This is a genomic window from Streptomyces sp. NPDC052012 (assembly GCF_040689265.1).
Classification (GTDB): domain Bacteria; phylum Actinomycetota; class Actinomycetes; order Streptomycetales; family Streptomycetaceae; genus Streptomyces.
Genome location: NZ_JBFAXA010000002.1, coordinates 223,148 through 268,994 on the forward strand (window position 1 = coordinate 223,148; position 45,847 = coordinate 268,994).

Annotated in this window: 48 protein-coding genes and 3 pseudogenes (1 of these 51 only partly in view); 28 read left to right on the forward strand and 23 right to left on the reverse strand. The window is 72.4% G+C overall.

From position 1 onward, the window contains the following. A protein-coding gene (locus tag AB0412_RS04710; protein WP_366401018.1) for an NADH:flavin oxidoreductase/NADH oxidase crosses the window boundary here: on the reverse strand, positions 1-172 show its 5' end (the start). Its footprint begins 908 nt before the window's first position; 172 of the gene's 1,080 nt are visible here — the first part of the coding sequence; it begins with the start codon at positions 170-172; its stop codon lies beyond the left edge, outside the window. 157 nt (positions 173-329) lie between these two features. On the opposite strand from AB0412_RS04710, the gene AB0412_RS04715 reads away from it, so the two are divergent. Further along, positions 330-719 carry a helix-turn-helix domain-containing protein gene (locus AB0412_RS04715; protein ID WP_366401019.1) on the forward strand — a complete coding sequence of 130 codons (390 nt, stop codon included), beginning with the start codon at positions 330-332 and terminating at the stop codon, positions 717-719. Between the two features lie 8 nt (positions 720-727). On the opposite strand, the gene AB0412_RS04720 is transcribed toward AB0412_RS04715, so the two are convergent. Further along, the gene (locus tag AB0412_RS04720; RefSeq protein ID WP_366401020.1) at positions 728-2,074 is read right to left on the reverse strand and encodes an FAD-dependent oxidoreductase; all 1,347 of its coding nucleotides are present in this window, start codon (positions 2,072-2,074) and stop codon (positions 728-730) included. Positions 2,075-2,290: 216 nt separating this feature from the next. Here AB0412_RS04720 and AB0412_RS04725 point away from each other — a divergent pair, with 216 nt between their 5' ends. Then, positions 2,291-2,773 (forward strand): DUF6214 family protein, encoded by a 483-nt coding sequence (locus AB0412_RS04725; RefSeq protein ID WP_366401021.1) that lies wholly within the window; start codon positions 2,291-2,293, stop codon positions 2,771-2,773. A 244-nt stretch (positions 2,774-3,017) separates the two neighbouring features. Here AB0412_RS04725 and AB0412_RS04730 read toward each other — a convergent pair whose 3' ends face one another. Next, a complete protein-coding gene (locus AB0412_RS04730) occupies positions 3,018-3,686 on the reverse strand; it encodes a DUF305 domain-containing protein (RefSeq protein WP_366401022.1) in 669 nt (222 codons plus the stop codon). A 181-nt stretch (positions 3,687-3,867) separates the two neighbouring features. On the opposite strand from AB0412_RS04730, the gene AB0412_RS04735 reads away from it, so the two are divergent. After that, entirely contained in the window at positions 3,868-5,370 is a 1,503-nt protein-coding gene (locus AB0412_RS04735; RefSeq protein ID WP_366401023.1) for a hypothetical protein, read from the forward strand. On the opposite strand, the gene AB0412_RS04740 is transcribed toward AB0412_RS04735, so the two are convergent. From AB0412_RS04740 to AB0412_RS04765, 6 genes and pseudogenes are all read right to left on the reverse strand, one after another. Next, positions 5,358-6,086 carry a helix-turn-helix domain-containing protein gene (locus AB0412_RS04740; protein ID WP_366401024.1) on the reverse strand — a complete coding sequence of 243 codons (729 nt, stop codon included), beginning with the start codon at positions 6,084-6,086 and terminating at the stop codon, positions 5,358-5,360. The two genes, AB0412_RS04735 and AB0412_RS04740, sit on opposite strands and share 13 nt — an antisense overlap. A 192-nt stretch (positions 6,087-6,278) precedes the next feature. After that, positions 6,279-6,380, reverse strand: a pseudogene (locus AB0412_RS04745) (hydrolase); the annotation flags it as partial. Continuing rightward, positions 6,380-6,505, reverse strand: a pseudogene (locus AB0412_RS04750) (hydrolase); the annotation flags it as partial. The pseudogenes AB0412_RS04745 and AB0412_RS04750, both read right to left, overlap by 1 nt. A gap of 20 nt (positions 6,506-6,525) precedes the next feature. After that, on the reverse strand, positions 6,526-7,200 hold the full coding sequence (locus AB0412_RS04755; protein WP_366401025.1) for a phosphatase PAP2 family protein: 675 nt from the start codon (positions 7,198-7,200) through the stop codon (positions 6,526-6,528). Between the two features lie 64 nt (positions 7,201-7,264). Then, positions 7,265-8,200 carry a M56 family metallopeptidase gene (locus tag AB0412_RS04760; RefSeq protein WP_366401026.1) on the reverse strand — a complete coding sequence of 312 codons (936 nt, stop codon included), beginning with the start codon at positions 8,198-8,200 and terminating at the stop codon, positions 7,265-7,267. A gap of 102 nt (positions 8,201-8,302) precedes the next feature. Then, positions 8,303-8,857: a DUF5134 domain-containing protein gene (locus AB0412_RS04765; protein ID WP_366401027.1), complete on the reverse strand. Its 555-nt coding sequence runs from the start codon at positions 8,855-8,857 to the stop codon at positions 8,303-8,305. 165 nt (positions 8,858-9,022) lie between these two features. Here AB0412_RS04765 and AB0412_RS04770 point away from each other — a divergent pair, with 165 nt between their 5' ends. Together AB0412_RS04770 and AB0412_RS04775 are read left to right on the forward strand one after the other, a co-directional pair. Then, on the forward strand, positions 9,023-10,864 hold the full coding sequence (locus tag AB0412_RS04770; protein ID WP_366401028.1) for an FUSC family protein: 1,842 nt from the start codon (positions 9,023-9,025) through the stop codon (positions 10,862-10,864). After that, positions 10,861-11,472, forward strand: coding sequence for a MarR family transcriptional regulator (locus AB0412_RS04775; protein ID WP_366401029.1), 612 nt, complete (start codon positions 10,861-10,863; stop codon positions 11,470-11,472). Before AB0412_RS04770 ends, AB0412_RS04775 begins: the two co-directional genes overlap by 4 nt. Positions 11,473-11,574: 102 nt before the next feature. On the opposite strand, the gene AB0412_RS04780 is transcribed toward AB0412_RS04775, so the two are convergent. After that, the gene (locus AB0412_RS04780) at positions 11,575-12,339 is read right to left on the reverse strand and encodes a VOC family protein (protein WP_366401030.1); all 765 of its coding nucleotides are present in this window, start codon (positions 12,337-12,339) and stop codon (positions 11,575-11,577) included. A gap of 179 nt (positions 12,340-12,518) precedes the next feature. Between AB0412_RS04780 and AB0412_RS04785 the strand changes: the two genes are divergently transcribed. Next, positions 12,519-13,433: an N-acetyltransferase gene (locus AB0412_RS04785; RefSeq protein WP_366401031.1), complete on the forward strand. Its 915-nt coding sequence runs from the start codon at positions 12,519-12,521 to the stop codon at positions 13,431-13,433. A gap of 10 nt (positions 13,434-13,443) precedes the next feature. Here AB0412_RS04785 and AB0412_RS04790 read toward each other — a convergent pair whose 3' ends face one another. Next, the gene (locus AB0412_RS04790; protein ID WP_366401032.1) at positions 13,444-13,836 is read right to left on the reverse strand and encodes a VOC family protein; all 393 of its coding nucleotides are present in this window, start codon (positions 13,834-13,836) and stop codon (positions 13,444-13,446) included. Positions 13,837-13,906: 70 nt separating this feature from the next. On the opposite strand from AB0412_RS04790, the gene AB0412_RS04795 reads away from it, so the two are divergent. Further along, on the forward strand, positions 13,907-14,467 hold the full coding sequence (locus tag AB0412_RS04795; RefSeq protein WP_366401033.1) for a GNAT family N-acetyltransferase: 561 nt from the start codon (positions 13,907-13,909) through the stop codon (positions 14,465-14,467). 33 nt (positions 14,468-14,500) lie between these two features. On the opposite strand, the gene AB0412_RS04800 is transcribed toward AB0412_RS04795, so the two are convergent. Next, a complete protein-coding gene (locus AB0412_RS04800) occupies positions 14,501-15,184 on the reverse strand; it encodes a glycerophosphodiester phosphodiesterase family protein (protein WP_366401034.1) in 684 nt (227 codons plus the stop codon). Positions 15,185-15,437: 253 nt separating this feature from the next. Here AB0412_RS04800 and AB0412_RS04805 point away from each other — a divergent pair, with 253 nt between their 5' ends. From AB0412_RS04805 to AB0412_RS04820, 4 genes are all read left to right on the forward strand, one after another. After that, the gene (locus tag AB0412_RS04805; protein WP_366401035.1) at positions 15,438-16,835 is read left to right on the forward strand and encodes a DUF6421 family protein; all 1,398 of its coding nucleotides are present in this window, start codon (positions 15,438-15,440) and stop codon (positions 16,833-16,835) included. Positions 16,836-16,873: 38 nt separating this feature from the next. Then, complete coding sequence (locus AB0412_RS04810) at positions 16,874-17,620, forward strand: SDR family oxidoreductase (RefSeq protein WP_366401036.1); 747 nt, start codon at positions 16,874-16,876, stop codon at positions 17,618-17,620. After that, positions 17,617-18,687 (forward strand): low specificity L-threonine aldolase, encoded by a 1,071-nt coding sequence (locus AB0412_RS04815; RefSeq protein ID WP_366401488.1) that lies wholly within the window; start codon positions 17,617-17,619, stop codon positions 18,685-18,687. The genes AB0412_RS04810 and AB0412_RS04815 overlap by 4 nt, the downstream gene beginning before the upstream one ends. A 75-nt stretch (positions 18,688-18,762) precedes the next feature. Next, a complete protein-coding gene (locus AB0412_RS04820; protein ID WP_366401037.1) occupies positions 18,763-19,353 on the forward strand; it encodes a transglutaminase domain-containing protein in 591 nt (196 codons plus the stop codon). A 1-nt stretch (position 19,354) separates the two neighbouring features. Here AB0412_RS04820 and AB0412_RS04825 read toward each other — a convergent pair whose 3' ends face one another. Both AB0412_RS04825 and AB0412_RS04830 read right to left on the reverse strand, forming a co-directional pair. Further along, positions 19,355-20,083 (reverse strand): lysophospholipid acyltransferase family protein, encoded by a 729-nt coding sequence (locus tag AB0412_RS04825; protein ID WP_366401038.1) that lies wholly within the window; start codon positions 20,081-20,083, stop codon positions 19,355-19,357. A gap of 187 nt (positions 20,084-20,270) precedes the next feature. Further along, a complete protein-coding gene (locus AB0412_RS04830; RefSeq protein WP_366401039.1) occupies positions 20,271-20,687 on the reverse strand; it encodes a DUF4395 domain-containing protein in 417 nt (138 codons plus the stop codon). Positions 20,688-20,762: 75 nt separating this feature from the next. On the opposite strand from AB0412_RS04830, the gene AB0412_RS04835 reads away from it, so the two are divergent. From AB0412_RS04835 to AB0412_RS04850, 4 genes are all read left to right on the forward strand, one after another. Beyond that, entirely contained in the window at positions 20,763-21,176 is a 414-nt protein-coding gene (locus AB0412_RS04835) for a thioredoxin family protein (RefSeq protein ID WP_366401489.1), read from the forward strand. 155 nt (positions 21,177-21,331) lie between these two features. Continuing rightward, complete coding sequence (locus AB0412_RS04840; RefSeq protein WP_366401040.1) at positions 21,332-21,841, forward strand: flavin reductase family protein; 510 nt, start codon at positions 21,332-21,334, stop codon at positions 21,839-21,841. A 241-nt stretch (positions 21,842-22,082) separates the two neighbouring features. Continuing rightward, positions 22,083-22,871: an electron transfer flavoprotein subunit beta/FixA family protein gene (locus AB0412_RS04845; protein WP_366401041.1), complete on the forward strand. Its 789-nt coding sequence runs from the start codon at positions 22,083-22,085 to the stop codon at positions 22,869-22,871. Positions 22,872-22,922: 51 nt separating this feature from the next. Beyond that, positions 22,923-23,885 carry an electron transfer flavoprotein subunit alpha/FixB family protein gene (locus AB0412_RS04850; protein ID WP_366401042.1) on the forward strand — a complete coding sequence of 321 codons (963 nt, stop codon included), beginning with the start codon at positions 22,923-22,925 and terminating at the stop codon, positions 23,883-23,885. Positions 23,886-23,939: 54 nt separating this feature from the next. Here AB0412_RS04850 and AB0412_RS04855 read toward each other — a convergent pair whose 3' ends face one another. Continuing rightward, entirely contained in the window at positions 23,940-24,845 is a 906-nt protein-coding gene (locus AB0412_RS04855) for an endonuclease/exonuclease/phosphatase family protein (protein ID WP_366401043.1), read from the reverse strand. Between the two features lie 191 nt (positions 24,846-25,036). Between AB0412_RS04855 and AB0412_RS04860 the strand changes: the two genes are divergently transcribed. The 4 genes from AB0412_RS04860 to AB0412_RS04875 all read left to right on the forward strand — a co-directional run bounded on the left by AB0412_RS04860 (position 25,037) and on the right by AB0412_RS04875 (position 29,354). Then, positions 25,037-26,341 carry an aldolase/citrate lyase family protein gene (locus tag AB0412_RS04860; RefSeq protein ID WP_366401044.1) on the forward strand — a complete coding sequence of 435 codons (1,305 nt, stop codon included), beginning with the start codon at positions 25,037-25,039 and terminating at the stop codon, positions 26,339-26,341. Positions 26,342-26,405: 64 nt separating this feature from the next. Further along, positions 26,406-26,903 carry a DUF2975 domain-containing protein gene (locus AB0412_RS04865; RefSeq protein WP_366401045.1) on the forward strand — a complete coding sequence of 166 codons (498 nt, stop codon included), beginning with the start codon at positions 26,406-26,408 and terminating at the stop codon, positions 26,901-26,903. Then, positions 26,903-27,166, forward strand: a complete 264-nt coding sequence (locus tag AB0412_RS04870; RefSeq protein ID WP_366401046.1) for a helix-turn-helix transcriptional regulator — start codon at positions 26,903-26,905, stop codon at positions 27,164-27,166. The genes AB0412_RS04865 and AB0412_RS04870 overlap by 1 nt, the downstream gene beginning before the upstream one ends. Before the next feature lie 181 nt (positions 27,167-27,347). After that, positions 27,348-29,354, forward strand: coding sequence for a serine/threonine-protein kinase (locus tag AB0412_RS04875; RefSeq protein WP_366401047.1), 2,007 nt, complete (start codon positions 27,348-27,350; stop codon positions 29,352-29,354). Here the strand turns inward: AB0412_RS04875 and AB0412_RS04880 are convergent. Both AB0412_RS04880 and AB0412_RS04885 read right to left on the reverse strand, forming a co-directional pair. After that, positions 29,300-30,094, reverse strand: a complete 795-nt coding sequence (locus AB0412_RS04880; protein WP_366401490.1) for a hypothetical protein — start codon at positions 30,092-30,094, stop codon at positions 29,300-29,302. The genes AB0412_RS04875 and AB0412_RS04880 overlap by 55 nt on opposite strands. Positions 30,095-30,107: 13 nt before the next feature. After that, positions 30,108-31,202, reverse strand: a complete 1,095-nt coding sequence (locus tag AB0412_RS04885) for a LacI family DNA-binding transcriptional regulator (RefSeq protein WP_366401048.1) — start codon at positions 31,200-31,202, stop codon at positions 30,108-30,110. 191 nt (positions 31,203-31,393) lie between these two features. On the opposite strand from AB0412_RS04885, the gene AB0412_RS04890 reads away from it, so the two are divergent. From AB0412_RS04890 to AB0412_RS04900, 3 genes are all read left to right on the forward strand, one after another. After that, positions 31,394-32,347: an ROK family protein gene (locus tag AB0412_RS04890; protein WP_366401049.1), complete on the forward strand. Its 954-nt coding sequence runs from the start codon at positions 31,394-31,396 to the stop codon at positions 32,345-32,347. Between the two features lie 133 nt (positions 32,348-32,480). Next, on the forward strand, positions 32,481-32,672 hold the full coding sequence (locus AB0412_RS04895; RefSeq protein ID WP_366401050.1) for a hypothetical protein: 192 nt from the start codon (positions 32,481-32,483) through the stop codon (positions 32,670-32,672). A gap of 145 nt (positions 32,673-32,817) precedes the next feature. Further along, positions 32,818-33,861 carry an NUDIX domain-containing protein gene (locus AB0412_RS04900; protein ID WP_366401051.1) on the forward strand — a complete coding sequence of 348 codons (1,044 nt, stop codon included), beginning with the start codon at positions 32,818-32,820 and terminating at the stop codon, positions 33,859-33,861. A gap of 129 nt (positions 33,862-33,990) precedes the next feature. Here AB0412_RS04900 and AB0412_RS04905 read toward each other — a convergent pair whose 3' ends face one another. After that, positions 33,991-35,352: a dipeptidase gene (locus AB0412_RS04905; RefSeq protein ID WP_366401052.1), complete on the reverse strand. Its 1,362-nt coding sequence runs from the start codon at positions 35,350-35,352 to the stop codon at positions 33,991-33,993. A 194-nt stretch (positions 35,353-35,546) separates the two neighbouring features. On the opposite strand from AB0412_RS04905, the gene AB0412_RS04910 reads away from it, so the two are divergent. After that, positions 35,547-36,779, forward strand: coding sequence for a geranylgeranyl reductase family protein (locus AB0412_RS04910; RefSeq protein WP_366401053.1), 1,233 nt, complete (start codon positions 35,547-35,549; stop codon positions 36,777-36,779). On the opposite strand, the gene AB0412_RS04915 is transcribed toward AB0412_RS04910, so the two are convergent. After that, positions 36,769-37,218: a nitroreductase family deazaflavin-dependent oxidoreductase gene (locus tag AB0412_RS04915; protein WP_366401054.1), complete on the reverse strand. Its 450-nt coding sequence runs from the start codon at positions 37,216-37,218 to the stop codon at positions 36,769-36,771. The genes AB0412_RS04910 and AB0412_RS04915 overlap by 11 nt on opposite strands. Positions 37,219-37,377: 159 nt before the next feature. On the opposite strand from AB0412_RS04915, the gene AB0412_RS04920 reads away from it, so the two are divergent. The 3 genes from AB0412_RS04920 (at position 37,378) to AB0412_RS04930 (ending at position 40,111) form a co-directional block, all read left to right on the forward strand. Beyond that, positions 37,378-38,067: a TetR/AcrR family transcriptional regulator gene (locus tag AB0412_RS04920; protein ID WP_366401055.1), complete on the forward strand. Its 690-nt coding sequence runs from the start codon at positions 37,378-37,380 to the stop codon at positions 38,065-38,067. 113 nt (positions 38,068-38,180) lie between these two features. Further along, positions 38,181-39,449: a sensor histidine kinase gene (locus AB0412_RS04925; protein ID WP_366401056.1), complete on the forward strand. Its 1,269-nt coding sequence runs from the start codon at positions 38,181-38,183 to the stop codon at positions 39,447-39,449. Further along, positions 39,446-40,111: a response regulator transcription factor gene (locus tag AB0412_RS04930; RefSeq protein ID WP_366401057.1), complete on the forward strand. Its 666-nt coding sequence runs from the start codon at positions 39,446-39,448 to the stop codon at positions 40,109-40,111. The genes AB0412_RS04925 and AB0412_RS04930 overlap by 4 nt, the downstream gene beginning before the upstream one ends. Before the next feature lie 294 nt (positions 40,112-40,405). On the opposite strand, the gene AB0412_RS04935 is transcribed toward AB0412_RS04930, so the two are convergent. Next, on the reverse strand, positions 40,406-41,884 hold the full coding sequence (locus AB0412_RS04935) for an MFS transporter (RefSeq protein WP_366401058.1): 1,479 nt from the start codon (positions 41,882-41,884) through the stop codon (positions 40,406-40,408). A gap of 86 nt (positions 41,885-41,970) precedes the next feature. Between AB0412_RS04935 and AB0412_RS04940 the strand changes: the two genes are divergently transcribed. Beyond that, on the forward strand, positions 41,971-42,363 hold the full coding sequence (locus AB0412_RS04940) for a MarR family transcriptional regulator (RefSeq protein ID WP_366401059.1): 393 nt from the start codon (positions 41,971-41,973) through the stop codon (positions 42,361-42,363). A gap of 6 nt (positions 42,364-42,369) precedes the next feature. Here AB0412_RS04940 and AB0412_RS04945 read toward each other — a convergent pair whose 3' ends face one another. The 3 genes from AB0412_RS04945 to AB0412_RS04955 all read right to left on the reverse strand — a co-directional run bounded on the left by AB0412_RS04945 (position 42,370) and on the right by AB0412_RS04955 (position 45,398). Continuing rightward, positions 42,370-43,116, reverse strand: a complete 747-nt coding sequence (locus AB0412_RS04945; RefSeq protein WP_366401060.1) for a maleylpyruvate isomerase family mycothiol-dependent enzyme — start codon at positions 43,114-43,116, stop codon at positions 42,370-42,372. 59 nt (positions 43,117-43,175) lie between these two features. Continuing rightward, positions 43,176-44,054 (reverse strand): SDR family oxidoreductase, encoded by an 879-nt coding sequence (locus AB0412_RS04950; protein WP_366401061.1) that lies wholly within the window; start codon positions 44,052-44,054, stop codon positions 43,176-43,178. A 186-nt stretch (positions 44,055-44,240) separates the two neighbouring features. Then, positions 44,241-45,398, reverse strand: coding sequence for an MFS transporter (locus tag AB0412_RS04955; RefSeq protein WP_366401062.1), 1,158 nt, complete (start codon positions 45,396-45,398; stop codon positions 44,241-44,243). A gap of 263 nt (positions 45,399-45,661) precedes the next feature. Between AB0412_RS04955 and AB0412_RS04960 the strand changes: the two are divergent. Next, positions 45,662-45,847: pseudogene (locus AB0412_RS04960) on the forward strand (hypothetical protein); the annotation flags it as partial.

A 45,847-nucleotide genomic window follows, 5' to 3' on the forward strand; every position in this document is an offset into this window, starting at 1 on the left:
TCAGGCCGGTGCCGCCGGCGGCCCGAGCTGCGTAGTGCGCGAAGTGCCAGTCGGTGGGAGCGCCGGCCTCGGGGCCCTCGGGTGCGGCCGAGTACTGGCACATCGGCGCCATCCACACGCGGTTGGGGATCGTCACATCGCGCAGGGTGAAGGGCTCGAACAGCGCGCTCACGGCGGGCTCCAATCGTCACGGGACCGGGGTCTGCTCGTACGATAGCCTTCGTAGTACGAGGAATGTCAAACTACGAGAGGCGTCGAACTAAGAGAGGCGCCGAATCGCGAGGGTCGTCGAACTACGAGTCCTGTCGAACTACGAGGGTCGTCGTACGATGAAGGCCCCGGACCGATGTGGAGCCGCCGTGACGACCGCCGCACCCGCCCCCAGCAGCCGTGATCTGCCGCACCCCGCGCGGGAGGAGATCCGACTGGAGGGCGTGCTGCACGCGCTCTCCGATCCCATGCGGCTGCAGATTGTCCGTGAACTCGCCACCAAGGACACGGAACTGGCCTGCTCCGCCTTCGACGTGCCGGTCACCAAGTCGACCACCACGCACCACTTCCGCGTGCTGCGCGAGGCCGGCGTGATCCGGCAGGTCTACCGGGGCACCGCCAAGATGAACGGCCTGCGCCGTGAGGACCTGGACGAGCGCTTCCCGGGCCTGCTCGACTGCCTGCTCGCGGCCGCGGCCCGCCAGACGGCCCGCGTGGACGAGGGCTGAGCGGCCCCTTAAGCCTCCGCCCTCCGTGCCGCCGCCAGGAGCGAATCCCAGTCGGGGAGCTTGACCACGGTCCGGCCCAGGGACGCGCCCAGGTCCGCCTCGGCGCGTTCGATCGCTCGCCAGCCCGTCCACTCGACCGGCTCGATCCCCGCGGCGCGCAGTGCCGGCAGCGGGTCGTCGGGCACGTCCCGGCGCAGCAGTTCGCCGGCGTCCTCGAGCAGCGACGTCACCGTCTCCTTCGCGCACGGTCGGTTCGTGCCGATCACGCCCGTCGGGCCCCGCTTGATCCAGCCCGCCACGTACGCACCGGGCGCGACGGCGCCCTCGCGCAGCACCCGCCCGGCGCTGTGCGGCACCGTGCCGGTCGCGGCGTCGAACGGCAGGCCCTCCAGCGGCACCCCGCGATACCCCACGGACCGCAGCACCAACTGCGCCTCGACGTCCTCGAATCGCCCCGTCCCCCTCACACCCCCGCTGCCGTCAGGGACCGTCCGCTCGAAGCGCACCGCGCCCACCCGGCCGCCCTGCTCCAGCAGTTCGACGGGGCGGAGGAAGAAGCGCAGCCGGATCCGCCGGTGCACCTCCGGCGCGGGGGGCGTCCCGGCCCAGCCGCGCAGCACCTCCACGTTGCGGCGCTGGGCGGCGGGCAGCGCGGAGGGGTCCGGGAACGCGGGGTCCAGCGCCAACTCCTCCGGGTCCACGACGATTCCGGTGCCGGGCAGCGTGCCCAGCTCGCGCAGTTCCTTGGTCGTGAACCGGGCCTGGGACGGGCCGCGCCGGCCCACCATGTGGATGTCGGTCACGCGGCTCGCCGCGAGCGCGGTCAGGGCGGCGTGCGGCATGTCGGTGGGGCTCAGCTCCGCCACGCCCCGGGCCAGCATCCGGGTCACGTCGACGGCGACATTGCCCACGCCGATCACCACGGCGGAGCGTGCCTCGCGCAGGAAACCGTCGTCGACGGCGTCCGGGTGCGCGCTGTACCAGGACACGAACTCGGTCGCCGACCAGCTGCCCGGCAACTCCTCACCGGGGATGCCGAGGTGCCGGTCGGTGGCGGCGCCCACGCAGTACACCACCGCGTGGTACAGCTCCTCCAGCCGGGCGGCCGGCACCCCGCCGGGCCCCACCGGCACCCCGCCGAGGAAGCGCACCCGCTCGTGCTCCAGGACGGTGCGCAGGTTGTTCTGCAGGGACTTGATCTTCTCGTGGTCCGGTGCCACGCCGTAGCGGACCAGGCCGTACGGGCACGGCAGCCGGTCCAGGACGTCGACGCGCACCTGGGGGTCCTGCTGGACGAGGCTCTGGGCGGTGTAACACCCGCTCGGGCCGGAACCTACGACGGCGACACGCAGCACGGCCGAACTCCTCACCCCGGGGGATCTTCAGGAGATCGCTGATGCCTCCAGCGCTGACGTCTCCAGCATCGCACCGACCGGGCTCCGCTGACAGGGTGCCGTGGGCCGCTCGGGGAGCGTGTTCGTTCGTATGGAAAGTGATCATGCGGTTACGTTGCGTGCGTGCTCGAGTCGTCCTTTCTTCGACTTTCCGATCGCTCTCCGGGGGAGGGCGCGGTGTCCGTGTGGCCCGCGTGGGAGGTGCGGGAGGGGGACCGTGCTACACGGTGGCTCCATGTGCGGCTCGCCTTCGCCGACGGGGCCCGTGTGGAGGCCCTGGCGGTGGTGACCGAGGACGGCGTCCGGGTCGAGGAGGCACGGGCCCGGCCCGGTCTCTCGCTGGAGGACCTGGCGGTCTTCGCCGACTGGATCGAGGAGCCGCTGGCGCGGGCGTGCGGCGTCGGGCCGGGCGGCGGCGACGCGGCCGGCTCCGGGGCGCACCGTGCACGCGCCGACGGGCCGGCGGGACCGGAGGGCGGGCGGCTGGTGGCGCGGGAGTACCGCGCCGCCCAGGCCGAGGGGGCCGATCCGGTCCTCGCCGTGATGGGCGCCACCGGGTGCAGCCGGCGCGGAGCTCTCCGGCTCATCGGCCGCGCACGCGACGCGGGCCTGCTGACTCCGCGCCACGCCCGGCGCCGAGCGGCCGGAACCGCGCGATGATCCCCGTCACGCGCGTGACGGCGACGCCCCTCGCGCGCGTGACGACGCCCCCGCCTGTGCGTGTCGCGGCGGCTCCCCTCGCGCGCGCGTGGTGACGGCTTCGCCTGTGCGTGTCGCGGCGGTCCCCCTCGCACGCGCGTGACGACGGCTCCCCTCGCGCGAGTCGCGGCGCCCCCGCACACGCGCGTGACGAGGACCCGCTTCACGCGCGCCACGGCGGCTCGCGCGACCCCCGCCCCGCGCGTCAGGCCAGATCGCGCATGCGGTTGATCTCGCTCGTCTGCTGGGCGATCACGTCGTCGGCCATCTCCTCGATCTGGATGTTGTTGCCCTGTCCCTTCACGTCCGTGGCCATGGTGATCGCGCCCTCGTGATGGGTGATCATCAGGGTGAGGAACAACTGGTCGAAGGCCTTGCCGTCGGCCGCGCGCAGATTCCTCAACTGCGCCTCGGTCGCCATCCCGGGCATGGTCGCGTGGTCGTGCCCGTGACCGTGACCCTCGTCCTTCTCCGGCTTGCCGTGCTTCTTCAACCAGCCCTTCATCGCCTTGATCTCCGGCTGCTGCGCCGCGGCGATGCGCTCGGCCAGCTTCACGATCTTCGACGACTCGGCGCGGTCCGGGACGAGTTCGGTCATCTCCAGGGCCTGGGCGTGGTGCTCGATCATCATGCGCGCGTACGACACGTCCGCGGAGTTGGGGGAGTCGTCCTCCGCGCGCTGCTCGGCGGCCTCCTCGGCGGACAGGGTGCGGTTCGCCTCCCCGGGCTCGCCGGGCGCGATGACCGAAGGGCCGCTCGCCGCACCCGACTTGGTGTCGTCGGGATCCGACTCGCAGGCGGCGAGCCCGAGTACGGCGAGGGCGGTCAGCCCGGCCGCTACGACGGACGCGCGTGGCACACGGCGATAGAGCACAAGGACCTCCTGTGGCTGGGACACCTCGTGAGTGCTGACGACCGTCCTAGCACGATGACGCGTGTCACTGATCAGAAAACTTCATTGCAGGCTCGTTGCCCCTCTGTTGGTATGTGCATGCTCAGACGATACTGCCGGTGCGAAACCCGTTCCGAGTTGAACGGAACCAGGGAGGAAAACAGTGATCCTGTTGAGATTTTCCCGAACCCGGCGCAGACGCCTGGGAGTTGCCGCGGCGGCCGGAGGCATGCTGGCCGCGCTCCTGGCAGCCGGCCCGGCCGCTGCGATCCCCGACCCCGGGGACTCACCGGCCCCCTCGAAGGAGGTCTCGCGCAGCGACCAGGCCGAGGCCCGTGAGGCCATCGAGAACGGCGACATTCCCGGCCAGGACGAGATCGTCCACTCCGACAACATCCGGCACGTGGCGAACATCCCCAAGGACGCGCTGCCGGGCACCAATTCGGACCTGGCGTTCCAGGGCCGCTACGCCTACGCGGGCAACTACGACGGCTTCCGCATCTTCGACATCAGCAACCCGAAGTCGCCGAAGACTGTGGCCCAGGTGCTGTGCCCCGGCTCGCAGAACGACATCTCCGTCTCCGGGAACCTGCTGTTCCTGTCCACCGACTCCTCGCGCAGCGACAGCAGTTGCAACAGCACCACCCAGCCGGCGACCGAGAAGTCCTCGTGGGAGGGCATGAAGGTCTTCGACATCAGCGACAAGCGCAACCCGCGCTATGTGGCCGCCGTCGAGACCGCCTGCGGCTCGCACACCCACACGCTGGTGCCCGAGCGCAGGAACGTCTACATCTACGTCTCCTCGTACTCCCCGAACGCCGCCTACCCGGACTGCCAGCCGCCGCACGACGGCATCTCGGTGATCAAGGTGCCGCGGCATGACCCGCACAAGGCGGCGGTCGTCGGGTTCCCGGTGCTGTTCCCCGGTGAGGGCCCGGACGGCGGCGGCAACCCGGGTGCGCCCACCAACCCGGGTGTCTCCAAGACCACCGGCTGCCACGACATCACCGTGCTGCCGTCCGAGGACCTGGCCGCCGGTGCCTGCATGGGCGACGGCATCCTGTTCTCCATCAAGGACCCCGAGCGCCCGAAGGTGATCGACCGGGTTCAGGACAACGTCAACTTCGCGTTCTGGCACTCGGCGACCTTCAACCAGCGGGCGAACAAGGTCGTGTTCACCGACGAGCTGGGCGGCGGCTCCGGCGCCACCTGCAACGCGGCGATCGGCCCGAACCGCGGCGCCGACGGCATCTACGACCTCGTCGGCAAGGGCGACAAGCGCAAGCTGGTCTTCCGCAGCTACTTCAAGATCCCCCGTCATCAGGCCGACACCGAGAACTGCGTCGCCCACAACGGCTCGCTCATCCCGGTGCGCGGCAAGGACCTGATGGTCCAGGCCTGGTACCAGGGCGGCGTGTCCGTGTGGGACTTCACCGACTCCTCGAAGCCCAAGGAGATCGCCTACTTCGAGCGCGGGCCGCTGACCACCGACCGGATCGTCACCGGCGGCTCCTGGTCGGCGTACTACTACAACGGCTACATCTACTCGAACGACATCGCCAAGGGCCTGGACGTCCTGAAGATCGACGACCGGCGCACCGACCCCGCGCGATGGGTCCACCTGCACGAGCTCAACGTGCAGACGCAGCCGGACTACTTCGACTGAGCGTCCGGCTCGGGCTTCCGGTCCGGCTCGGCCTGCGGGCAGGGTTCCGGTCCGGTCGCGAAGAAGCGTGACAGATCCGTGCGGCACGGAAGATCCGTGCCACTCGTCCCGCCGGGCACCTCGGTGTCCGGCGGGACACCCATCTCCCAGTCCAGCCGGTAGCGCTTGAACAGCTCGGCGCGCAGCACCGGGACCGGCATCGGCACTCCGGGCACCAGCGCCGCGAACACCGCGCCCATCAGCAGGGCACGCAGCATGGGGTAGTCGCTGTCGACGTCCGCGGAGCCGTGCCGGGCGACGGTGTCGCTCAGCAGCTCGGCCAGCCGCCGCTGCTCCGGGCACGGTACGAAGCCCTCGGCCTGCAGCAGCCCGGCCATGTGCTGGCGCATCAGCACGGGCCGGTCCCGGGCGAGGCCCAGGATCGCGTCGATGGCCCGCGCCATCCGCTCCCGGCCGTCCTCGGTGCGCGGCTCGCGCTCCAGCGCCTCCTCGAGCGTGCGGTGCATCAGCCGGTGCACGGCCGACTGCACGAGCTGGCGCTTGCCGGGGAAGTAGTACGACACCAGGCCCCGCGCGGACCCCGCACGGTCGGCGATGTCGCCGAGGGTCGTCGCCTCGTACCCGCGCTCGCTCACCAGCTCCACGGCGGCCTGCAGGAGCCGCTCCTTCGAACGCCTCCGCAACTCTTCATTGACCGAGGCGCTGCGCGGGGACATGCTGGACTCCTGCGTTGACTGGCTGCCAGCCAACTATACTCAACGCGTCCGGCCAGGCCCCTCATGGGCCTGTCCCGGGCTGCCGTCCGTCTCGGGCGACGCGGGGGATCGTCCGAGACGGCGGCGGGCCCATTCAGTAGCCTCGGGCTACTTCCCAGGGCTCCGCTGCGGTGGACAGGGGAGCGCAGCGGTTCAGCCGACTAGGTCGGGTACCCCACGCAGCCCGTCCGGCCGCTCGGCAGCCGGCAGATGGTCGACGAGGTGCACCGCACACCCGAGGGCTGCCGCGCCCCCGCCGTCGCGAGCAGCTCGGCCTCGTCGAGTCGCAGGCCGGCCGATGCGAGCACCGCCCCCAGCCAGCACTCGGTGGACTCGATGCGGAACGGGGTTCCGGAGAAGTCGAAGAGAACCGCCGCCATCATGGGCGGATCCGACGGGGTCACGGATGGTGCCGGCGGTGGAGCCAGATCGACACTGTCACCACCAGGGCGCCGATGAGCCAGCCGCCCAGGACGTCGGTGGGCCAGTGCACGCCGAGCCAGACGCGGGTCAGGCCCACGCCGGTCACCGAGACGACCGCGAGCACCAGCGCCGTACGCCACAGGGCCCGACTCGCGCCGTAGTGGTGGACGAGCCAGAGGAGGAGGCCGCAGACGACCGTGGCGGTCATGGCGTGGCCCGAAGGGAACGCCGCGTAGTGGGCGGAGTCGACCGGGTCGGGCCAGACCGGGCGGGCGCGGTCCACCGCGGCCTTCAGGCCCTGTTGCAGCGCCGTTCCGGCGGCGACGGTCACGACGAGCCACAGCGCCGTCCAGCGGGCCGCGAACCGCCACGCCAGCAGGGCAGCCGTCACCGCGCACAGCAGGCGCATCGTCCACGGGTCCCAGACCCAGTCCGTCAGGATCCGGGACGTCTGCGTCAGCCCGGGCTCCTCGACCGCCCACCGGTGAGTGGTACGGGAGATGTCGCCGTCCAGCCCGGTCAACGGCCGCCACTCGACGGCGACCAGCACCAGCAGCAGCGCGGAACACATGCCCAGCACACCGGCCGACACGGCGGCGGGACGGTGGCGAGCGGACGGGCGGGGCGGGGACTCGACGTGGGGGGTGTGCATGCAGAGATCCTTGCCGAACGGGCCGGGCCGGGGCCAATCGCTCCGCGAGCCTCCGGCCCCTCGTCTACCCCAGTGCCCGCAATCCCGGTGCGAACGCCACCAGGACCGGGACCACCGGGACCAGGGACGCCGCCGCCGTCAGGCGCAGGCGGCGGGCCGTCGTGAGCCGGTCCGGCGGGGTCAGCAGACGGTGCACGCGGGCCGGGACCTGGGCGTGCGTGGTCGGGCAGGGTCCGAACACGCCCCGGTGCTCGTTGAGTTCGACCAGGGCCAGCGCGGTGGTCAGCCGGCCGAAGCGGCGGGAGGCCACGTCGTCGGCGGCGAGTTCGACCAGCCGGTGCATCTCGTCGCGGAACGCGGCGAACACCCGCACCTGCGGGAACCCGTCGGCCAGCGCGGAGGAGCAGTGCAGCAGCCAGTCGTGGCGGGCCTGCGCATGCCCGCGCTCGTGCGCGAGGACCGCGTCCAGCTGCCGCCCCTTGAGGCGGCGCAACGCGGCCGTGGTGACGACCAGTCGGGGCGGAGTGCCGGGCAGCCACCACGCCTCGGGCCGCTCACCCTCCAGCACCACCAGACGGTCCGGCCCGGGTTCCTCGCCCGGCAGCAGCGGTACCCGCAACCGCAGTTCGGCGCGGCGCGCCCGCCTCCTGGCACGGGCCCGTCCGACCTCCCTGACCAGCATCGCCGCGGTCCACAGGGCCCCGCAGGCGAGCGCGACGGCGGTGGTCGCCGCCCAGGGCCCGGCCGTTCCGAGGGCGTACGCCTCCACGACCGCCCGCGGCGCCGTCGCGAACACGTGCCCGCCGACCGCATGCCAGGCCGCCGCCGCGCTGAACGTCATCGACAGCGCACAGCACAGCAGCACCGCCGCGATGACGCACTGCCACACCCACAGCGCCACCACCGGTTCCCGGTCCGGCCAGTCGGCCCGGGCGAGCAGCCGGGGACCGGCGACGGCGGTCAGGACACCGAGCAGCAACAGGACCGCGGGGAGGATCATGTGTGCAGCCTATGAGCGCGGCACCCTTCACGGGTACGGCCCACGGGGGCAAAGTGACGCAGTCAACGGCCGCGTTCGGGCGCCCGCCCGGCTGCGCCCGGCTCACATCGACAGCAGCATGGCCACCATCGCGATCCCCATCGACAGCCGGCACGCCCGTGCCAGCTCCGGCCGGTCTCCCCAGCCCACGGCCGCAGCGCCCGCGCCTCCCGCCACCGTGGCCACCGGCACCAGCCGGGCGCCCGCCACCAGCACGTAGCCCGCGAAGTACAGCAGCAGGATCCCGGTCAGCAGCGGTGTGCCCGAGCCGCCGTGCCCGTGCCCGTGTCCCGGTGAGGCGGCCATGGTCAGCGCCATGTGGACCATGGCCCCGGCTCCCACCAGATGATGCAGATGGTGCGCGCCCGCCCGGGCCGCCCACAGCGCGTGCAGTCCCGCCGCGCCGAACACCGCCGCACAGGCGGACCACGCCCAGGACGGCGGGGTGAACACCGCCGCCGGAACGGCCATCGCGGCCATCCCGAACCCCATGAGCGCCTCACCGCCCGCCGCGCGGCGCTGTTCCTCGACGCCGCTGCGCATCCGCAGCAGACAGTAGGCGCCGGTGGCCGCGCAGAGCGCGACCAGCAGCCAGCCGGACGACGCCGGTCCGTGCACCCGAACCTCCCCCTGCCGCCCCGTGGACCCTCGACGGTCGGTCAAGGAATGCCCCCATCGGGCGGTGTGCACGCGAGCGCAAGGGTGTACGAGGGGAGCGTTCAGGGGAGCGCAGCAGATCAGCGCGGTAATTTACATGTAAAACACTTGCTAACATTGCTCTCCATGAGCAGTGCGACCCCCACGACCACCCTCGCCCGGCGCATCCCCGTCGCGGCCGCGCTGCGACTCGGGCGGCCCTCCGACATCTGGTTCAAGCCCGCGCTCAGCGTGGTCGCGGCCGTCGCCCCGCCCAGCCTGCTGCTGGTGGCGCTCGACCGGCTCGACCTGGCGATGTACACCATGGCCGGATCCCTGTGCGCGCTCTACGCCCACCACCGCCCCTACGCCGCCCGCGCGAAGGTCCTGGCGGGGGTGGTGCTCGGCATGCTCGGCGGTCTCGCCGCGGCCCTGGTCGCCGCCTCGCTCACCGCGAACGCGGTCGTCCTGGTCGCCGTCGGCGCCGCGCTGGCCGCCGTGCAGAAGGTGCTGTGCGACGCCACCCGCCTCGGCCCGCCCGGCAACGTGGTCCTCACCTTCGTCAGCTCCGCCTCGCTGTTCGTGCCCCAGACCCTCGGCCAGGTCCCCGGCCACCTCGCGCTCGCCGCCGCGGCCGGTGCCTGGGCCTGGCTGATCGGCATGGCCCCGGCGCTCGTCCGGCCACACGGACCGGAACGCCGCGCGACCGCCCAGGCCCTAGACGCCACCGCCGCCTACGTCGCGCTCGCCGCCGCGGCTGGTCACGACGCCGACGCGGGCTGTCACAGCACCGAAGTGGGCCGTGGGGCCACCGAAGCGGCCTGTCGCACCACCGACGCGGGCTGTCACAGCACCGACGCGGGCTGTCGCACCACCGACGCGGGCTGTCACAGCACCGAAGCCGGCCATCACAGCAGCGGCGCGCGCCGACGCAGCGCCGCCCGTGCCGCCGCCTACGCGGCCGTGCAGGCCGCCTGGCAGACCCTGCTCGCCACCGGCCGCCGCGCCCCCGCCACCCGCCGGGCCCTGGAGCGGCTCGTCGTCCGTGCCGAGGTAGCCCTCGCCGCGCCCGCCGACGCCGATCCCGAACGGCTGCGCACCTGGTCCCGCGCCCTGCGCGGCACGGGTCCGGTGCCGGGCGGCGCCGACGCGCTCGCCGACGCCGACGAGCTGCTCGGCGTCGCCGTCGAGCGGGCCACCCCGCCGAGCCCGCTGCGGACCAGGCTCGGGCCGCTCACCCCGATCGCGCTGCGCACCGCCCTCGGCTGCGCGCTCGCCGGGTACGCCTCCCTCGCCCTCGGCATCGGCCGCCCCTACTGGGCGCTGGTCACCGCGGCCTCGCTCTACCAGGCCAACGTCACCCTCACCGGGAGCCGGGCCGTGCAGCGCGTCGTCGGCAACCTCGCCGGTGTGCTGCTGTTCGCCGCCGTGGCCCCGGTCGCCCACCTCGGTCCGCTCGCCCTCGTGCTGTGCTGCCTCGTCCTCAACTTCGGCGCCGAGGCGCTCATCGGCCGCAACTACTGGCTCGGGAGCGTCTGCGTCACCCCGATGGCGCTCCTCGTCACCGAGTTCGCCGGGTACCAACGGCCCGCCGAGCTGATCACCGAGCGCGTGGTGGACACCCTCGTCGGCGCCCTGGTCGGCTTCGCCGCCGCGGTGGCCGTCACCAACCGGCGCGCGGGCCGCCGCGTCGAGCGGGCGCTCGCCGCAGCCGAGCGCGCACGCGAACGCGCCGCGCGCCTCCTGGCAGAGCCGCACGCCGCCCCCGCCGCGCTGGAGACCGCCCGCCGGGAGCTCGCCGCGGCCCTGGTGGAGCTGCGGGCCACCGCCGACGCCGCCGCGGGCGAATGGTGGCAGCGTGCGCTGCCCCAGGAGCGGGTCGTGCGGGCCGAGCAGTCCGGACACCGTACGCTCGCGGCGACGGTACGACGCCAGGGACTGCTCCCGGACCCCGGCACGGACACGCACACGGAGGACGTACGGCCATGACGGCGACCGAAGGACCCTCGGCCACCGGCGACCCCTCGGCGGCCGGGGGACGGTCGGCCACCCCGTCCGACCCCTCGACGGCCGGCGCCCCGCCCGGTGCCGGCCGCGGTGACACCGTCGCCGCGGTCGTGCGGCAGTGGCGGGCCGTCCATCCCGACCTCGACACCGGGCCCATGGAGGTCATCGGCCGCATCAACCGCTGCGCCGCCCTGCTCCAGCAGGCCGAGGACGCCCCGCTGCGCCGGGCCGGACTGACCCGCCCCGAGTTCGACCTGCTCGGCGCGCTGCGGCGCACCGGGCACGAGCTCACCCCGAGCGAACTCGCACGGGAGACCTTCTCCTCGGGCGCCGCCGTGACCAAGCGCCTCAAGCAGCTCACGGAACGCGGCCTGGTGGAGCGGCGCGGCGACTCCCGGGACCGCCGCGTCGCCCACGTCCGACTCACCGACGCCGGACGCGAGCTCGTCGACGGCATCCTGCCCGCGCAGCTCGCCTACGAGAACGCCGTCCTGTCCGGCCTGGACGGCCCGGAGCTGGGCGAGCTCGCCGCGCTGCTCGGCGCGCTCCTCGGCCAGCTGGAGGGACGCCTCGGCGCCCTTCGGGCCTGACCGGGCGTCCGCGCCGCGCCGCACCGCCCCGGCGCCCTCGCGTCCCGTTCCGCCCCCGCCGCCCCCGCCCCAGCTCCCTCGCCTCCCGCTCCGCCCGCGTCCTCAGCGTTCGTAAGCCGCCGCGTACACCCCGAACATCGCCCCCTGCGGATCCCGCAGCACCGCGATGCGCGGGCCGTCGGGGATCGACGTGGGCTCCATCAGCACCGTGCCCCGTGCCTGCGTGGCCGTCGCCGCGGTGGCGTCCACGTCCTCGGCGGCGAAGTAGGGCAGCCAGTGCGACGGCACCTCGTGCGGGAACTTCTCGTCCATGGTCGTCATCCCGCCGAAGTCCGCTCCCTCGATGCCCCACTGCGGATAGCGCTGCGCGGGATCGACGCTCCAGCCGAACACGGTGGTGTAGAAGGCCACCGCCTGCTCCGGCGCGCGGGTGAGCAGCTCCACCCAGCCCAGCGACCCGGGCGCGTTGAACACCCCGGCGCCCGGGAACGTCCCCGGCTCCCACATCTGGAAGACCGCGCCGCCCGGGTCGGCCGCCACGGCGAAACGGCCCAGGTCGAAGACCTCCATCGGACCGAGGAGCACCGTCCCGCCCGCATGCCGCACCGCCCGCACGGAGGCGTCGGCGTCGGTCACCGCGAACGACACGTTCCAGGCGACCGGCTGCGAGGGCTGGAACAGCGGGGTCAGCGCGGCGACCGGCGCGTCCCCGAGCCGCGCGACCGTGTAGCCGCCCGCCTGCTCACGCATGTCGGTCTCGGGGATCCAGCCGAACAGGCGGGTGTAGAACCGCTTGGCCCCGTCCAGATCGCTGGTCCCCAGCTCGGCCCAGCAGGGCCCGCCGGTCACCGGCTCGGTCAGCTTCATGGCGCTCCTTCCGCGGAACCCCTCCCGGTGCGACCCCCTCGAGCACGCTAAGCCCGCCCTCCCCGCACGGCCATCCGGGCAGAAAACCACTGGTGCGCGGGCCCGCCCGGTCCGTACCCTCCTGCCGTACCGCATCGCGTGGCGGCCACCGGTTCCCGCACCCTGCCCGGAGGCAACCCGTGCCCGCCCTGCAAGTGCGTCCCTTCCGCCGCGCCGATCGCGACCAGCTCACCGACCTGGTCAACGCCCATGTGGCGGCCGTCGTCCCCGGCGTGTCCGTCTCCGTCAACACCGTCCTCAGCGACCTGGAGCGGCAGCCCGGGGAGTCCATCACCGACCCCTGGGTCGCCGAGCGGGCCACGCTCGTCGCCGAACAGCGCGGGAGCGTCGTGGCCGGCGCGCATCTGCTGCGCTACCGGTCCGACGCCGAGGTCGGCGCCCACTACCGGAACGCCGGTGAGGTCGACTGGTTCGTCTGTCACCCGCCCGCCTCCTTCCGGCCGGACGCGCGGGAGGCCGCCGATCTGCTGATGCGGGCCTGCCTGGCCGTGCTCGCCCGCTGGGACGTCCGCGTCGCCTACGCCGACGGCGCCCTGCCCGCCCCCGTCGTCTACGGCCTGCCCCGCAACTGGCCGCACGTCCGCGCCGTGTACGAGGCCGCGGGTTTCCGGCACGTCGGCGACACGGAGGTGATCCTGCTCGCGCGCGTGGCGGACCTGCCGCGCACCGAGCCGGCGCCGGGCGTGACCTTCGAGCGCACGGTGGGGGAGTGCGGCACCCGTTTCACGGCGTACGCCGAAGGGCGTGCCCTCGGTTTCCTCGAGGTCGACACGACCCTGGCCCGCCCGGAACGCCACACACGCGCCGAGGGTCTCGCGGACATCGGCAACCTGCACATCGACCCCGCCGCCCACGACACCGGCCTGGAGCACCTACTGCTGGCCCACGCGGCGCGGTGGCTGCGCCTGTGCGGCGTCGACCGCCTCGCCGCGTACCTGTGGGAGAGCGAGACCGCGATGCTCGACCACCTGACGGCGGCCGGCTTCCACGAGCTGACTCGCACCGACCGCCGCTGGGAACTCCGCCCGAGCTGACCGGACCGGCTCAGATCCCCGGCCGGTACCGCAGCGGATGGTCGGCCGGGGTCTCCACCAGGACGATCGGAGTGCCGTCCGGGTCCGCGATCCACATCTCGATCAGGCCCCACGGCTCCCGCACCGGCGGCCGGCTGATCTCGACGCCCTTGGCCAGCAGCTCCTCGTGGGCCGCCGCGACGTCCTCGACCTGGAGCCACAGGCGCAGTCCCGGCTCCGGAGCGGTGTCCGAGCGGCCCGAGAGCTCCAGGAAACCGCCACCGAGGAAGTACACGGTGCCGCGCTCCGGCCCCGTCCCGAACTCGCGGTAGACGGCGAGCCCCAGCTGTCCGCCGTAGAAGGTCCGCGAACGCTCCGGATCGGTGGGCCGGATCAGGACGCGGCTGCCGAGTACGTGCACCATGCGGCCGAGCCTAGTTGCCGGGTTAGTCTCGTCCTGGCCGACGCAGCACAGGAACCGGAGAAGGCGACCCATGGATTCCGTCACCGACACCGCACCGACCCCCGACGCCGCCCTGACCTTCCGCGACGCCACCGACGCCGATGTGGACGAGCTGGTGGCGCTCATCGAGTCGGCCTATCGGGGCGATGCCAGCCGGGCCGGGTGGACCACCGAGGCGGACATCCTCGAGGGACAGCGCACCGACCCTCAGGGCGTGCGGGAGGTCGTCAAGTCGCCGGACAGCCGACTGCTGACGGTGGAGCGCGGGGGCCGGATCGTCGCCTGCTGCCAGCTCGAACACCGCGGTGCGTACGCCTACTTCGGCATGTTCGCGGTCAGCCCCGCCCTCCAGGGCGCCGGGCTCGGCAAGAAGATCATCGCGGAGGCCGAACGGCAGGCCCGCGAGATGTGGGGCGTGCGCGAGATGCACATGACGGTGATCTCGGTGCGCGAGGACCTCATCGCCTGGTACGAGCGGCGCGGCTACCGCCGTACGGGCAAGACGACCCCCTTCCCGTACGGCGACGAGCGCTTCGGCATACCGCAGCGCGACGACCTGGAGTTCGAGCTGCTGGTCAAGGAACTCCCCTGACCAGCAGCCCGCCGGGCCTCGCGCCGTCGTCCCTCACGCGGTGAAGCGGCCGGTGCGTTTGATCTCCGGGTAGTCGGTGGTGGCGCCGTCCAGACCCAGGGCCCGGACCAGTCTGAGGTGGTCCTGGGTGTTCACCACCCAGCCGATGATCCGCAGCTCCGACTTGCGCGCGTGCTCCACGATCTCCAGGGTGAGCCGGCGGATGTTCAGGCACACCGTCGAGGCGCCCGCCTCCACCGCCCGGTCCACCACGTCGGTGCCGTAGCGGCTGGCGACCAGTGCGGTGCGCACCCCCGGTACCAGCCGGGCGATCTCGGCGATCGCCTCGTCGTGGAACGAGGACACCTCGACCCGGTCGGCGAGGCCGCGTGCGTTCATCACGTCGGCCAGCGCCCTGGCCGCCTGCACATCCTTGATCTCGGCCTGCAGGGGTGCCCGGACGGCGTCGAGCACCTCCTCGAACAGGGGGATCCGTTCGCCGCGCCCGGCGTCCAGGGCGCGCAGCTCGGCGAGGGTCTTGTCGGCGATCGGGCCCGCGCCGTCCGTCGTGCGGTCCACGTCCGTGTCGTGCATGACGACGAGGGCGCCGTCCTTGCTCAGATGCAGATCGAGTTCGATGACGTCGAGACCGGCCTCCTGGGCGGCGACGAAGGACCGGAGGGTGTTCTCTGGTTCGACACCCATCACTCCGCGGTGACCGATGGTGAGGAAGTTCAAGATTCGACTCGCTTCCGTCGACGGCGGCGGGGGGCCGCGTCCCTACGGCCCTCCTGGACCGTATCGCCTGTGCCCGCCCCGTCCAGAGCCTGAACCCTGTTCGCGTGCAGCATCGCCCGCACGCGTGAGCCACAGGAAAAAATGCGGTGGGCGCGGGGGTGGGGCAGGATAATTTCCCGAGGTCCCCCTTGCTGGGAGAAACCTCGTATGTATACGGTCTCCTTACGCGAGGTTCTCCCGTGGAGGATGGGACATGACGGAAATTCTTGTGCAGTCGGGTTCGGAGGGAAAGGTTCCTTCGGTGGGCAGGGTGATCGAGCACCCGGCATGGCCCGTGCTCAAGGATGCCGTGGAGCGGATCCGCCCCTGGCAGGCCAAGGACGGGTCGATCGACTTCGACGCCGAGGGCGCCCCCGGCCGGGCCGAGGCCGAGCGTGCCGTGGCTGAGATCGTGGACGCCGTCGACCAGCTCTCCCCGCTGGTCCCGCACGACCACGCCTACCACGAGGCCCTGGTCAAGGACCTGCGCCGCTGGGCCGAGGGCGGCTTCGAGGTGCCCGACTTCCTGGACTCGCTGCTCGCCTTCCAGCCGGCCCAGGGCCGCGAGGACGGCCTGCAGCACCTGGTCGTCTTCCCGATGTACACGCAGAACGGCAACCCGGACCGCAACCTCGAGGCGGTCGTGCTGCGCATGGTCTGGCCGGACTGGCTGGCCGAACTGGAGCGCACCCGCTACGACAACCCGCTGTTCTGCGGCATCAAGTTCGAGGACTTCACCTCCGGTTACGACACCAACTCCGCGGTCCTCTTCCCGGAGACCATCGCCGTGCGCGAGGCCCCCGAGCGGTTCACCTGGGGCGGCATCTTCTGCGACCGCGAGGCGGCCCGCTTCCGCCGGGTGACCTCGGCGGCCGTCGACATCCTGGGCCTGGAACTGCCCGAGGACGTCGCCGTGATGGTCCACGACCAGAAGCGCTGCGAAGAGGCGTTCGTGCTGTGGGACATGATCCACGACCGCACCCACAGCCACGGCGACCTGCCCTTCGACCCGTTCATGATCAAGCAGCGCCAGCCGTTCTGGATGTACGGCCTGGAGGAGCTGCGCTGCGACCTCACCGCCTTCAAGGAGGCCGTGAAGCTGGCCGGCGAGGGCGTCCCGCAGGCCCGTGACGTGCAGGTCGCGGTGCTGTTCGACCGCATGTTCCGCTTCCCGGTCACCGGCGAGCGGGTCCGCAACTACGACGGTCTCGGCGGCCAGTTGCTCTTCGCCTACCTGCACAAGCACGACGTGGTGCGCTGGACCGACAACAAGCTGTCCATCGACTGGGAGCGCGCGCCGCAGATCACCAACCAGCTGTGCGCCGAGATCGAGAAGCTGTACCGCGACGGCATCGACCGCCCCAAGCTGGTCCACTGGTTCGCCGGCTACGAGCTGGTCTCCACGTACCTCTCCCCGCACCCCGGTTCCAAGTGGTCCAAGGGTCCCGACGCCCTGGACCTGACGCAGCCGCCGCGGAAACTCGTCGATGACGTGCTTCCGGACGAGTTTCCGCTGAGCATGTTCTATGAGGCACTGTCCAAGAAGCTGAAGAACGTGATCGCCTCCACCAAGGGCATCACGGCGGACAGCGCCGAGCGGGTCGCCGCGTGAGCGATCGCGTTCACACAACTGCTCAGGAGGCGAGACACATGGGGAACGGGGCGCTCGACGGTGCGGTGATCGCGGTGGCCGGCGCGGGGGGACCCGCGGGGCGCGCGGCGCTGCTGAGGCTGGCCGAGGCGGGGGCGACCGTCGTCGGCTCCGACAACGACCCGGAGCGGCTGGCGGAAGCCGTCGACGCGGCGCGCTACGCGCACGGCGGCGCCACCGTCACCGGGGACACGGTCGATCTGCTGGACCTGGACTCCACCCGCGAGTGGGCCGCCCGTACCGAGAAGGAGTTCGGCCGGGTCGACGGCCTGGTCCATCTCGTCGGCGGCTGGCGCGGCAGCGAGACCTTCACCAAGACCAACCTGGACGACTGGGACCTGCTGGAGCTGCTGCTGGTGAAGACCGTGCAGCACACCTCCTTGGCGTTCCACGAGGCGCTGCAGCGCAGCGAGCGCGGACGGTACGTCCTGATCAGTGCCTCGGGTGCGACCAGGCCCACCGCGGGCAACGCCTCCTACGCCGCCGCCAAGGCCGCCGCCGAGGCCTGGACGCTGGCCCTCGCCGACTACTTCCGCAAGGCAGGGGGTGAGCAGGGGCCCACGTCCGCGGCTGTCATCCTGGTGGTGAAGGCGCTGGTGCACGACGCGATGCGCGCCGACCGCCCCAACGCGAAGTTCGCGGGCTTCACGGACGTCAAGGACCTGGCCGAGGCCATCGCCGAAGTCTGGGACAAGCCCGCCGCGGAAGTGAACGGAAACCGTCTGTGGCTGACCGAGAAGCCGTGAACCCGCCGAGGACCGACGCGCGTCGTCATCACGACCCGGACGTCCGCGGTTTCGCCAGTGACAACTACGCCGGGGCCCACCCGGAGGTGCTCGCCGCGCTGGCCCTGGCCAACGGCGGGCACCAGGTGGCGTACGGCGAGGACGCGTACACCGAGAACCTCCAGCAGGTGATCCGCAGCCACTTCGGCCCGACGGCCGAGGCCTTCCCCGTCTTCAACGGCACGGGCGCCAACGTCGTCGCGCTCCAGGCGGTCACCGACCGCTGGGGTGCGGTGATCTGCGCGGAGAGCGCCCACATCAACGTCGACGAGGGCGGGGCGCCCGAGCGGGTCGCCGGGATCAAGCTCCTCACCGTGCCCACCCCGGACGGCAAGCTCACCCCCGAGCTCATCGACCGGCAGGCGTACGGCTGGGAGGACGAGCACCGGGCGATGCCTCAGGTGGTGTCCATAGCCCAGGCCACCGAGCTGGGCACGGTCTACACCCCGGACGAGATCCGGGCCATCTGCGAGCACGCCCACGCCCGCGGCATGAAGGTGCACGTCGACGGCTCGCGGCTGGCCAACGCCGCCGCCACGCTGAACGTGCCGATGCGCACCTTCACCAACGCGGCCGGCGTCGACATCCTCTCCCTGGGCGGCACCAAGAACGGCGCCCTGTTCGGCGAGGCCGTCGTCGTGCTGAACCCGGACGGCATCCGGCACATGAAGCACCTGCGCAAGCTGTCCATGCAGCTCGCCTCCAAGATGCGCTTCGTGTCGGTGCAGTTGGAGGCCCTGCTGGCCAGGGACCTGTGGCTGCGCAACGCCCGGCACGCCAACGAGATGGCCCAGCGCCTCGCCGAGGGCGTCCGCGCCGTGCACGGCGTGGAGATCCTCTACCCGGTCCAGGCCAACGCCGTCTTCGCGCGCCTGCCGCACGACGTGAGCGAGCGTCTGCAGAAGAAGTTCCGCTTCTACTTCTGGGACGAGGCCGCGGGCGACGTCCGCTGGATGTGCGCCTTCGACACGACCGAGGACGACGTGGACACGTTCGTGGCGGCGCTCAAGGAGGAGATGGCCCGCTAGCTCGGTATGCATAGGTATGCGCTCGATCGAAAATACATTGACCCTCGATCGGGCGCATACCTATGCTCCGGTGGCATGCAGCTGATCCAGGAAAGCCCCGACCTCTCCGCGTACTTGGCCACGGACGAGGTGATCGACCACGAGCACGCCGTGGTCAGGAGGACGGCGGCGCGGCTCGCGGCCGGCGCCACCGACTCGTATGACTATGCGCGGGCGGCCTACGAGTTCGTCCGCGACACCGTCCCGCACTCCCAGGACTCCGGCGACCTGAGGGTCACCTGGCGCGCCTCCGACGTCCTGGAACAGCGCACCGGCATCTGCCACGCCAAGGCCCACGCGCTGGCCGCCCTGCTCAGGGCCGAGGACATCCCGACCGCGCTGTGCTACCAGAACCTGGGCGTCGTCCACGGCCTCGTCGCCGTGCGCCTCGACGGCGCCTGGCACCGGCAGGACCCCCGCGGCAACAAGCCGGGCGTCGACGCGCGGTTCTCACTGGACGGCGAGCGCCTGGCCTTCACACCCGACCCGGTGGCCGGCGAGCGGGACCACCCGCTGCTGTACGCCGCACCGCATCCGGCCGTGCTGCGGGCCCTGAGGTCCGCGCGGGACCGGCGCCACCTGTGGCGCACGCTTCCCACCGCGCTGGACGGTCAGGGCCGTTCGTGACTCAGCGGGCCTCGGCCGCGCGGACCTCCTCCGGCGTCGGCGCCGTACCGCCGAGGTGCGCCGGCATCCACCAGGTGTCCTCCGGGCCCTTGGGGCGCACCGGATAGGCTCGCTGGGCGGCCTCCAGCAGCTCCTGGACCCGCTCGCGCAGCTGCCGGGTGATCGCGCCCGCGTACTTGTCCTTCGACGCCTCCACCGCCTCGCCGACACGGATGGTGATGGGCGTGTGGCTGCGCTTGAAGTTGCGCGGGTGGCCCTTGGTCCACAGCCGCTGGGTGCCCCACACCGCCATCGGGATCAGCGGCACGCCGGCCTCCTGCGCCAGGCGCGCCGCGCCCGACTTGAAGCTCTTCAGCGTGAACGACTGCGAGATCGTCGCCTCGGGGAAGACCCCGACGATCTCGCCCGACCGCAGTGACCGCAGCGCGTGCTCGTACGCCGCCTCGCCCTGCTCGCGGTCCACGGGGATGTGCTTCATCCCGCGCATCAGCGGACCGGAGACCTTGTGCCGGAAGACGGACTCCTTCGCCATGAAGCGCACCAGCCGCTTCTGCGGGAGCGCAGCGAGGCCGTTGAAGACGAAGTCCAGGTAGCTGATGTGATTGCTCACCAGCACGGCGCCGCCCGTGCGCGGGATGTTCTCCGAACCCCTGCAGTCGATCTTGAGGTCCCACACCTTGAACAGCGTGCGGGCGAAACCGATCACGGGACGGTAGACGAGTTCTGCCATGGGCGGGATGGAACCCTTCCTTCTCTGCTGGGAAGGAGGCACTCCCAGTCGAAGTTACGCAGCCGTAGGTTTACGGCTTGTCGCTGATGGTGCCCGAAGAACGCCCCGTGAACCAGCCCCAGTGCCCGTCCGCGGCGAGATTCTCGTCACTTCCTCCCCCTGCCCACCTCGGTGTTTTGCGTGGCCGTTACCCCGCGCGGACCGTCAACCTCCGCACCAGCAAGTACATCTCGCAGCCCAGGCAGTAGCCGAACACCGCGTTCAGGAAGGCCGCGGCGAGCGCCGCCCCGGTCGCGGCGAGGCCCAGCCAGCCCGGCCCGGCGGCGAAGCCGATCAGTCCGAGCACCGCGAAGACCAGCCCCACGGCCTGCGCGAACCGCGGCGGCTCGGGCGCCTCGAACTCCGTCGGCGGCCCGAGCCGCGGCCGTACCGCCTTCCGGAACAGCCAGCCGTACGGCGACCGGCCCACTCCGCCCGCCGCGCCGCAGGCGAACGCCAGCGTCTGCCAGGCGAGCAGCCACACGTTGCCGGTGACCAGTACGACTGCCAGAACCAGGGCCGTCACCGCCGCGCCGAAGCGCGGCCCCCTCACATCGATGTCCATGAAGCAAGCATTCCGCAGCCGGGCCCGTGCGCGAAGCCGGGAATCTTTGCGGTTCCGTGAATGCTGCATGCTGTGATGACCGGACTGATGGTGTGTGTGCTGGTGCTCGCGGCGGCGAGCGTCTACGGAGTGCTGCAACGGCGGCGGAGCGGGAGAGTACGGGTGCGCGGGCGGGACGAGGGCAAGCGGCTCGCCGCGGCGGAGCTGGGCACGGAACTCGGCCGGCGCGCCACACTCGTGCAGTTCTCCAGCGCCTTCTGCGCGCCCTGCCGGGCCACCCGGCGGGTGCTCGCGGACGTGGCCGGACTGGTCCCCGGCGTCACCCACGTGGAGATCGACGCCGAGGCCCACCTGGACCTCGTACGCCGGCTGGACATCCTCAAGACCCCCACCGTGCTGGTGCTCGACGCCGACGGCCGCGTGGTGCGGCGCGCCACGGGACAGCCCCGCAAGGCCGATGTGATCGCCGCCCTCGGGGAGGCCGTGTGACGGCCGGCCCGCCCGCCGTGAGTCATCTCCCACCCGACGGGACCGACTTGACGGCGCCTTACGCCCGTCGTCAGCCTGACGGCATGTCCTCGGAACTCCTTCGCCCCTCGCGGGTACCCGGCCCCCCACGTCGTCTCCCGCAGAAGGACAGTTCCATGACGGCCCCGTCCGGCCTCGGCACCGCCCGGCCCGCCTCGCCCGATCTGCTGCGCTCGGTGTTCCGCAGGCACGCGGCGGGTGTGGCCGTGATCACGGCGCGCGGTGCCTCCGGCCCGGTCGGCTTCACCGCCACCTCCCTCGCCTCCGTCTCCGCCGACCCCCCGATGCTGTCCTTCGCCGTCGGCACCGCGAGCTCCACCTGGCCCGCGATAGCCACCGGCGATCACGTCGGCGTCCATGTCCTGGCGGAGGACCAGCAGGACCTGGCGGCCACCTTCGCCCGCAGCGGCGCCGACCGCTTCGGTCCGGGCACCGACTGGTGGGACGGTCCCGAGGGGGTTCCGGTGCTCGACGGGGTGCTGGCGTGGATGGTGTGCAAGGTGGTGGCGCGGGTGCCGGCGGGGGATCACCGGATCGTGCTCGCCGAGGTCCTCCTCGGGGACCCCACCGGTCACGGCAGCCCCCTGCTGTACCACCAGGGGCGTTTCAACGGCCTGCGCGACTGAGCGCGGCCCTCTCCTGCTGCGTGCGCGTCCAGTTCCGGTTACGCTGCGTTGCAAAGGTCACAGTTCAAAGCGCTTGCTTAGCGGGAACGGACTGGGTGTACTGGCGCGTAACGAACTGGGTGTACTGGCGAGTAACCTTATGTGCGGAGCGCGGGTCGCCCCGACCGGGATCACCCCCTTCAGGTGCCTATGCTGCCTGCAGGCAGGCAGCCAGAAATGACGATGCAGTAGGAGAGCCGGCGTGAGCTTGAGGATCGTTGTCACTGTGAAGTACGTGCCCGACGCCACTGGCGACCGGCACTTCGCCGATGACCTGACCGTCGACCGTGACGACGTGGACGGTCTGCTCTCCGAACTGGACGAGTACGCGGTCGAGCAGGCGCTGCAGATCTCGGAGAACTCCGACGACGACGTGGAGGTCACCGTCCTGACGGTGGGTCCCGAGGACGCCAAGGACGCGCTGCGCAAGGCGCTGTCCATGGGCGCCGACAAGGCGATCCACGTGGAGGACGACGACCTGCACGGTACGGACGCCATCGGCACCTCGCTGGTGCTGGCCAAGGCCATCGAGAAGGCCGGCTACGACCTGGTGATCTCCGGTATGGCCTCCACCGACGGCACCATGGGTGTCGTCCCGGCGCTGCTCGCGGAGCGCCTGGGCGTGCCGCAGGTGACGCTGCTGTCCGAGGTGTCGGTCGAGGACGGCACGGTCAAGGGCCGCCGCGACGGCGACGCCGCCTCCGAGCAGCTCGAGGCCTCCCTGCCGGCGGTCGTGTCGGTCACCGACCAGTCGGGCGAGGCCCGCTACCCGTCCTTCAAGGGCATCATGGCGGCCAAGAAGAAGCCGGTGCAGTCCTGGGACCTGTCCGACCTGGACATCGACGAGGACGAGGTCGGCCTGGAGAACGCGTACACCACGGTCGAGTCGGCCGCGGAGCGTCCGGCCCGCACCGCGGGCACGATCGTCAAGGACGAGGGCGAGGGCGGCAAGCAGCTCGCCGAGTTCCTCGCGGGCCAGAAGTTCATCTGAGCCCCACTTCGCTGACCCTCCCTCATCTTCGCTACGCAGGAGTGCAATCCCATGGCTGAAGTTCTCGTCTACGTCGACCACGTGGACGGTGCCGTCCGCAAGCCCACGCTGGAGCTGCTGACCCTCGCCCGCCGCATCGGCGAGCCGGTCGCCGTCGCCCTGGGCAACGGCGCCGCCGACACCGCCGCCACGCTCGCCGAGCACGGCGCGGTCAAGGTCCTCACCCACGAGGCCTCCGAGTACGCCGACTACCTGGTCGTGCCGAAGGTCGACGCGCTGCAGGCCGCCGTCGAGGCCGTCTCCCCGGCCGCGGTGCTGGTCCCGTCCTCCGCCGAGGGCAAGGAGATCGCCGCCCGCCTGGCGCTGCGCATCGGCTCCGGCATCATCACCGACGCCGTCGACCTGGAGGCCGGCGACGAGGGCCCGGTGGCCACCCAGTCGGTGTTCGCCGCGTCCTACACCACCAAGTCCCGTGTCTCCAAGGGCACGCCGGTCATCACGGTCAAGCCCAACAGCGCGGCCGTGGAGGCGGCCCCGGCCGCCGGTGCGGTCGAGGCCCTGAGCGTGTCCTTCTCCGACAAGGCGACCGGCACGAAGGTCACCGGCCGCACGCCGCGTGAGTCGACCGGGCGTCCGGAGCTGACCGAGGCCGCGATCGTGGTCTCCGGCGGCCGTGGCGTCAACGGCGCGGAGAACTTCGCGATCATCGAGGGTCTCGCCGACTCGCTCGGCGCGGCCGTCGGTGCCTCGCGTGCCGCCGTCGACGCCGGCTGGTACCCGCACACCAACCAGGTCGGCCAGACCGGCAAGAGCGTGTCGCCGCAGCTGTACATCGCCGCCGGCATCTCGGGCGCGATCCAGCACCGCGCCGGCATGCAGACCTCGAAGACCATCGTGGCCATCAACAAGGACCCCGAGGCCCCGATCTTCGACCTGGTCGACTACGGCGTCGTCGGCGACCTGTTCGACGTCGTCCCGCAGCTCACCGAGGAAGTCAAGACCCGCAAGGGCTGATCGCCGCGCTGCCCCGGCAGGCCCCCGCGACCGCACCGGTCGCGGGGGCCTCGCTCATCCCAGGGTCAGGGTGGCCTGCACCGGCAGATGATCGCTGGGGTACTGGCCGCCCGACGTGAAGGTGTTGATCGCCGCCCGGTGCACGGTGACACCGGGGGAGGCCAGGATCCAGTCGATACGGTCACCGCCCGGCACCAGCGGCTTGTAGCCGTGGAACGTCCCGTACGGCTCACCGCGTTCGGCCGCCGCGTCCCAGGTGTCGACGAGGCCGGCGGACAGCATCGTGTCGTACACCGGGTTCTCGTGGGCGGGCACGTTGAAGTCACCCGTCACCAGCACGGGCAGCGCGCGGTCCAGTCCCGCGATGCGCTCGGCGGTGAGGGCGGCGGCACGCGCGCGTGCGTACTGGCTCGCGTTGTCCAGATGCGTGTCGAGGAGATAGAACTCCCGGCCACCGGAGCCGAGATCGCGGAAACGGGCCCAGGTGACCATGCGGATGGAGGCGTTGCCCCAGGTGTTCGAGGCGATCACGTCCGGGGTGTCGGAGAGCCAGAAGTGGTCGTACTCCAGCGGCACGAGCCGGCGGGTGTCGTAGAGGATCGCCATGAACTCGTCCCGGCTGCCGCCCGCCCGTCCGGTGCCGATCCAGTCGTAGGCCGGGCCCAGATCCGCCTCGATGTCCCGCAGCTGCTGGTACAGGCCCTCCTGGGTGCCGATGACGTGCGGGCGCTCCCGGCGCAGCAGCTGCCGCATCACGGGTCTGCGGGCGGCCCAGCTGTTCGGCTCCGCCGCACTGGCGAAGCGCAGGTTGAACGACATCACCTCCAGGGGGCGGCCCAGGCGCTCCTCGGCCGAGGCGGGCGCGGGCGACAGTGCTGTACTGGAGAGCGGAAGGGCGACGGAGGCGGCCAGTGCGGTCTTCAGTCCCAGGCGGCGCGTGACTCGGCGGTGGTGTGGCACGAAGGCCCTGCCTTTCTGCTCGCGTCGGTTGTGGTCGTTCGCTTCCGGACAGACGGTGCCAGATGGACGTGAACATGCCGAGATGGCGGAGTGGATCGAGGGGCAAGACGGTGTTGACCGGGGGCAAGGCGAGGGATAACTTCGTTCTACGGATTGTTGATTCCGTATAGCGGAAATCAGGAGGGTGTGGAATGGGCCAGGGTCAGCAGGAGCGCGTGTCGACGAGCCTCGCGGGTGCCGTCAGCGAGGAGATCAGCGCCTCCCTCGCGCCGGTCGACGCCGAGTTGGAGCGCCGCTACCCCGGGGACCCAGGTACCCGTCAGCCCGTCCACACCGTGTACGTCCCCGGCGACGCCTTCGCCGCCGACACCCTTCGCTCCTGGGGCGACCAGGCGCTCGCGGCGCTCGACGAACACGCCCCCGACCCGGCCGCGTTCGCCTCTGCCCTCGGACTCGACGAGGCGCTGGCCGAGGACGTCCACGGCCGGGTCCGCGCCAAGCTCGAACGCGAGCCCGTCGAGGACCTGCGCGTCGACTTCGAGGACGGCTACGGCAACCGCCCCGACGCCGAGGAGGACGCGGCCGCCGCCCGCGCGGCACGGCTGATCTCCGAGGCCTACGCCGACGGCACCGCGGCCCCGTACATGGGCATCCGGATGAAGTGCATGGAGGCCGCCGTGCGCGACCGGGGCATCCGCACCCTCGACATCTTCCTCACCGGCCTGATCGAGGCGGGCGGACTGCCCGGCGGACTGGTCCTGACCCTGCCCAAGGTCACCTATCCCGAGCAGGTCACGGCCATGGCCCGGCTCCTCGACGCCTTCGAGAAGGCGCACGGACTGGAGCCCGGCCGGATCGGCTTCGAGATCCAGATCGAGACCAGCCAGTCCATCCTCGCCGCCGACGGCACCGCCGCCGTCGCCCGGATGATCCAGGCCGCCGAGGGCCGCGCCACCGGCCTGCACTACGGCACCTTCGACTACAGCGCCTGCCTCGGCGTCTCCGCCGCCCACCAGGCCAGCGACCACCCCGCCGCCGACCATGCCAAGGCCGTCATGCAGGTGGCGGCGGCCGGCACGGGCGTCCGCGTGTCGGACGGCTCCACCAACGTCCTCCCCGTCGGCCCGACCGAGAAGGTCCACGCCGCCTGGCGGCTGCACTACGGCCTCACCCGCCGGGCCCTCGCCCGCGCCTACTACCAGGGCTGGGACATGCACCCCGGTCACCTCCCCACCCGGTACGCGGCCGTCTTCGCCTTCTACCGGGAGGGCTTCGAGCAGGCCGCCGGCCGCCTCGCCCGCTACGCCAGCCGGACCGGCGGCGACGTCATGGACGAGCCCGCCACCGCCAAGGCCCTCAGCAGCTATCTGCTGCGCGGGCTCGACTGCGGCGCCCTGGACATCGCCGAGGTCGCCCGGCTGTCCGGCCTGACCCGCGCCGACCTCGAGGGCTTCGCGGCGCCCCGGCGCGGTGACCTGACGGCTTCCGCACAGTAGCCACGCTTGCCTCGCCTATCGAATCTCGATAGATTCCCATCGTGGTTCGATGGGAGGAACGGCGATGGGGAAACTGACGGTGCTCGCGCTGCGCGCCGTGATCGTGGCGCTGCTGGCCGGCTCGGTGTTCGTCCAGGCGGTGATGGTGCCGCTGCTGGCCAGTGACCTGGAGGGCCTGGACGCGGATGTGGCGCACCTGGCCGCCCCCGTCCTGGTGATCGTGGTCCTGGGCGTGCTGACGGCTCAGACCGTCCTCGTCTGCGTCTGGCGGCTGGTCACCATGGTGCGCCGCGGGACCGTGTTCTCCCACGCGGCCTTCCGCTACGTGCACATCGTGATCGGCGCCTTCGTGGCCGCCGCCCTGCTGGTGTTCGCGCTCGGAGTGGTCCTGGCGCCGGGCGAGGCGGTGGCTCCGGGCGTCGTCCTGCTCGTGGGCGGTGTCGGGCTCGCGGTCCTCGGGATCGCCCTCGTCGTGCTCGTCCTGCGCATGCTGCTCGCCCAGGCCGTCGCCCGCGAGGCCGAGGCGACACGGATGCAGGCCGAACTGGCCGAGGTGATCTGATGCCGATCGCCGTCGACATCGACGTGATGCTCGCCAAACGGAAGATGTCCGTGGGCGAACTCGCCGAGCGCGTCGGGATCACCCCCGCCAACCTGGCGGTGCTGAAGAACGGCCGCGCCAAGGCCGTCCGCTTCACGACCCTCGCCGCGCTGTGCGAGGTGCTCGACTGCCAGCCGGGAGACCTGCTGCGCTTCGAGCCCGAGGCCGGCCCGGAGAGCGGGAGCGGACCCCGGCCGCGGGCGGCGCTGGAGGGGGCCGGGTAGCGGCTGTGTCACAGCCGGCACCGGCGAACTCCCGGTCACCCGGGCCCCTAGGGGTGTCCGCGAAGTCCCGCCTGCCCCGCGACGCCAGGGCCGCCCTTCGGGCGGACGACGCGACTTTGCGGACACCCCCTAGGCTGTACGGCACGCACGGACAGCGGTGTCACAGGAACGGGGCGAAGCGGTGTCATCGGGGGAGCACGGACGAGCGGACGGGACCGGGCGGCTGCTGGCCGGCCGCTACCGGATCACGCAGCAACTCGGACGCGGCGGCATGGGGGTCGTCTGGAAGGCGGTCGACGAGGTCCTCGGCCGTGAGGTGGCGCTCAAGGAACTGCGCACGTACACCGACGCCGCCGGGTCCGAACTGGCCGACCTCAGACTGCGGATGCAGCGCGAGGCCCGCGCGGCGGCCCGGGTGCGCCACCCCGGGGTCATCGCCGTGCACGACATCGCCGACGTGGACGGCCGCCCGCTGATCGTCATGGAACTGGTCGACGGACCGTCCCTGGACGACGTGCTCCGCGAGCGCGGCACCCTCGAACCCCGCGAGGCGGCCGGGATCGGCGCCAAGGTGATGGACGCGCTCGCCGCCGCCCACCGCGCCGGTGTGCTGCACCGCGACGTGAAGCCCGGCAACATCCTGCTCGACCGCTCGGGCCGGGTGGTGCTCACCGACTTCGGCATCGCCGCCATGGACGACCCCGGCGACGGCTCGGCCACCCACCTCACCCGCAGCGGCGAGATCGTCGGCTCCCTCGACTACCTGGCGCCCGAGCGGGCCCAGGGCGCCGACCCGGGCCCCGCCTCCGACGTCTGGGCCCTCGGCGCCACCCTCTACGCGGCGGTCGAGGGCGCCTCGCCCTTCCGCCGTACGTCGACGTTCTCCACCCTCACCGCGATCGTCACGGAGCCGCTTCCCGAACCGCGCCGCGCCGGTCCTCTCGCGCCCGTCCTGCGGACCCTGATGGACAAGCGGCCCGAGTCCCGGCCGGAGGCCGAGGAGGCGTACGAGCTGCTGGAGGCGGTCGCGCACGGCACGGGCACGGACGACGCGCCGACGACATCTCTGCATGAACCCCGCCCGGCCCCACCGGCCCGCACCGAGACCGAGCGCAGCGTTCCCGCCGTCCCCCCGGGCTTCGGCCCCCCGCAGTCGCCTGCCGGCCCGGCCGCGGGAGCAGCGGGTGCTGCGGCGGCGGGAGCACCCTGGGCGCAGGACCACGGCTTGCCCCGGGGCCAGGGCCAGGGGTACGGCGAGGCATCGGGCCCCGGGCGCGGCCCTGCCCTGAGCCACGCTCAAGGGCCGGGGCCCGGCCCGGCCGGGGACCACGGCTACGGCCCCCCTGGGGGCCACGGGTACGGCCAGCTCGGGGACCAGGGGTACGGCCAGGCTTCCGCCGGCCATGGTCATGCTCAGGAGCCGGGCCATCGCCCGGATCACGGCCAGACCGGCGCCGGGGCGCACCCGGCCGCCGGGGCCGTTTCCGCCTCCACCGGACCCATGGGCACCGGCCCCCGGTCCCGCCGCAAGAGCCGCGCGCTCCTCGCCGCCCTCGCCGTCACCGTCGTGCTCGTCGCCGCCGGGACCACTGTCGCCCTGGTCGACTCGCCGGGCGAGACACGGGCGAGCGAGCGCGCCGAGGACACGCGTCCCGAAGGCCGGTCCTCCACCCCGGTGTCCGTGCGCCCCGACTCCGGCGGCTCCGGGAGCCCGGAGGCGACCCGGCGCGGTGGCGGCAAGAGCGACAGGAACGAGGCACCGCCGGAGACTCCCGACGAGGAGGGGAAGCCCGCCGCCTCACCGACCGGCCGCCCCGCCACCACCGACGAGTCCGCGGAGAAGCCCGGCGGCACATCGGGCGGCGGCACCACCGGAGGTGATGGCGGGGGCGCCACGACCCAGGCCCCCGTCTGCCACTCCATCGGCGGCGGCAGGTACAACTGCCAGGTCTGGCGCACCGCCACGTCCTACACCGCCTCCGGCACCGAGGCCGGCATCCTCAACGCGGGCACCAACTACTTCTACTGCCAGCAGAATCTGGGCCGCCGCGAGACCCACGGCGAGTGGACCAACGTGTGGTGGGCGAAGACGGACGACGACAGCGGGAACACCGACGTCTGGGTCAGCGACGTCTACATCAGGGGCGGCGACAACGACGCACCGGTGCCCGGCCTGCCGGTCTGCTGACCGTCCAGGTACCGCTCCAGCCCCGACGCCGTCACCCGCTTCTCCTCGGCGAACAGCCGCGTGCCCCGCGCACACAGCTCCAGGTCGGAGCGGGCCCGCGCGCAGAACTGCTCGGGCGTCACCCCGAACAGCTCCCGCAACCGCGGTGAGTCCACGAGCAGTTCGGTGAGCAGCGCCCGCTGACCGGGGTGGGTGCGGGGCGCGCCGGTGCCGTCGTGCAGCACGCCGTGGCGGTTGACGTACACGTACGCGCCGGGCAGCGCGGTGCCGTCGGCGACCTCGACGCGCGCATCGGGGAACGGCAGCCAGGCCCGGCGGTAGTTGCCGTGCGGCAGCGGTACGCCCTCGCTCGCGTCGATCACCGCCAGCTGCGCGGGGTCCAGCCACAGCACGAACAGCTCCCGTACGACGCCTGCGGCAGCCACCGGGGACGCCGACACGTACCCCATGCGGCTCACGTGGGCCGAGACACCCACGTCGACGCCCGTCACCCGGGCCCGCACCATGGGGACCGGCGAGGTGATGCCGGACCCGGCCATCTTGTGGCGCAGCTGCCCCGGGCAGGCGTTGGAGCCGATCGCCAGCACCGGCACCCGGTCCTCGTGGACCAGCCGGCGCAGCGGCAGCAGCCGGTCCCCGTCCAGCAGCCCCGAGTCCTCCGGCCACGCGCCCGGGTACAGCAGTGGATGCTCACGCGGTGCCTCGGCCAGCCCCAGCGCCTCCAGCGTGCGGTCCTCCATGGGCATCGTCCGCTCAGTCCGCCGGCGGCAGCTCGCCCGAGCCCCGCGTGATCAGTCTGGTGGGCAGTTCGATGCGCTCGGGCATGAGCAGCGTGCCGTCCAGCTGCCGGAACAGCCGCTCCGCCGCGGTCCGGCCGAGCGCCGCGGCGTCCTGGGCGACGACGGTGACCCCCGGCTGCAGCAGGTCGGCGAGCTCGATGTCGTCGAAGCCGACCAGCGCGACCCGGCGGGACTGCTCGGCCAGCACCCGGACCACCGTGACCGTCACGCGGTTGTTGCCCGCGAAGATCGCGGTGACCGGGTGCGGGCCGGCCAGCATCTCCTCGGCCGCGCGCCGCACCCGGCCGGGGTCGGTGACGCCCAGCGACATCCAGGAGTCCTCGACCGGTATGCCCGCGTCCTCCATCGCCGCGCGGTAGCCGCGCAGCCGCTCGGCCGCCGTGTGGATGCGGGGCATGTCCCCGATGAAGCCGATCCTGCGGTGGCCGTGGGCGATGAGGTGCGCGACGCCGTCGCGGGCACCGCCGAAGTTGTCCGAGAGGACGACGTCCGCGTCGATCTTCCCGGCAGGCCGGTCCACGAAGACGGTGGCGACGCCCGCCTTGAGCTCCGGTTCCAGGTAGCGGTGGTCGTCCCCGGCGGGGATCACCAGGAGCCCGTCGACCCGGCGGGCGCACAGCGCGAGGACCAGCTCCTGCTCGCGGTCCGCGTCCTCCGCGCTGGAACCGTTGATCAGCAGGGCGCCGTGCGCGCGGGCCACCTCCTCGACGGCCCGGCTCAGCGGTCCGTAGAACGGGTCCGCGAGATCCTCCAGGACCAGGCCGATGCTGGCGGTGCGGCCCTTGCGCAGCACGCGCGCACTGTCGTTGCGCCGGAAGCCGAGGGCGTCGATGGCCTCCTGGACGCGGCGCTCCGTCTCCGGGGTGACGCCGGGTTCGCCGTTGACGACGCGTGAGACCGTCTTGAGCCCGACCCCCGCCCGGGCGGCCACGTCCTTCATGGTCGGCCGGTTGCCGTAACGGGTCCCTGGGCGGCGGTCGGTGCGGCGGGGCGTCTCCGGCACGATGTGCTGTCCTGTCCTGTCGTCCACGGGGATGCGTAGGTCCATGGGGTTGTATGAGGATGTGGCGTCGAGCATAGAGCCTGGACAACGTTGTCAGAGAAAGAGACACTGTTCACCGCACACTCCGGCCCGCGCGACACGGCGCGACCGGGTTGCGGTTCGCCCCATGTGCTCCTGCTGGTCACATAAGGCGTTTCCGGCGTTTTTCTCATGGTTGACGGGGAGATCCGACACTGATGCACACCGACCTCGTGGCTGCGCTCGACATCGGCGGCACCAAGATCGCCGGCGCTCTGGTGGACGGCCGCGGCCGGATCCTCGTCCGCGCCCAGCGGCCGACGCCCGCCCGGGAGGACGGTGACACCGTGATGCGGGCGGTCGAGGCCGTGCTGGGCGAGCTCACCGCCTCCCCGCTGTGGGAGAACGCCTCCGCCCTCGGCATCGGCAGCGCGGGTCCGGTGGACGCGTCCGCGGGCACGGTGAGCCCGGTGAACGTGCCCGGCTGGCGCGACTACCCGCTCGTCGCCCGGGTGCGGGCGGCGGCCGGGGACCTGCCCGTGGAACTGATCGGTGACGGGGTGGCCATCACGGCGGCCGAGCACTGGCAGGGCGCCGCCCGCGGCCACGACAACGCGCTGTGCATGGTCGTCTCGACCGGGGTCGGCGGAGGGCTCGTCCTGGACGGCAGGCTCCACCCCGGGCCGACCGGCAACGCGGGCCACATCGGGCACATCAGCGTGGACCTCGACGGCGACCCCTGCCCGTGCGGCTCGCGCGGCTGCGTGGAACGCATAGCGAGCGGCCCCAACATCGCCCGCCGCGCCCTCGCCGACGGCTGGCGGCCCGGCCCGGACGGCGACACCTCCGCCGCCGCGGTGGCCGCCGCCGCACGGGCCGGGGACCCGGTGGCCGTGGCGTCCTTCGAACGGGCCGCCCGGGCGCTGGCCGCCGGCATCGCGGCGACCGCGACGCTGGTCGAGATCGACATCGCCGTGATCGGCGGGGGAGTGGGCAAGGCCGGCGAGATCCTCTTCGCGCCGCTGCGCAAGGCCCTCACGGACTACGCCACCCTGTCCTTCGTCCAGCGCCTCGCGGTCGCGCCGGCCCGGATGGGCACGGACGCGGGCCTGGTCGGCGCGGCGGCAGCGGCCCTGGCGCGACGGCCGGACACGGCGGCGGCGGGGGTCTGAGCGGGCGTGTCGGTCCGTTCCGGTGCCGGTACGGGCCTGTCGGGAGCCCTGTGCCTACGGCCGGCGTTCCGCGGGAGCGCCCGGCACGAAACCCGTGCGTGACCCCCGGACCTCTCCCGCAGTTGAGGCGGGTATGAAGAAGCGCAGCATGCTGGCCATCGCCTCCCTCGCCACCGGATTCGTCGTCGCGGCGGTCACCCCCTCCCACGCGGCCGGTGACGGGCTCGACGGGATCGGCGTCACGGACGCCCTCGGCACCCTCGACCAGGCCGTCGACAGCGAGAGCCTGAACCTGGACTACCAGACCAAGGGGGACAAGGACTGACGAGCCCCGCGACAGGACCGTACGGCGCCGGTGCCCCCTCCCCTCGGGGGCGCCAGCGCCGTCGTCATGCGTTCTCAACTGGGGCTGGTTTCCGTGGCAGGGTGGAGCGGGCAAGCCACTGGGGGCCAACAGAAGAGGGGGAACCGTGACCGTGGTCTGGATCAACGGTGCGTTCGGTGCGGGGAAGACCACCACCGCACGGGAACTGATCGAGCTGATCCCGAACAGCACGCTCTTCGACCCCGAGGTCATCGGCGCGGCACTCGCACATCTGCTGCCGCCCAAACGCCTCGCCGAGGTCGGCGACTACCAGGACCTCCCGATCTGGCGCCGTCTCGTGATCGACACGGCCGCCGCGATGCTCACCGAGCTCGGCGGGACTCTCGTGGTCCCCATGACCCTGCTGCGCCAGGAATACCGCGACGAGATCTTCGGCGGACTCGCCGCCCGCCGGATCCCCGTCCGCCATGTCCTCCTGGCCCCGGCCGAAACGATCCTGCGCGAGCGGATAGCGGGCCGTGAGGTCCCGGAGGACCTGCCCGACGGCGAGATACGGGTCCGCCAGTGGTCCTACGACCACATCGAGCCGTACAAGACCGCCCTCGCCTCCTGGCTCACCGCCGACGCCTATCCGGTCGACACCGGGGCGCTGAGCCCGTACGACGCGGCCGTCCGTATCGCCGAGGCGGTGCGCAGCGGTGCGGTGCCCTTCTGCGACATCGTGCAGACACCCGAACCCACCGCCGAGACCGTCGCCGCGGGTGTGCTGCTCTTCGACGAGCAGGACCGGGTGCTGCTCGTCGACCCGACCTACAAGGCGGGCTGGGAGTTCCCCGGGGGTGTGGTGGAACCGGGGGAGGCGCCGGCGCGGGCCGGGATGCGCGAGGTCGCCGAGGAGACGGGGATCAGGCTCGCCGACGTACCGGCGCTGCTGGTCGTCGACTGGGAGCCGCCCGCGCCGCCCGGCTACGGGGGGCTGCGGCTCCTGTTCGACGGGGGCCGGCTCGATGCGGCGGACGCCGGGCGGCTGCTGCTGCCCGGGCCCGAGCTGCGCGAGTGGCGCTTCGCGAGTGAGGCGGAGGCCGCCGAGCTGCTGCCGCCGGTGCGCTACACCCGCCTCCGCCAGGCGCTCCGCGCGCGGGAGCGGGGCAGGGCGGCGTATCTGGAGGCGGGGGTGCCGGTCGGCTAGGTCCGAACCCGGCACCCCGTGCTGGTGCTGGGCGGGGGTGGGAGTCGCCCACCCCCGCCGACGACGTGCCTGCCCCGGGAGCGGGGGGATCATCGCCCACCCGTGCCGCCCTGGGGGCTGCGGCGGGGCTCAGCCTGCGTTCGTGGCGTAGTTGCGCAGGAACAGGGCCTCCGCCACCGACAGGCGTTCCAGCTCGTCGGGGGACACGCTTTCGTTGACCGCGTGGATCTGGGCCTCCGGTTCGCTCAGGCCGATGAGCAGGATCTCCGCGTGGGGGTACAGGGCGGCGAGGGTGTTGCACAGGGGGATGGAGCCGCCCTGGCCGGCGTACTGGAGTTCCTGGCCCGGGTAGGCGACCGCCATCGCGTCGGCCATGGCCTGGTACGCCGGGCTGGTGGTGTCCGCGCGGAACGCCTGGCCCTGGCCGATCTGCTCGGTGCTGATCCGAGCGCCCCACGGAGTGTGGGCCTCCAGGTGGGCCCGGAGCAGCTTGGTCGCCTCGGCCGCGTCCACGCCGGGCGGCACCCGCAGACTGATCAGCGCGCGGGCGCTCGCCTGCACGGACGGCGTGGCACCGATCACGGGCGGGCAGTCGATGCCGAGCACCGTGACCGCCGGACGCGCCCAGATGCGGTCGGCGACCGTGCCCGAGCCGATGAGCTCGACGCCCTCCAGCACCTTGGCGTCCCTGCGGAACTGCTCCTCGTCGTACTGCAGTCCGTCCCACGCGGCGTCCCCGGTCAGCCCGTCGATCGTCGTGCTGCCGTCCTTGCCGCGCAGCGAGTCGAGGACGCGCACCAGAGCGGCGAGCGCGTCCGGCGCGGCCCCGCCGAACTGGCCCGAGTGCAGATTGCCCTCCAGGGTGTCGATCCGCACCCGCACCAGCGTCATGCCGCGCAGTGTCGAGGTGACCGTCGGCAGCCCGGCCCGGAAGTTGCCCGTGTCGCCGATGACGACGGTGTCGGCCTCCAGCAGTTCGGGGTGCTGCTCGGCGTACCGCTCGAGGCCGCCCGTGCCCTGCTCCTCCGAGCCCTCGGCGATCACCTTGACGTGGACCGGTATCCCGCCGTTCGCCTTCAGTGCGCGCAGCGCCAGCAGATGCATGATCAGGCCGCCCTTGCAGTCGGCGGCCCCGCGCCCGTACCAGCGCCCGTCCCGCTCGGTCAGCTCGAACGGCGGCGTCGCCCAGCCGGCCTCGTCCAGCGGCGGCTGCACGTCGTAGTGGGCGTACAGCAGCACCGTCCTGGCGCCCTCGGGGCCGGGCAGGTAGCCGTACACCGACTGGGTGCCGTCGGGGGTGTCGAGCAGCGCCACGTCCTCGAAGCCCTCGGCGGTGAGCGCGTCCGCGATCCAGCGCGCGGCGCCTTCGCTCTCGCTGCGCGGGAACTGGTCGAAGTCCGCCACCGACTTGAAGGCCACCAGCTCGGCGAGCTCCTCCTTCGCCCTCGGCATCAGCGAGGCGACGGTCACGGCGACCGGATTCGACGACATGGGCACGCTCCTTGTGGGTGCGACGTTGTCCTGTTGCGTACATCTGTGTACGACATGATCGTGCGGCATGGGTGAGAGGTCCCGTGTAGGGGGCACCCACGCCGCCGATCCTCCCACAGCGACCTGCGGCGACCACCGCCGTAGGATGCGGGAGGCAGCAGCGGCAGGCGACGGGATCGGAGCGGTAGACCATCGTGACCAGCGAGAACTCTTCGGCGGACGACGAGCGCCAGGTGTGGGACGTCGTCGTGGTGGGCGCGGGACCCGCGGGGGCCTCGGCCGCCTACGCGGCGGCGGTCGCGGGACGGCGCGTGCTGCTGCTGGAGAAGGCGGAGCTGCCGCGCTACAAGACGTGCGGCGGCGGCATCATCGGTCCCTCGCGCGACGCGCTCCCGCCCGGCTTCGAGCTGCCCCTGAAGGACCGGGTGCACGCGGTGACGTTCTCGCACAACGGCCGCTTCACCCGCACCCGCCGCTCCCGCCGGATGCTGTTCGGGCTGATCAACCGCCCCGAGTTCGACCAGCAGCTCGTGGAGTTCGCGCAGAAGGCGGGCGCCGAGCTGCGCACCGGCGTCACCGTGCAGCGCGTCGAGCAGCACGGCTCGGCCGTGCCCGACCGGCGCACGGTCGCCGTCGTCCTGCAGGGCGGCGAGACCGTCCTCGCCCGAGCGGTCGTCGGCGCGGACGGCAGCGCGGGCCGCATAGGGGCCCATGTCGGAGTCAAGGTCGACCAGGTGGACCTGGGCCTGGAGGCGGAGATCCCGGTGCCGGAGACCGTCGCCGAGGACTGGAAGGGGCGGATCCTCATCGACTGGGGCCCCCTGCCCGGCAGTTATGGCTGGGTCTTCCCCAAGGGCGACACCCTCACCGTCGGCGTGATCTCGCGGCGCGGCGAAGGCGCGGCGACCAAGCGCTACTTGGAGGACTTCATCGGCCGCCTCGGCCTCGCCGGCTTCGAACCGAGCATCTCCTCCGGCCATCTGACCCGCTGCCGCGCCGACGACTCACCGCTGTCGCGCGGCCGCGTGCTGGTCTGCGGTGACGCGGCCGGGCTGCTGGAGCCGTGGACCCGCGAGGGCATCTCCTTCGCGCTGCGCTCCGGCCGCCTGGCGGGGGAGTGGGCGGTCCGTATCGCCGAGGCCCACGACGCCGTGGACACCCGCCGCCAGGCGCTGAACTACGCGTTCGCCGTGAAGGCGGGGCTCGGCGTCGAGATGAGCGTCGGCAAGCGGATGCTGGCGGCGTTCGAGCGACGCCCCGGCCTGTTCCACATGGCGCTCACCGGCTTCCGCCCGGCCTGGAAGGCGTTCAAGGACATCACCCAGGGGTCCACGTCCCTCGGCGAGCTGGTCCGCACGCACCCGATGGCCCAGCGTGCGCTGACGGTCCTCGACCGGCGTCAACAGGGCGACGGCGTCAGCTCGTGACCGTGATCCGGAAGACCGGGTGGTCGGGCGCGATACGGCGCAGCTCCTCGTCGGACGAGTCGGGCCCGACGCCCTTGAAGAAGATCCCGACCTCAGCCTTCCAGCGCTCGAGGTAGGCGCGCAGCAGCGGCGGCTTGTCGTCGTCGGTGACCTCGACCGCCGTGAAGCGCTCGACGCGCCTGCCGAGACGGAGCTCCCCGCCGCCGGCCGCGCGCATGTTGTGCGTCCACTGGACGTGGCCGCGCGGTGCGAGGAGGTACTGCTCCCCGTCCACGGTCAGCAGGTTCACGGGCGTGGTCCGCCACTGCCCGCTCCTGCGCCCCCGCACCGCCAGGATCCTGGAACCCCAGACGCTGAGCCCTCGCCGCGTGAGCCAGGCGACGGACCGGTTGACGACATTGACGGTGAACCAGCCGGGCTTGACGACGTGCGCGGACATGAGAACCCCCGTGGGCGAGGCCGATGCGGGAGAGCACCGATCTCAATGGTGAGCAGTGCTCTCGCTGACGTACGACAGTCTGCACCGCGGCGTGGACCCTTGGCAAGAGCACTGCTCTCTTTTGTGTGCAGTGCTCTGCTCGCGTGCGACACTGACCCCATGAGCACCGCACACGGCGCCCGTGCCCGGGCCAGGATCGAAGTCACCGCGGCCATCAAGGAAGAGGCCCGCAGGCAGCTCGCGGCGGAGGGTGCCGCCAAGCTCTCACTGCGGGCCGTGGCCCGGGAACTCGGCATGGCCTCCTCCGCGATCTACCGCTACTTCCCCAGCCGCGACGACCTGCTGACGGCCCTCATCACCGACGCCTACGACTCGCTCGGCGAGGCCGCGGAAGCCGCCCGCGCCGCGACGGACGCCGACGCCCCACCGTCCCGGCGCTGGATCGCCATCTGCGAGGCCGTACGCACCTGGGCCCTGACCCACCCGCACGAATACGCCCTGATCTACGGCACACCGGTGCCCGGCTACATCGCACCCCGCACCACCGTCCCGGCCGCTTCCCGCGTCGCCCTCGCCCTCATCGCCATCCTCCGCGAGGCGCACCGGGAGTCGCGTCTCACCGAGCCCGCACTGCCGCCCGAACTCCGCCCCGAGGCCGAGCGGATGGCCGCCGACTTCGCTCCCGACCTGCCGCCGGAGACCGCGGCGGCGATGGTCGCCGCCTGGGCCCAGCTGTTCGGACTGGTCGGCTTCGAGCTCTTCGGCCAGTTCAACCGGGTGGTGGAGGACCGCGAGCGCTTCTTCCGCCATGCGGCGGCACAGCTCGCCCACTCCGTCGGTCTGACATAGGCACCCGGCGCCCGCTGACACAGGCACCCGGTGCTCGTACTTCGCCGGGAGTACGCGTGATCACCACGCCCGGGTGACGCCGCTCGGGCCGCCCGGCGTCTAGCGTGACGGACATGGACGAGCAACCGGGGAGCGGAGCCCGCCGGATCAGGCCGCCGGAGTGGTGGCGCCGCGGACCGCAGGCGGCGTGGCGGTACGGCCCACGCGGTCGGGACGACCTGGCCGCACAGCCCGGCGCGGACGGCCGGGCCCGCCTGCCCTGGATCACCACCGTCCTGATCACGGCCTTCGTCATGGCCGGCTCCACCTTCGCCGCCCACGCCCAGGAGGGCGAGCGCGTCGCCCTTGACCCGTTCGCCAGGCTCCTGCTGTTCGCGGCGGGCGCCGTTCTCCTGCTGCGCCACCGCCGTCCCGTACCTGTGCTCTTCGGCACCGTCGCCGTCGTCCTCCTCTACCTCGGCGCCGGATACCCGTACGGCCCGGTGTTCCTGACCGTCGCCGTGGCCTGCTTCACCGCCATCGTGGCCGGACACCGGCGTGCAGCCTGGGCGGCGATGGGAACGCTCTGGGCGGGCCACCTCCTCCTCTCCCATGTGCTCTACCGCTGGCTGCCACCCGCCGCCGACTCGGCCGCCTCCTGGAACCAGGAGATCGTGATCGCCACGTGGGTGGTCGCCCTGGTCGCGGTGTCGGAACTGGCCCGCACCCGGCGCGAGCAATGGGCGCGGGAGAGAGCCGAACGGGCCCAGGCGGCACGCCGGCGCGCGGACGAGGAACGCCTGCGCATCGCCCGCGAGCTGCACGACGTGCTCGCCCACAGCATCTCCGTGATCAATGTGCAGGCGGGCGTGGGACTCGCCCTCCTGGACAGCGACCTCGAGCAGGCACGGACGGCGCTCAGCACCATCAAGGACAAGAGCAAGGAGGCGCTCGGAGAGGTCCGCCAGGTGCTCGACACCCTCCGCGCGCCCGGCGCGGCACCCCGCGCCCCGGCTCCCGGCCTGGACCGACTGCCGGAGCTGGTCGAACAAGCAGCCGCCGCGGGCCTCACCGTCACGGTCGAGGGCGAGCCCCCCGAACTCCCGCCCGGCGCGGACCTCGCCGCCTTCCGCATCGTCCAGGAGGCCCTCACCAACGTCGTACGGCACTCCCGGTCACGGCACGCGCGCGTACATCTCGAGGAGCGCGAGGGGCGGCTTCGTCTGTGCATCGACGACGACGGGCCCGCCAGTGGCGCCGACGCGGGTGGCAGCGGCAACGGACTGGCCGGAATGCGGGAGCGGGCCGCGGCACTGGATGGCACCATCGAGGCGGGCCCGCGCCCGGACGGCGGCTTCCGCGTGCTCGCCGTCCTCCCGCTCACGTCACAGGAGGACCGGTGATCCGCGTACTGCTCGCCGACGACCAGTCACTGGTCCGCGCCGGCTTCCGCGCCCTGCTCGACGCACAGCCCGACATCGAGGTGGCCGGGGAGGCGGCCGACGGCCGGGAGGCAGTACGGCTGATCCGCGAACTGCGCCCGGACGTCGTCCTGATGGACATCCGCATGCCCGCACTCGACGGCCTGGCCGCCACCCGCCAGGTCACCGGCGACCCGGACCTGGCCGATGTGAAGGTGGTCATGCTCACCACCTTCGAACTGGACGAGTACGTCTTCGAGGCGATCCGCTCCGGCGCCTCGGGCTTCCTGGTCAAGGACACCGAACCGGAGGAACTCCTGCGCGCGGTCCGAGCGGTGGTCGCGGGTGACGCCCTCCTCTCGCCCGGCGTGACCCGCCGCCTGATCGCCGAGTTCGCGGCCCGCTCCAAGGAACCGGCCGCCGCCGACGCCCTCGGGCACCTCACCGAGCGGGAACGGGAGGTGATGGCACTGGTCGGCATCGGCCTGTCCAACGAGGAGATCGCCCGCCGCCTGGTCGTCAGCCCCCTCACCGCCAAGACCCACGTCAGCCGCACCATGGTCAAACTGGGCGCCCGCGACCGCGCCCAACTGGTGGTCATGGCCTACGAATCCGGCCTGGTCCGCCCGGGCTGGCTGGGCTGACCGGCAGCCGCGAGACGACGCAAGGGGACGTGGTGGTACGGCGCAGCCCGCCGCTCACCTGGCCCCCACGCCGCCCCACTGTGGCAACACAGGGAGGGGCGCGACTGCGGCGGGCTGCGCATTACCGCCGCGGCACCGACCCACCGGCTCGCTCCGCGATATGCCGCCGAAAGCGCACCAGCACACTGACCACCCGGACGCCGAACAGAACCGCAGCCGGCACCGCCCCACAGGCGTGCGCCCGGCGGGACAAGCCACCCCGCCGGGCGCACGCATCGGAGGCGGACCCCCTGGTCACGGCGCGCCGACGCGCTCCGTCTCCGCCTCCCGCGAGGTGGACTTGGCGACAACGACGGACGGGCCACCACGCCGCCCCCGCAGCCCGCTGAGCGATATCAGCAGCCCGGCAACGGCGATCCCGGTCACCACGACCAACCCGGGCCGGTAGCTGTCCAGCACGGCCTGCGGATCCGCCTGGGCCGGCGCGTGCGCGGTCACCACCGCCGTCACCACCGCCAGGAACAGCGCACCGCCCACCTGGACAGACGTGTTGAGCAGCCCGGACACCATGCCCTGCTCGTGCTCGTCGACACCGTTCGTCGCCTGGACGTTGAGCGAGGGGAAGGTCAGGGCGAAGCCCGAGCCGACGAGCAGCATGGTCGGCAGGATCACCGCCGCGTACCCCGGATCGAGGTCGATGCGCAGGAACAGCACGTACCCGGCGACCATCAGGGCGAAGCCCAGCACGATCAGCCGCGCGGTGCCGAACCGGTCGATGACGGCACCCACCTTGGTCGCGGACAGCGCCACCAGCGCACCCGCCGGAAGGAAGGCGAGCGCCGTGTGCAGCGCGGACCACCCCAGCAGCTGCTGCATGTACAGCGTGACCAGGAACTGGAACCCGATGTAGCTGCCGACGAACGTCAGAGCCCCCAGCTGGGCCCGCACCTGCGGCCCCGAGCGCAGCACCCCGAGCCGGATCAGCGGGCTGGCACTGCGCCGCTCGACGGCCACGAACACCGCGAGCAGCAGGACGACGGCCGCGAACGACACGACGGTACGCCCCGAACCCCAGCCCACCTCGGGCGCCTGGACGACGGTGAAGACGAGCAGCAGCATCGACCCGGTGCCGAGCACGGCTCCCGGAATGTCGTAGCCGCCCCGGTTGCGCTCACGCTGGGTGCGGGGCAGCAGCCTCATGCCCACGACCAGAGCGATCAGCGCGATCGGCGCGGGCAGCAGCATGGTGAGCCGCCAGCTGGCCTCGGTGAGCAGCCCGGAGAAGACCAGTCCCATCGAATACCCGGCGGCGCCGCACGTCGTGTAGATGGACAACGCCCGGTTGCGCAGCGGCCCCTCGGGAAACGTCGTGGTGATGATGGACAGCCCGGCAGGCGCGGTGAACGCCGCGCTCAGGCCCTTGACGAACCGGCTGGCGATCAGCAGCGGACCGGAGTCGACGAGACCGCCGAGCAGCGAGGCGACGGCGAAGACTCCGAGGGCGACCAGGAACACCTGGCGCCGGCCCAGCAGGTCGGCGGCGCGACCGCCGAGGAGCAGCAGGCCGCCGTAGCCGAGGATGTAGCCGCTGACGATCCATTGCAGGGACGAGGTCGACAGCCCGAGGTCGGCGCCGATGGACGGCAGGGCCACGCCGACCATGGACACGTCCAGCGCGTCCAGGAACATGGCGGCGCAGAGCACGAGGAGGGTGCCCCACAGCCGGGGAGTCCAACGCCCTTCTGGCGTGGAGGTGGTGAGCGGAGAGGTCATGCCCCAGAGATTTTCATGCATGCGCATCGAATGCAAGCGCATTTAATTCGGATGCAATAAATCAGCGGCTCTGCTACGGTGCGGCCATGGCGGTGAAGCAGGTCGATCAGGAGCTCGTGGAACAGTGGCGGGACCTCCTGGCCCTGCACGCCCGCACCCAGTGCGAGATCGACCGTGCCCTGCACGAACACGGCCTGTGCGCCAGCGACTTCGAGGTCCTCGACATCCTCGCGGAGAGCAGCGCGGAGCAGGGCTGCTCCTACCGCGTCCAGGAGATCTCCGAGCGGGTCCACCTGAGCCAGAGCGCGCTGTCCCGCCTGATCGCGCGGCTGGAGAAGGAGGGCCTGGTCGAACGGGGTATGTGCCCGGAGGACCGCAGAGGCGTCAGGGTGTCGCTCACGGGGAAGGGCCGCGCACTGCACGGCGAGGTACTGCCGGTGCAGCGCGCGGTACTGGCCCGGATGCTCGTGGTTGACTGAACGGCCTCAGATCACGGCGGAGGTCTCCCGCCACAGCTCGGCAAGCGCCGGGTCCCCCGAAACGCCGGGCACGGGCGCCCGGTTCCACAACGCCAGATACAACTGCTCGGCAGGACCGCTCAGTTCACACTCCACGTCCCCGCCGGCCTCCCCGTCCGCGCCCCGCACGGTCACCGGCGGATCCTGGGAGACCCGCACGGTCCATACGGCGTCCGCGTCGGTGACCCGCACGCGCAGCACCCGCGGCGTCTCGCTGCGCACCCGGCTCTTGCGGCGCGCGTGGAAGCCGCGCAGCAGCTCGTCGATGCCGTCCACCGCGAAGTCCGTGCCGACCGGAGTGGAGGCGCCGCCGCGCGCCGACTCGGCGTCGAAGCGGTGCACGGCCGTCTCGTGCGCCTGGCGGCGGGTCCAGAAGGCGAGCGCGGACGGCGCACCGGGCAGGAAGGTGAAGCACTCCACGTCGGGCGCCGCGCCGGCGAGCGTGTCTACCAGCCGGCGGTGACTGTCGCGGTACCAGGCCACCAGCTCCGGACCGTCGAGCGCCGGCTCCTCGCCCATCGGGCGCGGCGCGGTGTGCCCCTCGGCGACGAAACCGGCGGCCCACCGGTGCACGACACCGGTGTGCCGCAGCAGGTCGCGGATCCGCCACCCCGGGCACGTCGGCACGACGGCGTCGGCACCGGCCTCCTCGGCGGCGGTGGCCAGCAACTGGCCTTCTTTGTCCAGGATTCCCAGGAACCAGGCAGTGTCCATGGCAAGGAGTGTGCCGCATGGAGCACACACCAACCCGAGCCGCGGACCGGCGCCCCGCCCTACGGCAGTGGCGTGCCCCCCGTCGCGTTCACGATCTCCGCGGTGATGTACGACGCCTCCTGGGAGGCGAGGAACACGTAGGCCGGAGCCATCTCGGCCGGCTGGGCGGGCCGCCCGATCGGTGCCTGCTTGCCGAACTCCTTCGTGTCGGGCAGCGTCGCCGGGATCAGCGGCGTCCACACCGGTCCCGGTGCGACGGCGTTGACCCGGATGCCCCGCTCGATCAGCATCTGCGCCAGCCCCTGGGTGAAGGTGACGATCGCCCCCTTCGTCGTGGCATAGTCCAGCAGATGAGGGCTCGGCTTGTACGCCTGCACCGAGGTGGAGTTGATGATGCTCCCGCCCTCCGGCATGTGCGGCAGGGCGAACTTGCACAGCCAGAACATGCCGTACAGGTTGGTGCGCATCACCCGGTCGAACTGCTCCGTGGAGATCGCCTCGATGCCGTCGGGCTGCGACATCTGGTACGCCGCGTTGTTCACCAGGATGTCGACCCGCCCGAACTCCGACACGGCACGGTCGATCAGCGCCCGGCAGTTCTCCTCCTCGCGCACGTCGCACGAGACGGGCACGGCACGCCGGCCGGCCTCCTCGACCCACCGCGCGGTCTCGGCGGCATCCTCCTTCTCGCCGTCCAGGTGCGTGAACAGCACATCGGCCCCCTCACGCGCGAAGGCCAGCGCGACCGCCCGCCCGATTCCGGAGTCCCCGCCGGTGATCACGGCCTTGCGGCCGTCGAGCCGCCCGCTGCCGCGGTAGGTGTCCTCGCCGTGGTCCGGCGGCGGATCCATGGGGCCGGTCCAGCCCGGATGCGGCTGGTCCTGGGAGGGGAAATCGGGGGTCGGATGCTGCCCGACGGGATTCTGCTGCTCGCTCACGGTTCTCTCCCTAGTCCCACGACGGCTCTCACGTACCTCGGCCCGCCGCCCGCACGTCCTACGGCCGCCCGCACGCCCGACGGCCGGCCGTACGGTGCGGCCGTACCGTGGCCGGCGGCGGCCTGTCGCACGCGGCGCGACGCCCGGCCGGCGGCGGCGCGGGACACCGGGTACCCCGGCTCGGCCTCAGCCCACCCGTCGGGTCGCGAATCCGATCACCGTCGCCACCCCCGCGAGTATCGCCACGCTGGTCAGCGCCGCCGGAAGGCTGAACCAGTCGGCCATGAAGCCGATCGCCGGCGGTCCGAGAAGCATGCCGCCGTAGCCGAGGGTGGAGGCCGTCGCGACGCCGCTCGGCCCCGCCAGCGCGCCCGCCCGTTCGACGGCCACGGGAAAGAGGTTGGCGAGACCGATCCCCGTGACGGCGTAGCCGAGCAGGGCGGCCCACAGGGAGGGCGCGAGCGCCCCCAGCAGCATCCCGGCGCACGCGGTGGTGCCGCCCACGACGACGGTCCGGGTCCGTCCGAGCCGTTCCAGCAGCGTCGTCCCGGTGAGCCGCCCGACGGTCATGGCGAGAGCGAAGCAGGAATACCCGACGGCCGCCGCGCCCGGCGAGGCGCCGAGGTCCTGCTCCAGGTGGAGCGCACCCCAGTCGGCCAGCGCTCCCTCGCCGTACGCCGTGCACAGTGCGATCAGCCCGAACACGATCACCAACGCCCGGGTACGCCGGTCCAGCCGGCGCGGCGTGGCCTGCTGCCCCCGCCCCCGGTCGGCCGGCGTCAGCGGCTCGCAGCGCATGAGGGCCCGCCCCGCGATCGCCGTCACCACCAGCCCGGCGACGGCCAGCGTCCACAGATGCCGGGTGGGCGAGAGCGAGCCGGCCACCAGCGCGCCCAGGCCCGCGCCGAGCATGCCGCCGAGACTGAACGCGGCGTGGAAGCTCGGCATGACCGGCCGCCGCAGCGCCGCGACCAGATCGACGGCGGCGCTGTTGAACGCCACGTTGATGCCGCCGTAGGCCGCCCCGAACAGCAGCAGCACCGCGCCGAGCGTCAGCGCGGAGTGGGTCAGCGGGGGCAGGCCGACGCTGAGGCAGAGCAGGACCGCGCACACCACGGTGACGAGGTGGCTGCCGTAGCGGCGGCACAGGCGGCCGGTGAGCGTCATGGTGACCACGGCACCGGCGGAGACGCCGAGCAGGGCGAGACCGAGCGCGCTCGTGGAGGCGCCGGTCTGTTCCTTGATGGCGGGGATGCGGACCACCCAGCCGGCGAAGACGAAGCCGTCGAGGGCGAAGAAAGCGGTCAGGGCGAGACGGAGCCGGACGAGGTCGGTACCCGGCACGGCGCTGTGCGAACGGGTTTTGTTTATTAGCGGCACAAAGTCAGGCTAGGTGGCGGCGGGGGGCGGGGCAAGACGGTGCGGGGGAGCCGCGGGGCACGGCGCCGGTGGGGCCGAACGTGCCGCCATAGGGATGGGTTGTTAACCCGTGTGTACGTCCCGGATGGTGAGCGGCGCCGACTTGGCTGACGTTGGATCACGTCGATGCCGGGTCAATCGTGCTGACGAGGAGTCAGCAGCCCGGCCACCGATGGAAGGAACTCCAGATGCGCTCTGCCCGCATGGTGCTCGCCACCGCGACGGCCACGGCGGCCCTCGCGATCGCCGCGCCCGCAGCCTACGCCGATCACACGGGTGACGGGGACCACGACAAGTCTTCTTACAGCAAGGAGCACGACGAGGACAGCAAGCACGACAAGCCGCACGGTGGCATGCACACCGGTGGCGGCGCC

What these genes read in the sequence shown, in the direction of transcription:
- AB0412_RS04715 (WP_366401019.1), top strand. Translation starts at nt 330, where the DNA reads ATGAAGGCCCCGGACCGATGTGGAGCCGCCGTGACGACCGCCGCACCC.
- AB0412_RS04740 (WP_366401024.1), bottom strand. Translation starts at nt 6,086, where the DNA reads ATGTCCCCGCGCAGCGCCTCGGTCAATGAAGAGTTGCGGAGGCGTTCG.
- AB0412_RS04755 (WP_366401025.1), bottom strand. Translation starts at nt 7,200, where the DNA reads ATGCACACCCCCCACGTCGAGTCCCCGCCCCGCCCGTCCGCTCGCCAC.
- AB0412_RS04760 (WP_366401026.1), bottom strand. Translation starts at nt 8,200, where the DNA reads ATGATCCTCCCCGCGGTCCTGTTGCTGCTCGGTGTCCTGACCGCCGTC.
- AB0412_RS04770 (WP_366401028.1), top strand. Translation starts at nt 9,023, where the DNA reads ATGAGCAGTGCGACCCCCACGACCACCCTCGCCCGGCGCATCCCCGTC.
- AB0412_RS04775 (WP_366401029.1), top strand. Translation starts at nt 10,861, where the DNA reads ATGACGGCGACCGAAGGACCCTCGGCCACCGGCGACCCCTCGGCGGCC.
- AB0412_RS04780 (WP_366401030.1), bottom strand. Translation starts at nt 12,339, where the DNA reads ATGAAGCTGACCGAGCCGGTGACCGGCGGGCCCTGCTGGGCCGAGCTG.
- AB0412_RS04790 (WP_366401032.1), bottom strand. Translation starts at nt 13,836, where the DNA reads ATGGTGCACGTACTCGGCAGCCGCGTCCTGATCCGGCCCACCGATCCG.
- AB0412_RS04795 (WP_366401033.1), top strand. Translation starts at nt 13,907, where the DNA reads ATGGATTCCGTCACCGACACCGCACCGACCCCCGACGCCGCCCTGACC.
- AB0412_RS04805 (WP_366401035.1), top strand. Translation starts at nt 15,438, where the DNA reads ATGACGGAAATTCTTGTGCAGTCGGGTTCGGAGGGAAAGGTTCCTTCG.
- AB0412_RS04810 (WP_366401036.1), top strand. Translation starts at nt 16,874, where the DNA reads ATGGGGAACGGGGCGCTCGACGGTGCGGTGATCGCGGTGGCCGGCGCG.
- AB0412_RS04820 (WP_366401037.1), top strand. Translation starts at nt 18,763, where the DNA reads ATGCAGCTGATCCAGGAAAGCCCCGACCTCTCCGCGTACTTGGCCACG.
- AB0412_RS04825 (WP_366401038.1), bottom strand. Translation starts at nt 20,083, where the DNA reads ATGGCAGAACTCGTCTACCGTCCCGTGATCGGTTTCGCCCGCACGCTG.
- AB0412_RS04830 (WP_366401039.1), bottom strand. Translation starts at nt 20,687, where the DNA reads ATGGACATCGATGTGAGGGGGCCGCGCTTCGGCGCGGCGGTGACGGCC.
- AB0412_RS04835 (WP_366401489.1), top strand. Translation starts at nt 20,763, where the DNA reads ATGACCGGACTGATGGTGTGTGTGCTGGTGCTCGCGGCGGCGAGCGTC.
- AB0412_RS04840 (WP_366401040.1), top strand. Translation starts at nt 21,332, where the DNA reads ATGACGGCCCCGTCCGGCCTCGGCACCGCCCGGCCCGCCTCGCCCGAT.
- AB0412_RS04850 (WP_366401042.1), top strand. Translation starts at nt 22,923, where the DNA reads ATGGCTGAAGTTCTCGTCTACGTCGACCACGTGGACGGTGCCGTCCGC.
- AB0412_RS04860 (WP_366401044.1), top strand. Translation starts at nt 25,037, where the DNA reads ATGGGCCAGGGTCAGCAGGAGCGCGTGTCGACGAGCCTCGCGGGTGCC.
- AB0412_RS04865 (WP_366401045.1), top strand. Translation starts at nt 26,406, where the DNA reads ATGGGGAAACTGACGGTGCTCGCGCTGCGCGCCGTGATCGTGGCGCTG.
- AB0412_RS04870 (WP_366401046.1), top strand. Translation starts at nt 26,903, where the DNA reads ATGCCGATCGCCGTCGACATCGACGTGATGCTCGCCAAACGGAAGATG.
- AB0412_RS04880 (WP_366401490.1), bottom strand. Translation starts at nt 30,094, where the DNA reads ATGGAGGACCGCACGCTGGAGGCGCTGGGGCTGGCCGAGGCACCGCGT.
- AB0412_RS04885 (WP_366401048.1), bottom strand. Translation starts at nt 31,202, where the DNA reads ATGGACCTACGCATCCCCGTGGACGACAGGACAGGACAGCACATCGTG.
- AB0412_RS04890 (WP_366401049.1), top strand. Translation starts at nt 31,394, where the DNA reads ATGCACACCGACCTCGTGGCTGCGCTCGACATCGGCGGCACCAAGATC.
- AB0412_RS04895 (WP_366401050.1), top strand. Translation starts at nt 32,481, where the DNA reads ATGAAGAAGCGCAGCATGCTGGCCATCGCCTCCCTCGCCACCGGATTC.
- AB0412_RS04905 (WP_366401052.1), bottom strand. Translation starts at nt 35,352, where the DNA reads ATGTCGTCGAATCCGGTCGCCGTGACCGTCGCCTCGCTGATGCCGAGG.
- AB0412_RS04915 (WP_366401054.1), bottom strand. Translation starts at nt 37,218, where the DNA reads ATGTCCGCGCACGTCGTCAAGCCCGGCTGGTTCACCGTCAATGTCGTC.
- AB0412_RS04920 (WP_366401055.1), top strand. Translation starts at nt 37,378, where the DNA reads ATGAGCACCGCACACGGCGCCCGTGCCCGGGCCAGGATCGAAGTCACC.
- AB0412_RS04925 (WP_366401056.1), top strand. Translation starts at nt 38,181, where the DNA reads ATGGACGAGCAACCGGGGAGCGGAGCCCGCCGGATCAGGCCGCCGGAG.
- AB0412_RS04935 (WP_366401058.1), bottom strand. Translation starts at nt 41,884, where the DNA reads ATGACCTCTCCGCTCACCACCTCCACGCCAGAAGGGCGTTGGACTCCC.
- AB0412_RS04940 (WP_366401059.1), top strand. Translation starts at nt 41,971, where the DNA reads ATGGCGGTGAAGCAGGTCGATCAGGAGCTCGTGGAACAGTGGCGGGAC.
- AB0412_RS04945 (WP_366401060.1), bottom strand. Translation starts at nt 43,116, where the DNA reads ATGGACACTGCCTGGTTCCTGGGAATCCTGGACAAAGAAGGCCAGTTG.